General features: G+C 59.1%; 41 protein-coding genes, 5 tRNA genes and 1 riboswitch (1 of these 47 only partly in view). Of the genes, 33 read left to right on the top strand and 13 right to left on the bottom strand.

Annotation, left to right across the window (positions count from 1 at the left end):
* Positions 1-141: 141 nt before the first annotated feature.
* The 16 genes from uvrC to PMI16_RS19945 all read left to right on the top strand — a co-directional run bounded on the left by uvrC (position 142) and on the right by PMI16_RS19945 (position 12,527).
* Positions 142-2,007: an excinuclease ABC subunit UvrC gene (uvrC, locus tag PMI16_RS20020; protein ID WP_007882904.1), complete on the top strand. Its 1,866-nt coding sequence runs from the start codon at positions 142-144 to the stop codon at positions 2,005-2,007.
* Positions 2,008-2,159: 152 nt separating this feature from the next.
* Complete coding sequence (gene pgsA, locus PMI16_RS20015; RefSeq protein WP_007882902.1) at positions 2,160-2,750, top strand: CDP-diacylglycerol--glycerol-3-phosphate 3-phosphatidyltransferase; 591 nt, start codon at positions 2,160-2,162, stop codon at positions 2,748-2,750.
* 41 nt (positions 2,751-2,791) lie between these two features.
* Positions 2,792-2,867 (top strand) — tRNA-Gly (locus tag PMI16_RS20010).
* A 146-nt stretch (positions 2,868-3,013) separates the two neighbouring features.
* Positions 3,014-3,087 (top strand) — tRNA-Cys (locus PMI16_RS20005).
* Between the two features lie 10 nt (positions 3,088-3,097).
* Positions 3,098-3,173 (top strand) — tRNA-Gly (locus PMI16_RS20000).
* 269 nt (positions 3,174-3,442) lie between these two features.
* Positions 3,443-4,393, top strand: coding sequence for a chemotaxis protein (locus PMI16_RS19995; protein WP_007882899.1), 951 nt, complete (start codon positions 3,443-3,445; stop codon positions 4,391-4,393).
* 404 nt (positions 4,394-4,797) lie between these two features.
* Positions 4,798-5,832 carry a nicotinate-nucleotide--dimethylbenzimidazole phosphoribosyltransferase gene (gene cobT / locus PMI16_RS19990; RefSeq protein WP_007882898.1) on the top strand — a complete coding sequence of 345 codons (1,035 nt, stop codon included), beginning with the start codon at positions 4,798-4,800 and terminating at the stop codon, positions 5,830-5,832.
* Position 5,833: 1 nt separating this feature from the next.
* Positions 5,834-6,646 carry an adenosylcobinamide-GDP ribazoletransferase gene (locus PMI16_RS19985; protein ID WP_007882897.1) on the top strand — a complete coding sequence of 271 codons (813 nt, stop codon included), beginning with the start codon at positions 5,834-5,836 and terminating at the stop codon, positions 6,644-6,646.
* Positions 6,647-6,661: 15 nt separating this feature from the next.
* On the top strand, positions 6,662-7,216 hold the full coding sequence (locus tag PMI16_RS19980) for a histidine phosphatase family protein (RefSeq protein ID WP_007882895.1): 555 nt from the start codon (positions 6,662-6,664) through the stop codon (positions 7,214-7,216).
* A 293-nt stretch (positions 7,217-7,509) separates the two neighbouring features.
* Positions 7,510-7,902, top strand: a complete 393-nt coding sequence (locus PMI16_RS19975; protein ID WP_007882890.1) for a response regulator transcription factor — start codon at positions 7,510-7,512, stop codon at positions 7,900-7,902.
* The gene (locus PMI16_RS19970; RefSeq protein WP_007882889.1) at positions 7,899-8,516 is read left to right on the top strand and encodes a chemotaxis protein CheX; all 618 of its coding nucleotides are present in this window, start codon (positions 7,899-7,901) and stop codon (positions 8,514-8,516) included. The genes PMI16_RS19975 and PMI16_RS19970 overlap by 4 nt, the downstream gene beginning before the upstream one ends.
* 11 nt (positions 8,517-8,527) lie before the next feature.
* Entirely contained in the window at positions 8,528-9,484 is a 957-nt protein-coding gene (locus PMI16_RS19965; protein ID WP_007882888.1) for a GGDEF domain-containing protein, read from the top strand.
* Between the two features lie 96 nt (positions 9,485-9,580).
* A complete protein-coding gene (locus PMI16_RS19960; protein WP_237719907.1) occupies positions 9,581-10,108 on the top strand; it encodes a hypothetical protein in 528 nt (175 codons plus the stop codon).
* A gap of 111 nt (positions 10,109-10,219) precedes the next feature.
* A complete protein-coding gene (gene htpX, locus PMI16_RS19955; protein ID WP_007882886.1) occupies positions 10,220-11,104 on the top strand; it encodes a protease HtpX in 885 nt (294 codons plus the stop codon).
* A 96-nt stretch (positions 11,105-11,200) separates the two neighbouring features.
* Positions 11,201-11,359, top strand: a riboswitch (FMN riboswitch).
* An 84-nt stretch (positions 11,360-11,443) separates the two neighbouring features.
* Positions 11,444-11,959, top strand: coding sequence for a 6,7-dimethyl-8-ribityllumazine synthase (locus PMI16_RS19950; protein WP_007882885.1), 516 nt, complete (start codon positions 11,444-11,446; stop codon positions 11,957-11,959).
* Between the two features lie 262 nt (positions 11,960-12,221).
* Positions 12,222-12,527: a hypothetical protein gene (locus PMI16_RS19945; protein ID WP_007882884.1), complete on the top strand. Its 306-nt coding sequence runs from the start codon at positions 12,222-12,224 to the stop codon at positions 12,525-12,527.
* A gap of 151 nt (positions 12,528-12,678) precedes the next feature.
* On the opposite strand, the gene PMI16_RS19940 is transcribed toward PMI16_RS19945, so the two are convergent.
* The gene (locus PMI16_RS19940) at positions 12,679-13,290 is read right to left on the bottom strand and encodes a DUF2242 domain-containing protein (protein ID WP_007882882.1); all 612 of its coding nucleotides are present in this window, start codon (positions 13,288-13,290) and stop codon (positions 12,679-12,681) included.
* 247 nt (positions 13,291-13,537) lie between these two features.
* On the opposite strand from PMI16_RS19940, the gene PMI16_RS19935 reads away from it, so the two are divergent.
* Both PMI16_RS19935 and PMI16_RS19930 read left to right on the top strand, forming a co-directional pair.
* A complete protein-coding gene (locus PMI16_RS19935; protein WP_007882881.1) occupies positions 13,538-14,578 on the top strand; it encodes an NAD(P)H-dependent flavin oxidoreductase in 1,041 nt (346 codons plus the stop codon).
* A 291-nt stretch (positions 14,579-14,869) separates the two neighbouring features.
* Positions 14,870-15,091: a hypothetical protein gene (locus tag PMI16_RS19930; RefSeq protein ID WP_007882879.1), complete on the top strand. Its 222-nt coding sequence runs from the start codon at positions 14,870-14,872 to the stop codon at positions 15,089-15,091.
* A gap of 2 nt (positions 15,092-15,093) precedes the next feature.
* On the opposite strand, the gene PMI16_RS25455 is transcribed toward PMI16_RS19930, so the two are convergent.
* Positions 15,094-15,348 carry a hypothetical protein gene (locus PMI16_RS25455; RefSeq protein WP_007882878.1) on the bottom strand — a complete coding sequence of 85 codons (255 nt, stop codon included), beginning with the start codon at positions 15,346-15,348 and terminating at the stop codon, positions 15,094-15,096.
* Between the two features lie 524 nt (positions 15,349-15,872).
* On the opposite strand from PMI16_RS25455, the gene PMI16_RS19925 reads away from it, so the two are divergent.
* Positions 15,873-16,274, top strand: coding sequence for a response regulator (locus PMI16_RS19925; RefSeq protein ID WP_007882876.1), 402 nt, complete (start codon positions 15,873-15,875; stop codon positions 16,272-16,274).
* A gap of 36 nt (positions 16,275-16,310) precedes the next feature.
* Here the strand turns inward: PMI16_RS19925 and PMI16_RS19920 are convergent, their stop codons facing one another.
* Positions 16,311-16,499, bottom strand: a complete 189-nt coding sequence (locus tag PMI16_RS19920; RefSeq protein ID WP_007882874.1) for a hypothetical protein — start codon at positions 16,497-16,499, stop codon at positions 16,311-16,313.
* 206 nt (positions 16,500-16,705) lie between these two features.
* On the opposite strand from PMI16_RS19920, the gene PMI16_RS26065 reads away from it, so the two are divergent.
* Together PMI16_RS26065 and PMI16_RS19915 are read left to right on the top strand one after the other, a co-directional pair.
* Positions 16,706-17,224, top strand: a complete 519-nt coding sequence (locus PMI16_RS26065; protein WP_157212713.1) for a hypothetical protein — start codon at positions 16,706-16,708, stop codon at positions 17,222-17,224.
* Positions 17,225-17,354: 130 nt separating this feature from the next.
* Complete coding sequence (locus tag PMI16_RS19915; protein ID WP_051994686.1) at positions 17,355-18,668, top strand: NAD(P)/FAD-dependent oxidoreductase; 1,314 nt, start codon at positions 17,355-17,357, stop codon at positions 18,666-18,668.
* Positions 18,669-18,721: 53 nt separating this feature from the next.
* Here the strand turns inward: PMI16_RS19915 and PMI16_RS19910 are convergent, their stop codons facing one another.
* From PMI16_RS19910 to xylF, 7 genes are all read right to left on the bottom strand, one after another.
* Complete coding sequence (locus tag PMI16_RS19910; RefSeq protein WP_007882869.1) at positions 18,722-20,503, bottom strand: IlvD/Edd family dehydratase; 1,782 nt, start codon at positions 20,501-20,503, stop codon at positions 18,722-18,724.
* Positions 20,500-21,399 (bottom strand): SMP-30/gluconolactonase/LRE family protein, encoded by a 900-nt coding sequence (locus tag PMI16_RS19905; protein WP_007882863.1) that lies wholly within the window; start codon positions 21,397-21,399, stop codon positions 20,500-20,502. The genes PMI16_RS19910 and PMI16_RS19905 overlap by 4 nt, the downstream gene beginning before the upstream one ends.
* Positions 21,396-22,163, bottom strand: a complete 768-nt coding sequence (locus tag PMI16_RS19900) for an SDR family NAD(P)-dependent oxidoreductase (protein ID WP_034381349.1) — start codon at positions 22,161-22,163, stop codon at positions 21,396-21,398. The genes PMI16_RS19905 and PMI16_RS19900 overlap by 4 nt, the downstream gene beginning before the upstream one ends.
* Positions 22,164-22,210: 47 nt before the next feature.
* Positions 22,211-23,422, bottom strand: a complete 1,212-nt coding sequence (locus PMI16_RS19895) for a fumarylacetoacetate hydrolase family protein (protein ID WP_034381409.1) — start codon at positions 23,420-23,422, stop codon at positions 22,211-22,213.
* Between the two features lie 60 nt (positions 23,423-23,482).
* Positions 23,483-24,640 (bottom strand): sugar ABC transporter permease, encoded by a 1,158-nt coding sequence (locus PMI16_RS19890; protein WP_007882859.1) that lies wholly within the window; start codon positions 24,638-24,640, stop codon positions 23,483-23,485.
* Positions 24,641-24,665: 25 nt separating this feature from the next.
* Positions 24,666-26,219, bottom strand: a complete 1,554-nt coding sequence (gene xylG, locus PMI16_RS19885) for a D-xylose ABC transporter ATP-binding protein (protein ID WP_007882858.1) — start codon at positions 26,217-26,219, stop codon at positions 24,666-24,668.
* Between the two features lie 126 nt (positions 26,220-26,345).
* Positions 26,346-27,326, bottom strand: a complete 981-nt coding sequence (xylF, locus tag PMI16_RS19880; protein ID WP_443134901.1) for a D-xylose ABC transporter substrate-binding protein — start codon at positions 27,324-27,326, stop codon at positions 26,346-26,348.
* A 546-nt stretch (positions 27,327-27,872) separates the two neighbouring features.
* Between xylF and PMI16_RS19875 the strand changes: the two genes are divergently transcribed.
* From PMI16_RS19875 to PMI16_RS19850, 6 genes are all read left to right on the top strand, one after another.
* Positions 27,873-29,153 (top strand): XylR family transcriptional regulator, encoded by a 1,281-nt coding sequence (locus PMI16_RS19875; protein ID WP_007882856.1) that lies wholly within the window; start codon positions 27,873-27,875, stop codon positions 29,151-29,153.
* Between the two features lie 79 nt (positions 29,154-29,232).
* Entirely contained in the window at positions 29,233-30,297 is a 1,065-nt protein-coding gene (locus PMI16_RS19870; protein ID WP_034381406.1) for an aldose epimerase family protein, read from the top strand.
* Between the two features lie 131 nt (positions 30,298-30,428).
* Positions 30,429-31,688 (top strand): SpoIIE family protein phosphatase, encoded by a 1,260-nt coding sequence (locus tag PMI16_RS19865; protein ID WP_007882849.1) that lies wholly within the window; start codon positions 30,429-30,431, stop codon positions 31,686-31,688.
* A gap of 12 nt (positions 31,689-31,700) precedes the next feature.
* Complete coding sequence (locus PMI16_RS19860; RefSeq protein ID WP_007882847.1) at positions 31,701-32,261, top strand: SiaB family protein kinase; 561 nt, start codon at positions 31,701-31,703, stop codon at positions 32,259-32,261.
* A 65-nt stretch (positions 32,262-32,326) separates the two neighbouring features.
* A complete protein-coding gene (locus PMI16_RS19855) occupies positions 32,327-32,719 on the top strand; it encodes a DUF1987 domain-containing protein (protein ID WP_007882844.1) in 393 nt (130 codons plus the stop codon).
* Positions 32,716-33,426, top strand: coding sequence for a GGDEF domain-containing protein (locus PMI16_RS19850; protein WP_007882842.1), 711 nt, complete (start codon positions 32,716-32,718; stop codon positions 33,424-33,426). Before PMI16_RS19855 ends, PMI16_RS19850 begins: the two co-directional genes overlap by 4 nt.
* 150 nt (positions 33,427-33,576) lie before the next feature.
* On the opposite strand, the gene PMI16_RS19845 is transcribed toward PMI16_RS19850, so the two are convergent.
* Positions 33,577-34,008, bottom strand: coding sequence for a DUF1801 domain-containing protein (locus tag PMI16_RS19845; protein WP_007882841.1), 432 nt, complete (start codon positions 34,006-34,008; stop codon positions 33,577-33,579).
* Positions 34,009-34,262: 254 nt separating this feature from the next.
* Here PMI16_RS19845 and PMI16_RS19840 point away from each other — a divergent pair, with 254 nt between their 5' ends.
* Together PMI16_RS19840 and cnbZ are read left to right on the top strand one after the other, a co-directional pair.
* A complete protein-coding gene (locus PMI16_RS19840; protein WP_034381346.1) occupies positions 34,263-35,183 on the top strand; it encodes a LysR family transcriptional regulator in 921 nt (306 codons plus the stop codon).
* A gap of 83 nt (positions 35,184-35,266) precedes the next feature.
* Positions 35,267-36,043 (top strand): 2-amino-5-chloromuconate deaminase CnbZ, encoded by a 777-nt coding sequence (gene cnbZ, locus PMI16_RS19835; protein ID WP_007882838.1) that lies wholly within the window; start codon positions 35,267-35,269, stop codon positions 36,041-36,043.
* A 187-nt stretch (positions 36,044-36,230) separates the two neighbouring features.
* Here the strand turns inward: cnbZ and PMI16_RS19830 are convergent.
* Positions 36,231-36,323: transfer RNA gene (locus PMI16_RS19830), tRNA-Leu, on the bottom strand.
* Between the two features lie 237 nt (positions 36,324-36,560).
* On the opposite strand from PMI16_RS19830, the gene PMI16_RS19825 reads away from it, so the two are divergent.
* From PMI16_RS19825 to PMI16_RS19810, 4 genes are all read left to right on the top strand, one after another.
* Positions 36,561-37,427: an alpha/beta fold hydrolase gene (locus tag PMI16_RS19825; protein WP_034381344.1), complete on the top strand. Its 867-nt coding sequence runs from the start codon at positions 36,561-36,563 to the stop codon at positions 37,425-37,427.
* Positions 37,428-37,543: 116 nt separating this feature from the next.
* Positions 37,544-37,894 (top strand): RidA family protein, encoded by a 351-nt coding sequence (locus PMI16_RS19820; RefSeq protein ID WP_007882836.1) that lies wholly within the window; start codon positions 37,544-37,546, stop codon positions 37,892-37,894.
* A 15-nt stretch (positions 37,895-37,909) separates the two neighbouring features.
* Entirely contained in the window at positions 37,910-40,168 is a 2,259-nt protein-coding gene (locus PMI16_RS19815; protein ID WP_007882835.1) for a RelA/SpoT family protein, read from the top strand.
* A gap of 103 nt (positions 40,169-40,271) precedes the next feature.
* Positions 40,272-40,348: transfer RNA gene (locus PMI16_RS19810), tRNA-Val, on the top strand.
* A 325-nt stretch (positions 40,349-40,673) separates the two neighbouring features.
* On the opposite strand, the gene PMI16_RS19805 is transcribed toward PMI16_RS19810, so the two are convergent.
* Positions 40,674-40,834: the final stretch of a GntR family transcriptional regulator gene (locus PMI16_RS19805; RefSeq protein WP_007882828.1), read on the bottom strand. It continues 598 nt past the right edge of the window; the window shows 161 of its 759 coding nt (coding positions 599-759); its start codon lies beyond the right edge, outside the window — the gene reads right to left on this strand; it ends in the stop codon at positions 40,674-40,676.

The following is a 40,834-nucleotide window of genomic DNA, read 5'->3' as shown; positions in this document are numbered from 1 at the left end:
GTTACGAATCGGGGTCAAGACGCCCAGTCTTGACCCCGATTCGCGCCTTGCACTTCATCCCAAACAGGGCAAGCTCGCACTCACGCCTATTTATGAAATGAGTTCTAATAGCTGTCCACGAGACGAATTATTCGAGCCAGCATGTCCGACACTTTGCCAACCGATCCTCCCGATGCAAGAGATATCGTCATTGAGACGGTAGCCAAGCTGCCGCATCTGCCGGGCGTATATCGTTATTTCGATGCGGAAGACAATATTCTCTACGTCGGCAAGGCGCGCGACCTGAAGAAACGCGTATCGAGTTATTTCCAGAAGACGCTGACCAGCCCGCGCATCGCCATGATGGTCGAGCGCATCGCGCGACTGGAGACGACCGTCACCCGCAGCGAGGCGGAAGCGCTGCTGCTGGAAAACAATCTGATCAAGACGCTGCGTCCGCGCTTCAACATCCTGTTTCGCGACGACAAGTCCTATCCTTACCTGAAGATCACCGGCCACGCGTTTCCGCGCATGGCCTACTACCGTGGCGCGGTCGACAAGAAGAACCAGTATTTCGGTCCCTTCCCCAATGCCTGGGCGGTCAAGGAGTCGATCCAGATTTTGCAGAAGGTGTTCCTGCTGCGGACCTGTGAAGACACGGTCTACGCCAATCGGACGCGCCCCTGCCTGCTGCACCAGATCCACCGTTGCAGCGGACCGTGCGTGAATCTGGTGACGCAGGAAGACTACGCCCTCGATGTCGAAAACGCCTCCAAATTCTTGCGCGGCCGCCAGAGCGAAGTGCTCGATACGCTTGAAAAGAAAATGCACGCCTACGCCGGCGAACTCAAGTTCGAACAGGCGGCGGCGGTGCGCAACCAGATCACCTCGCTCTCCAGCGTCCTGCATCAGCAGACCATGGAAACCGGCAGCGACGCCGACATCGACATCATCGCCGTGATCGTGCAGGGCGGCCGCGCCTGCGTGAATCTGGCGATGGTGCGCGGCGGCCGCCATTTGGGCGATCGCGCCTATTTCCCGACGCACGTCGACGGCGCCATTCCCGAAGGCGAAGAGTCGCTGGAGGCCGAAGTCATGAAGGCTTTCCTGGCGCAGCATTACATCGACAAATTCATCCCCGGCAATCTGATCGTCAACACCGAATTCGACGACCCGGCGCTGATGCTGGCGCTCATGGAGCAGTGCAGCCACCGCATCACGCTGACCTTGCAGCCACAAGGTCAGCGCCGTCAATGGCTGGAGATGGCGCACAAGGGCGCGGAGATCGCGCTGGCGCGGCTGTTGTCCGAACAAGGCTCGCAACAGGCGCGCACGCGTGCACTGGTCGAAGCGCTGGGCAGCGAAGTCGAGGACATCGACAGCCTGCGCGTGGAATGTTTCGACATCAGCCATACGCAAGGCGAGGCGACGCAGGCATCGTGCGTGGTGTTCCATCATCACGCCATGCAGAACGGCGAATACCGCCGCTACAACATCAACGACATTACGCCGGGCGACGATTACGCCGCAATGCGCCAGGTGCTGATGCGCCGCTATGAAAAAGTCGCCAACGGCGAAGGCACCATGCCCGACATCGTCCTGATCGACGGCGGCAAAGGGCAGGTTGAAATGGCGCGCCAGGTGTTCACCGAACTCGGCCTCGACATCGGCCTGATCGTCGGCGTGGCCAAGGGAGAAGGGCGCAAGGTTGGCCTGGAAACGCTGGTTTTCGTCGACGGTCGAGCGCCGCAGGAGCTGGGCAAGGAATCGGCGGCACTGATGCTGATCGCACAGATTCGCGACGAGGCGCACCGCTTCGCCATCACCGGCATGCGCGCCAAACGCGCCAAGGCAAGACAGACCTCGCGGCTGGAAGAGATCGAGGGCATCGGCGCCAAACGCCGCCAGAAATTACTTGCGCGTTTCGGCGGTTTGCGCGGCGTGGCCGACGCCAGCATCGACGAACTGGCATCGGTGGAAGGCATTTCACACACGCTGGCGGAAGAAATCTATCGTCAACTGCATTGAATTTCTCCCCGGCGCCTGCATGTAGCCGGAGACGGCTCCAAACCTCGTTGGCAGCGCACTGATTTCTCTCGGTAACAGGTTTTAAGAAGCGGCTCTGATACTATCTCGGTAAATTTCACTCAGCGCAGAAGTTCACGATAATAAATAAACGTATGCCATTCAATATTCCCATTTTGCTTACCTGGTTGCGTGTCGCCCTGATTCCACTGGTAGTCGGTGTGTTTTATGTGCCCGAGATCGGACTGTCGCGCTATGAGCAAGGCATTGCGTCGACGATCATCTTCATCGTCGCGGCGGCGACCGACTGGTTCGACGGTTTCCTGGCGCGTCGCTGGGATCAGACCTCGGCGTTCGGTGCTTTCCTCGACCCGGTCGCAGACAAACTGATGGTCACCGGCGCCTTGCTGGTGCTGGTGCATCTGGATCGCGTGCATCCGATTACCGCTTTCATCATCATCGGCCGCGAGATCGCCATTTCGGCGCTGCGCGAATGGATGGCACAGATCGGCGCATCCAAATCGGTGGCCGTCAGCTCGCTCGGAAAAATCAAAACCACGGCGCAGATGATCGCGATTCCGATGCTGCTGTTCTATGGCGATTTGTTCGGCTTCATCGATACGCGCGTGTGGGGGCAATGGCTGTTGCTGATCGCCGCCGTGCTGACGGTGTGGTCGATGCTTTACTACTTGCAGAAGGCCTGGCCGCTCATAAAAAAAGTGCAAGAAAGTAAAAGCGGCGCTTGACTTCCTCTATGGAAGCTCTATAATAGCGTTCTGTTGTTGATGCGGGAGTAGCTCAGTTGGTAGAGCGATACCTTGCCAAGGTATAGGTCGAGAGTTCGAGACTCTTCTCCCGCTCCAGAATTACTAAAGGAAGCGCCAAAACGCTTCCTTTTTTCATTGTGAAGTGCTGCATCAGCCGAAAAAACTTCGAAGAATATCTTCCGGAGCCGGTTGAAAAGACAGTCGCAATGCGCAACGTACAGACAGCAGTATCAGTGTCCCCTGGCGGGGTAGCAAAGTGGTTATGCAGCGGCCTGCAAAGCCGTCTACGCCGGTTCGATCCCGACCCCCGCCTCCAAACGCTCCATGCGGGAGTAGCTCAGTTGGTAGAGCGATACCTTGCCAAGGTATAGGTCGAGAGTTCGAGACTCTTCTCCCGCTCCATATTAAAAAGGAAGCTCAGCAATGAGCTTCCTTTTTTCTTTTCTGCATCCACGATGCGTCCCGATGTATTCTTGACTTTCAATCCTTGCGGGCTCCGTTCGGACTTCGCCTGCTCTATTTGTTTTTTTGCTATGCGGTGAAATATGCGATGCATTTATGTCGTATTTTGTCGGTTCTAATTGTTTTTTATGCAATTACACTCTACATTGGCGTATCAGTCGATGACGACGATTCAGGCACAACAGCGCATGTTAACGGGAGGGGCGACCATGGATGCATTCCAGCAAGAGATCGACGAGAGAACGAATCTTACAAGCTCCAACAAGTTTGAATTGCTGCTGTTTCGTCTCGGGATGGATCCCTATGGCGTGCGGTCCGAATTGTTTGGCATCAATGTTTTCAAAATCCGCGAAATTGTTCCCATGCAGGAAATCACCAAGGCTGCAGGCACGCGCTCTCCGCTGCTGGGCATGGTCAATATTCGCGGCCAGATCATTTCTGTCATTGATTTGCCGGCCGTGGTCGGTTGCGTACCGAAAACGGGTCTGAACATCCTGCTTGTCACCGAGTATGCGCGCAGCACGCAGGCATTTGCGGTCGAGTCTGTCGATGAAATCGTGCGGCTCGAATGGAGTCAGGTGCTGTCGGCGGAATCCAAGGCGGGCGGAAATTTTGTTACCAGCATTGCGCGTCTCGACCATGATGTGAGCAGCAGCAGGCTGGCGCAAGTGCTGGACGTCGAACAGATCCTGCATGAAATCATGCCGACGGAACGCGACATGGAAATGGTCGGCGTGGAGCAGATCATTCTCAAGCCGGGGGCGGTCATCATCGCCGCCGACGATTCGAAGGTCGCGCGCTCGCTGGTCGAGAGCGGCCTCAAAGCCATGGGGCTGCCTTTCCTGATGCACAAGACCGGCAAAGAGGCCTGGGAAAAAATTCTCCAGATCCACAAAGAAACCAAGGCGCAAGGCGTGCCGATCACCGATCGCGTGGCCATGGTGTTGACCGATCTGGAAATGCCCGAGATGGATGGCTTCACGCTGACCAAAAACATCAAGCGCGACGATGGGCTCAAAGCCATTCCTGTCGTGATCCACTCTTCTTTGTCCGGCTCCGCCAATGAAGACCACGTCAAAAATATCGGCGCCGACGGTTATGTCGCCAAATTCGTCATCGAAGACCTGACTACCGCCATCAGCAAGGCATTGGGAAAATAACATCTGTCAGGTCGTCGTCAGACGACATCTCGGCTTAAATCGTAGAATGCCGTCAGTCATCCGCAGGATGCCGACGGCATTTTTGCCATTCGGCATATCCTGACCGCCTCGCTGCGTTGAAATGCGCTGCCGGTCCTGGTTGCAGCCTGCCTTGCAGGCTGGCAACACTACTACATGCCATATCGGCAAGAGCCAGGCATGTCGGTGCGGGGTGTTTCACAATTCTCGTCATATCGTATTCGCCGGCAGCGATATCCATTGAAGGCGCCAGAATGTAAAGAACGTCCAACCAGCGCAGCACATTCGGTCGCAACGCGCGACTATCTCTTATACTGGCGTCCTTTCGTCAATTCTGTTTTCCATTGGTCAGTTTCATTTCACGGCTAACCGCGTGTGATCCAGCTATGCTCATTCCACAATTATCTTCTACCCAGGACGCCGCGCTGTCATCGGCTTTGCAAGGCCTGATCGACAGCAAGACCAAGCCGCAGGGCAGTCTTGGCGTGCTGGAGTTCATTGCGCATCGCATCGGCCTGATCCAGAAGACATCCAGCCCGCGCATTGACCGCGCGGCGATTGTCGTCTTCGCCGCCGATCACGGCATCGTCGCAGAAAACATCTCCGCCTATCCGCAAAGCGTGACCTGGCAAATGGTGGAGAACTTCCTGCAGCAAGGCGCCGCCATCAACGTGTTTGCGCGCCAGAACGACTGTGCCCTGCATATCGTCGACGCCGGCGTGAACCACGAGTTCGGCAAGCGCGCAGAACTGATCGACAGAAAGCTGGGAGCCGGCACACGCAATTTTGCGAAAGAGCCGGCCATGACCGCAGAACAATGCATGCAGGCGATCCGGCATGGCATGGATCTGGTGGCGGCGATGCCGGTCGACGTCATCGGTTTCGGCGAAATGGGCATCGGCAACACCACTGCCGCTGCGGCGCTCATGCACAAGATTACCGGCATTGCCGCCGCCGAATGCGTCGGCGCCGGCACCGGTCTGGCGGCGGATGGCATCCGCCATAAGCAGCAGGTGATCGAACAGGCCGTGGCATATCATGCTGGTGTCGATGCGCCGCTGGATGTGTTGCAGACCTTCGGCGGTTTTGAAATCGCCATGATCGTCGGCGCCATGCTGAAAGCCGCGGAGCAACGCACGGTGCTGCTGATCGACGGATTTATCGTGACCTCGGCCTTGCTGGTGGCGGCGAAACTGCAGCCGGCCATTCTCGACTATTGCGTGTTTTCACATTGCTCGGACGAACACGGGCATCGCCGCATGCTGCAGTATCTGGACGGCCGTCCGCTGATGCAGCTCGATCTGCGGCTGGGCGAGGGGACCGGCAGTGCATTGGCTTTGCCGCTGCTGCATGCCGCGGTGAATTTCCTGGCGCAGATGGCGACGTTCTCGTCCGCGCAGGTCAGTGAAAAAAGCGCCTGACATGTCGGCCGTTCCTCATGCCGGCTCCGGCTTGCGCCATCAATTGCGACTGTTTTTCACGGCTCTGCAGTTTTTCACGCGACTGCCGGCGCCACGCTGGGTGGGATTCGATGCGGCGTGGCTGCAGCATGCAACGCGTTATTTTCCGGCGGTCGGCATTCTGGTCGGGCTGGCATGCGCTGCCGTGTATTGGCTGACGTCGCTGGTGTTGCCGCAAGTCGTCGCGGTGCTGTTGTCGACGGCTGCCGGCATTTATCTGACCGGTGCTTTTCATGAAGACGGTTTTGCCGATGTCTGCGACGGCTTCGGCGGCGGCATGCAAGCGTCGCGCATTCTGGACATCATGCGCGATTCGCGCGTCGGCGCTTATGGCGTGATCGGCGTTGTGATGTTGCTGAGCCTGAAAATCGCCGCGCTTGCCAGTTTGCCGGCGAGGCAGGTGATGCCGGCGCTGCTGCTGGCGCATCCGCTGTCGCGCTGCCTGGCGACGGGCCTGATCTGGCGCATGGCTTACGTGCGTGAAGAAGGCAAGGCCAAGCCGCTGGCGCAGCAGATGAGCACATCCGAATTTGCCGTCGCGGCACTGACGGCGCTTCTGCCGGTCGTGTTGTGTGCGGCGTTGGGATGGCTGGCATGGCAGGCGCTGCTGCCGGCGCTGCTGCTGGGTCTGGCCGCCACGGTTTTTCTTGCCCGCAAATTTCGGCGTCGCATCGGCGGTTACACCGGGGATTGCCTCGGCGCCGTACAACAACTCAGCGAAATCGCGATTTACCTGGGCCTGCTGGCCGCGGTGTCGCCGACATCGTCCATATAAACAGAAAGGTCCACCATGTTGCTGCATTTAATTCGTCATCCTCAGCCTGTTATCGGCAAGGGCCTCTGTTACGGCAGCAGCGATCTTGCCGTGACTGAAGAAGACTGCCGCCAGGTGCTCGAACAGGTCAAGCCGGTGTTGCCGCCGCATGCGCCGTTGTATTCCAGCCCGCTGCAACGTTGCGTGTTTCTTGCCGAGCCGCTGGCGACGGTGCTCAATGCCGGCCCTGTACGTTACGATCCGCGCCTCATGGAGATGCACTTCGGCACCTGGGAGCAGCGTGCGTGGGATGATTTGCCGCGCGCCGAAATCGATCAGTGGGCCGCCGACGTTGTCGGCTACCGTCCCGGCGGCGGCGAGAACGTGCTGCACGTGGCGCAACGCATCGATGCATTTTGCACCGACTTGCTGGCGCGCGGACACGGGCAGGCCATCATCGTCTGCCACGCCGGCACGATCCGCATGTTGCAGGCGCGCGCGTTGAATCTCGCGGTGCCGAAAATGGCCGAGCATGCAGCCGTCAATGCCCATGCAATTGCCTTTGGGGAGGTGCTGACCTTGCAGCTTTGAGGTCAAACGGCGGCGGTGTTGTTCAACCCCCACATCAAAATCGGCATAGTTGTTGAAAAGGAGGCCTGCGCGCTTCCTTTTTTTATTGCTATACAGAGAGGAAAGCGCACACTGGAGCGGTGTGCGGGGCATTTGCATGGAAGCTTCCTCAAGTCATTGTTTTGACGCAAGATTTCCATAAAAAAATGCCGGTTGATTTTGGCTTTTTTTCTGTAACACTAGAAAAATCAAGATGTCTAAAATAGTAAAATATAGAAAAAAAGACAATATTCATACATCAAAAAATTGCATTTATGACAATAAATATCCCCCCCAAAAAAATCCTGATCGTCGACGACAGCAAAGTGTCGCGCATGGTGATCAAGGCGCATATCCTGTCGGCGCATACCGACTGGATTATCCAGGAAGCCGCGAGCGGTAATGAGGCCATCGCCATGGTCGACAACGAGCAACCCGATTACTGCACCATGGACATCAATATGCCCGGCATGCTCGGCACCGATGCAGCCGAAATCATTCTGGCCAGACATCCGGGCGTGCGGGTCGTGATCTTTTCCGCCAACATCCAGGAAGCGGTGCAATCGCGCGCGCAGCAACTGGGTGCTTTATTTGTGGCCAAGCCCGTGACCGACAAATCCATTGCCCAGGCAATCGGCCACTTCACAGGTTTCAAGGGGGCGGCGTGAAGGTACTTTCAGAGATCGAACTGGATGCGCTGACAGAAGTGTTCAACGTCGGGGCGGGACGTGCGGCGTTGAGCCTGAGCGAAATCGTCGGTGAAGAAGTCCTGCTCTCGGTGCCGTCCATCGAAATACTCAAAGCCGCCGAGGTGACGAACCGCGTGTTCACGCTCAAGGACGACAAGTTCGCCACCGTCAGCCAGATGTTCACGGGACCTTTCACCGCCGAAGCGGTGCTCTTGTTCAACGAAGACTATGCGCTGGAGATCGTGCGCGACATGATGGGTTCGCAGATGAGCATCGACGACCTTGCCGAATTCGAGCAGGAAGCCATGTGCGAACTCGGCAACATCATCCTCAATGCCTGTCTGTCGGCCATGGCCGACATGCTCAAGATCAGCCTCAGCAGTTCGCTGCCGACCTACAGCATGTCGTCGCCGGAAGAAATTGCCGCGCGATTGGCCGAACAAGGCCGGGACGACAACTACATCCTGATCTTGCACATCGATCTGGTGCTGGAAAAACACCATACCGAAGGTCACTTGATTTTCCTGCTCAGTTCGACCTCGCTGAGCAAGCTGATTACGCATATTCAGCAGTATCTGAACACTATTCTTTGAACGGTATCTCCATGAGCAGTCCAGTGCCACTCGGTTTTTCGGCAGACGATGTTGTCAACAGCGTGAACCTGGGACTCGTCGTGGTCGATCATGATCTGAACATCCGGTTATGGAATGACTGGATGAGTCGTCACAGCCGCATCGGTCGGGAACAGGCGCTCGCGCAAAACATCATTGCGTTGTTCGGCGAGCAATTGACGCCGGGCTTCCTGCGCGCCCTGAACAACGCCATCGGTTACGGCCTGCCGGCGATCTTGTCGAGCGCCTTCCATCGCTCGCCGTTACCGCTCTTCGTCGAGCAGGACAGGAGCGAGGCGCCGGTGCACATGCATCAATCCATCATCATGACGCCGTTGCGATCCGATGTCGGCTTGCCGACATGCCTGATCCAGATCAGCGACTCCAGCACGTCGGTCAAGCGCGAAAAAATGCTCATGTCGCATTCCGACGCGCTCAAGCGGGAAGCCATCACTGACGGTCTGACCGGAATCTACAATCGTCGCTTCTTCGATGAAAGCTATGCGCTGGCCTTGCGCGACGCCAAACGCAATCGCAGCAGCTTGTCGCTGTTCATGATCGACATCGATTATTTCAAGCAATACAACGACCATTACGGCCATAGCGAAGGCGACAGGACGCTGAAACTGGTCGCCAATATCCTGCGCGCACAAATGCGCCGTCCCAACGACGTCTGTGCGCGTTATGGGGGGGAAGAGTTCATCATGCTGATCCCGGGCTTCACCAAGGCCCAGGCCGAGAAGTTTGCCGAACGTTTGCGCGCCAGTGTCAGCGACCTCGGCATTCCGCATGAGAAGTCTCAGTCCGGTACGCACATGACCATCAGCGTCGGCGTCTGTACCATGACGCCGGATATCGGCAGCGACGGCACGGCGCTGCTCGACAGCGCGGACGATGCGTTGTACCGGGCGAAAAAGCAGGGACGCAATCAGGTCATCAGCGGCGTTTAATGCCCTTTGTCCTTTCTTTGCACGGAACATGAACAATTCCCGGAAAAGCTGAACGGACGCGGCCTGCGCGTTGTCATAAACAAGTTATCAACAGGGTTGACCACATTTTCTGTGAGTAACTTGGGGTGTCGTCAGTCTGTCGATATGGCCGCCTCCGTGCGCCTGCCGATCTTGCGTATAATGCGCTCCTTGATGTTTTTCGCCGTTTTTACCGCCTTGCTCATGCGCCGATTCTGCTTTTTGCTGCTGGCATTCCTGTTTCCCTTGCAATTGTTTGCAGGGACGCTTGAGCCTGTGGCAAAGCATCCGGATGCAACATCGGCGATCGTGTCGGCTGTTGAAGCGCGCTCGCCAGACGATGCGCCAGGATCGGCATGGCAGCCGGCTGACGAGATCGCCGATGCCAACCAGGGCGAGGCGAGCGATCCGGCCGATGCAGCGGGCACCGGCGACCAGCCCGACGCCAAAAAACTGACGGCGCAAGGCGATCTGGAAGACCAGACCTTGCCGGTTCCCTTTGCCACCTTGCCGCTGGACTGGCATCCTTTTCCCCATTTTTATCCCCTCGTGAACGACGGCACTTCTGCGTTCATCGATCTGCAGCGTCCTCCTCCGCTCGCTTGAGTGCGCTGTCGGCCCAGTGCGGCCGACCGGCTCTCTTACGTCCTTAATGTTATCGCCCTGCGGCGGCGGCTTCGCTGCCGCAACTTCTCGTCTTTTTATTTAGGAAGCACCATGAAACGCGTCATTCTTTTTCTCGTCACCAATCTGGCCGTGATGCTGGTCCTGAGCGTGACCGCCAGCATCCTCGGCATCAATCGCTACATGACGGCCAACGGCCTCAACTTCGGCATGTTGCTGATGTTCTGTGCATTGATGGGCTTCGGCGGCTCGTTCATTTCGCTGCTGATGTCCAAGACCATCGCCAAGTGGTCCACCGGCGCGCGCGTCATCGAGCAGCCGCAAAACTCCACCGAAATGTGGCTGGTCGATACCGTCAACCGCCTGGCCACGCGCGCGGGGCTGAGCATGCCGGAAGTCGCGGTCTACGACGGTCCGCCGAACGCCTTCGCCACCGGTGCCAGCAAAAGCAATTCGCTGGTGGCGGTGTCGACCGGCCTGCTGCAAGGCATGACCAGGGAAGAAGTCGAAGCCGTGCTGGCGCACGAAGTCGCACACATCGCCAATGGCGACATGGTCACGCTGACGCTGATTCAGGGCGTGGTGAATACCTTCGTCATGTTCTTTGCGCGCATCGTCGGCTACTTCGTCGATTCGGCGTTGCGCCGCAATAACGAGCAGTCGTCCGGTCCCGGCATCGGCTACATGGTCACGGTGGTGGTGTGCGAAATCGTATTCGGCATCCTTGCCAGCATCATCGTCATGTACTTTTCGCGCCAGCGCGAATACCGTGCGGACGCCGGTGCTGCTTCGCTGATGGGGTCGCCGACGCCGATGATCGGCGCCTTGCGCCGTCTGGGCGGCATGGAGTCCGACGGCTTGCCGCAGAACCTGCAGGCGTCCGGCATTGCCGGCCGCGAGTCGTGGATGGGTTTGTTTTCCAGTCATCCGTCGATCGAGTCGCGCATCGCCTCGTTGCAGAATCGTGCGCGCACCTGATCGGTCTGGAATCGCTGTGTGCCCTGCAGCATTTTTGCAATCGTGATAAATTTCCGTGTGGCGAAAATTTCGAAATAGTTTGAAATTTTCTGTACACGATGTTCTCGGGGCGGGGTGGAAATCCCCACCGGCGGTAATGTTGCGATGTTTCTGCGACGAGCCCGCGAGCGCTTGGCGGACGCCAGTCCGTCAAGGTCAGCAGACCTGGTGAGATCCCGGGGCCGACGGTCATAGTCCGGATGAAAGAGAACGGAAACTTGCTGCGCGCATGCACGTTTGCATGCGCCTGCTCGTTCCCATGCGCCCTGTTTTTAGTCACCAAACAGGAGTCCTGAACAAATGCAACACGCAGCAAACCATACCCATACCGCTCCCGCCAAAAATCGCATCGCCTTTATCCAGGCGTGCTGGCACAAGGAAATCGTCGATCAATGCCGTCTCTCGTTCACGGCTGAAATCGCCAGGCTCGGTTTCCCGGAATCAAGCATCGATTTCTTCGAGGTCCCCGGCGCGTTTGAAATCCCCCTGCACGCCAAGCTGTTGGCCAAGACCGGCAAGTACGCCGGCATTGTAGCTTCCGGCCTGGTGGTTGACGGCGGCATTTACCGTCACGATTTCGTCGCCACGGCAGTGATCAACTCCCTGATGAGCGTACAGCTGGAAACCGAAGTGCCGGTGTTCTCCGCCGTGCTGACGCCGCATCATTTCCATTCGCATGGCGAGCATCAGCAATTCTTCCACGAGCATTTCGTGGTCAAGGGCCGGGAAGCCGCGCGCGCCTGCGCCGACACCGTCGGCAAGATCGCGCGTCTTGAGGCTGGGCAGAGCGTCGCGCCGGTGCTGAACGCGGCCTGATTTTTTTGAATGGCCGGGCGACCGGCAAATCGACAGAGGCGGGCATTGCAGAAGCAGTGTCCGTTTTTTTACGCCTGTACTTTAAGGGGACAAGGGGAAATGTGAAGCCCGGTCAGGAATTTGTAGCATCTTGTTACAAGGCTTACCGGGTACTGACTGGTTATCGGGCTCGAATTGGATTTAAATGGTGTTAACAGTTTAACGAGCGCATTAGCGTCGTTAGTTAGCAATATGCATCTTCAGGTGCACCCAAGGAGCCATCGTGAAAAAATCCCTTCTTTCCGTGACAGTCGTATCGGTTGGCGTTCTCGCCGCAAGTCTGTTTGCGGCTCCGGCGATGGCCGCGCATGTCGGCGTCGGCATCAATATCGGCGTGCCGATGTATGCGGCGCCACCACCACCGGTCTATTATGCGCCAGCTCCGGTCTATTATGCGCCGCCGCCTCCGGTTTATGTCGCCCCTGCACCAATCTATGTTGAACCGGGCGGTTACTACTATCGCGGTTATGGCCGTGGTTATTATCGCCATGGCTACCGTCATCATGGCTATTACGATCGCCGTTGGTAGTCCGATACGCCGAGTTACCCACACTTACCCACAAAAACTGTGGGTAAGTGTGTGAGCAAGTCGTGAGGAAGTTGCCAAGTGATTGATTCGATGGAACTTAGTTGTTTCGCCTCAAAATCAGGCAGCAGGCGACAACATCATCAAGGGAGTCCTATTTGGACTCCTTTTTTTCTGGTTGCGCAACCGGGCCATCCAATTCGACCTTGCTGGCCTTGACTGCATCCTCTTCTCCCGGCGTCAGGTAACGCTCCACTGCGCCGAAGAAGCGGTCGTAGAAATGGCCGGAGCGGATGGTCTCGCTGGCCACGCGCACCAGCGAATCGTCACTGGAGCCGAACGGCATCGACACCGAACCCAACACGCCGACGCCAAGGCTGGCGGAATTGTTGGTCTTCTTCAGCGCATAGCGATCCTGGGTCGCGCTCACAAACAAAGAGGCATTGTGATCGGCCTTGCCGTTGGCGGCACAGACGATGTGGAAAGCGATTTCCACATGCTGATCGGCTTCCGGTTGGAAGCTCTTGGTGCCGTCAACGATATTGGCCTGCGCTTTGCTGATGATGTAACCCTGGCCCAGCAAGGCGCGGCGCGCGGCTTCGCAGACGGCGTTGTCGCTGGCGCCGAAGCTGCGGGAATAGGTATCGGTTTCGCTGAAGTCTTCCTGATGATAGAACGACGGTTTCGACGTCGAGCAGCCAGCCAGGCCGGCGACACCGGCGATCAGCAAGGCGGAAACGGATAACGAAGGAAGCAAGCGGCGCATGCCTGGAATCTCCTGATGTGAGTCGATACTGCAATTGTAAATTATCGGCAAGGTCACAAGTCGAAGCAGAACGTAAGGATCCGTAACAAGCAAGGTCGTGGCAACATCATTTCGGACTCCCCGATATACTTATCGCTTGGATAGTTTTGTTGCACGAGATGGCTTGAAAATTTTCGTTCAGCGCAAGAAAGCGCGTCGAAACGTTTGTCGTCATCTGTTCGACGTATCACGATAGACCGGAGAAAACATGGAATCGTTGCAGCAGCTGCTCGGCATAGATTTGCCAATCATCCAGGCGCCAATGGCTGGCGTACAGGGCCATGCACTGGTCACCGCCGTATCCAATGCCGGCGGACTGGGTTCCCTGCCGTGCGCCATGCTCACTTCCGACGCCTTGCGCAAGGAACTGACGCAAATCCGGGCAGGCACCGACAAACCTTACAACGTCAATTTCTTTGCCCACATCCCGCCCGAACCCGATGCGGCGCGCGAGGCCGCCTGGCGCGCTGCGCTGGCGCCGTATTACCGGGAATTCGGCATCGATGCCGACGCCATCCCGACCGGCCCCGGCCGCGCGCCGTTCACGGAAGAAGCCGCCGAATTGCTGAGTGAATTCAAGCCGGCCGTGGTCAGTTTCCATTTCGGCTTGCCCAGCGCCGCATTGCTGGCGCGCGTACGCAGCTGGGGCGCCAAAGTCCTGTCCTCGGCAACCACCGTGGCGGAAGCACGCTGGCTCGAAGAGCAGGGCGTCGACGCCATCATCGCGCAAGGTCTGGAAGCGGGAGGACATCGCGGTTTTTTCCTGTCGCATGACATTTCCACGCAGCTCGGCACCTTCGCCTTGCTGCCGCAAATCGTGCGTGCAGTAAACGTCCCCGTGATCGCCACCGGCGGCATCGTCGACGCCAAAGGCGTGGCCGCTGCAAAACTGCTGGGCGCGGCGGGCGTGCAGATCGGCACGGCCTATATGCTCACGCCCGAAGCAAGCACCAGCGCGATTCATCGCGCCATATTGAAGAGCGATGCCGTGGAACATACGGCGCTGACCAATCTGTTTACCGGCGGCCCCGCGCGTGGCGTGGTCAACCGCCTCATGCGCGAGCTGGGCGCGTTAAGCGCCGCTGCGCCGGCCTTTCCGCTGGCGACTTCCGCTATCTCACCGTTGCGCAGCAAGGCGGAGAGCCAGGGCAGCGGGGATTTCTCGCCATTATGGTCGGGCCAGAATGCGCGTGGCTGCAAAGAGATTCCAGCCGCCGAACTGACGCATGAACTGGCTACGGGCTGGTAATGGGATGAACTTGACGGTCTCTGCTTGACGGCGTCAGGCCAGGAGATACATTGACGTAGATCAGGTGCATGTAAAAAATTCTATTTAATATTCAAAATTATTCATTTCAGTTAACAAATAAGGTGTAAGGTTTATTGCGCAGTAACAATATACTGTACTGAATGCGAGTCACGAGCTTGAAAGAATTGATGCATAGTATGATCCCGGGGCTTCATGTTATATTTCCGCATGGAAATTTCATGAAACTTGGGCGGCAGTCAGATTCGACCAACCGACAAGCTAAAGATAGCGATGGATAAAACGAAGAAAGCGGAACTGGAGCGGATCCGCAGGGAGTTGATCAACGCGCATAATCGTGCAGCCTGGCACATGGCGGCGACGATCATCAAGGCGTCGCTGGTGAAGGGAGGGATGGATGAACCTCCTACGGCACGTGAATTGGCCGATCTGAACGCCACGATCACCAATTTGCGCAGCGTTGCTGAAGACGCTATTGAGCTGTTGAAGAAGTAGTTCTACTTCAGCCCTTGTCCTGAGAACATCAGTACTTTGTCGCCGGCGTATTGCACGCTGACGGAGCTGTCTTTGTCACGCCATGTACAACTCGACATGCCCAGTGCTCCAGAACAATCAGTGGGTTTACCCAACAATTTTTCCACGTCTTCCTTGTGCATTCCTGCAGATAATTTCGAATAGTTTTCTTGAGTAATCTTGGTGCATGCCGCTAGCAGCAAACAAAAAGACAGCAAGACGGAAAATCGCAACGACATGTGAAACTCCTGAAGTGAGAAGGGCGTAGGTGCCAACGAAAACTTTAGAAGAGTGCTGGTCTTTCCGGTTCCTCGCTAAAAAACGATTCTTGAGCGGCCATATGCATGCGTTCCCAGGCCGCCGCCTTGATCAATGGACGTTTCTCCGATCACAGTGGCGCGAGCGTGTCATCGACCGGTGACTCGTTCTCTACCCGGTGCGCAGCATAGGCATGAAGTTTGCCCGAGTTTAGGAAGGCAAAGGTGCTTGATTCAGCTATTTCGTGTTTTTATACGAAAAAATACTTTAATGATTTCGCTATACAGATCAGGAACGCCTCGTTGATTGGCAATGTCTTTAGATAGTGGGGCCAATATTCGTTATTTTTCTGATGATTATTAGTCTTTTTTATTAAAAACAATATTTATATTGTTGGTTTGCGGCAAAATATTGAAATAATTCGAAGCGCCTTAAAATGCGAAAAAAATAGAAAAATTTAGATAATTTCTCTCACTCTTAACACTGCAAGACACAAATTATTCAAATGAAAGATGATCAATATTTTCTGGTAGTGGATGACTTCTCCACCATGAGGCGCATCGTTACCGGTTTGCTCAAGGAGCTTGAATTCACCAAAATGGCCGAAGCCGAAGACGGGTCTGCCGCAATGAAGATTCTGGAAGCCGGCGCCGCATCGATCACGTTTGTTCTGACGGACTGGAACATGCCGGTGATGGACGGCCTTGCTCTTCTCAAGAAGATTCGCGCAACACCGTCGCTGGCGCATTTGCCTGTGCTGATGATCACTGCGGAAGCGAAGAAAGAGAATATCGTGGAAGCGGCGCAAGCCGGCGCGGACGGCTATATCGTCAAGCCGTTCAACGCAGCAACGCTGAAAGAAAAGATCGAGAAGATTCTGGCGCGGCGTGCAAGCATGGCGAGCTGATCGTCATGCCGGCGCACTTGCAGCGAAGTGCGCTTTTCAGCCGGGAATCGAGAAGTAGGCGCGGATGTCGCCAGGCGTCCATGATTTGACAACAAGGCCCTCCAGCAGCACACGGTATTCGCTGTACTGCACCCCATCCGTAGCCGCTACCGTACGGCTCTGAAGCACATACTCAACATTGTTGATGATGGTCGGTAGTTCAACGCAATCGTGACCGTCGGACATTCTGTAACTCTCCCTTGAATAGCAAAATCCTAGCACGAAGCGAAGATCGGGCGTGGCGTCACTTGTGCAAAACGGATGAAATATTTTCGTTTCATTGCCGTTCCATCAAGAAATTCGACAACAAATGTGCGCTTTTGCAATTGCATCTACACATTTCATTGTCATTGAGATCATCCCTTGCATGACGGCTCCGTTCATCTTCATTCATGATCATGCCGACCCGGCGTGAAAAGAAGAAGTGCAAAATTTTCATCTGTGCGAACCTTCCTTTTTGCTCGCGACCGGCACGCTCTTGTCGTTTCTTCGACGTTCCTTTCTTTGCAAAACTTTTCAGCGTTTTACGCCGCGCTGACGAACTTCTCCCGTGCATCTTTTTATACTTGCTCCCATACACGGATCATCGCGTCTGCCGATGCGATGACGCCGTGTCGATCAAACGCGAGGCGAGGCATGATGACTTTCGATTGGCTCTTGCATGTGCTGGCCGTGTTGGTGGCGGGACTGTTGGCCGCAGTCCTGTGGATCGTGGCAAATCAGGATTTCAGCAGATAACGCCGGTCGAAGCCAACGTCCGGCGCAACGCATCATTTTTGGGGGAGGGGGCAGTCATGAAGCGTTTCCAGAAAATCGCATTAACAGTCGTCGCTGGCGTCAGCCTGTTTTTTGTCATGGCAACGTTGTTGCTGATCGCGGTAACGCAACCGATTTATCCTTTCACCACATAAGGCGGCAATCCCGCTCGCTCACAGATATCACAGATATGCCAGGCAGGGATTCGGCCTGCCGGCAGGTATCGCGGTAAGATATATTCCTGCGCTCGACACTTCGGGCAATTCAGGATACCGATCAAATTTCATGTCCCTCATTCCGTCATCATCTCCGCCCCATAACCCATCCTCCCGATCTTCAGCGTCACGCCATGTCGTCATTATCGGTGCCGGCGCCATCGGTGCAATGAGCGCACTGCATGCGCTCGACCAGGGTTTGCAGGTCACCATCGTCGATCCAGGCACGCCCGGAGGCGAGCATGCCTCAAGCTACGGCAACGCCGGATGGCTGTCGTCGCATTCCATCCTGCCGCCGTCCGAACCGGGCGTCTGGAAGAAGGTGCCGGGTTTTCTGGCCGATCCTTTGGGACCCTTGTCGATTCGCTGGCGCTATCTGCCGCGCACCTTGCCTTGGCTGCTGCGCTATCTGATCGCCGGTTCGACGGAGGCGCGCATCACCGAGACCGCCAAAGCCTTGCGAACCTTGCTCGCCGGTGCGGCTCCCTTGCATCAGCAAATTGCCGGGAAGGCCGGCGTCGGGCAACTGATCGAGCTCGGCGGCCTGCTGCACGTCTATCGTTCGCGGCAGCATTTCGAGAACGACGCCAGAGGCTGGCGCATCCGGCGCGCGTTCGGCATTTCGTGGGAAGAGCTGGAAGTGGAGGAGTTACGCCGACGCGAGCCCGACCTCGATCCCGGCTACGGATTCGGCGTCTATATCGGTGAAGCGGGCCACTGCCGCAATCCCGGCGCGTATATCGCCGCGCTGATCCGGCACGCTTGCGATCGCGGTGCACGCCTGCAAGCGGTCACGGCGACCGGATTCCGCTTCACCGGCGATCGCCTGAGCGCGGTCTGCACGGAAGAGGGCGACATCGTGTGCGACGCCGCCGTCATCGCCGCCGGCGCACAATCGAAAATGCTGGCGGCGCAAGCCGGCGACAAGGTGCCGCTGGAAACCGAACGCGGTTATCACGCCATGGTGGAAAACCCGGAAGGGCATCCGCGTACGCCGATGATGATCATGGACCGCAAGGTCATCGCCACGCAGACCGAGCTGGGTTTGCGCGTGGCCGGCCAGGTCGAGATCGCCTCCTTCGAGGCCGAACCCGACTGGCGTCGCGCCGAGATCATGCGCGACCTCGCGCTGCAGCTGTTCCCCGCGTTGCCGCGCGATCTGCCGGCCAGCCGCGTGCGCTACTGGCTGGGACGGCGGCCCAGCATGCCCGACGGCCTGCCGTGCATCGGGCCGTCGACGCGCAGCACGGATGTGATCCATGCCTTTGGTCACGGACATATCGGACTAGGCACCTCGGCGAGAACCGGGCGTCTGGTCGCTCAACTGTTGACTGGCCAGACTGCGGAAATCGATCTGGCGCCGTTCAGCGCGCAGCGATTTTAGATTGACGCCGGCCCGGCCCCGGAGACGTTCATCCGGGCGCCGGCGGCAGCCGTTTAGTGGTTATGGCGCGGCAAGACCTTCGCCACGCCCTGGTACTTGACCGCCAGTTCCATGCAGGCGCCGGTTTCCAGCTGGCCGACGGTGCTGCGATAAATCTCCTGCCACGGCGTCTGGCTGGGCGGCACGGCAGGGATGCCTTCGGCCTTGCGCCTGGCCAGTTCCTCGTCGCTGATGAGCATGTCGCAACGCCCTGTGTTGAGATCGATGCGGATGGTGTCGCCGGTATGCAGATAAGCCAGGCCGCCGCCGACGGCGCTTTCCGGCGATGCATTGAGGATGGACGGACTGTCCGAGGTGCCGGACTGGCGACCGTCGCCCAGCGTCGGCAGCGTGGTGATGCCGCGGCGCAGCAGCGCGTCGGGCGGTTGCATGTTGACCACTTCGGCCGATCCAGGCCAGCCGACCGGACCTGCGCCGCGAATCACCAGGATGGTGTTTTCATCGATACCCAGCGCCGGGTCGTTGATGCGCGCATGGTAATCGTCGGAACCGTCGAACACCGCCGCCTTGCATTCGAAGATGCCTTCGCTGCCGGGAGTATTGAGATAGCGCTCGCGGAAGGTGTCCGAGATGACGCTGGTCTTCATGATGGCGAAGTCGAACAGATTGCCCTTCAACACCAGGAAGCCGGCGCGTTCGCGCAGCGGCGCGTCGAAGCGGAACACCACTTCACGGTCATGGCTCTCGCGGCCTTCCAGGTTTTGCACCATGCTCTTGCCGGTCGCGGTGAGCCGATCGGAGCGCAGTTTTCCTGCCTGTTGCAGTTCCCACATGATGGCCGGCACGCCGCCGGCGCGGTGGAAGCGTTCGCCCAGATATTTTCCGGCCGGCTGCATGTTGAGCAGCAGCGGCACGTCGTAGCCGTACTGCATCCAGTCGTCGGAATTCAGCTCCACGCCGGCATGGCGCGCCATCGCCATGATGTGCGGCTGGGCGTTGGTCGAACCGCCGATGGCGGCATTCACGACGATGGCGTCAAGGAAGGCTTCACGCGTGAGAATCACCGACGGTCGCAGGTCTTCATGCGCCATGCCGACGATGCGACGACCGGTTTCGTAAGCCATCTGGCCGCGTTCGCGATACGGCGCCGGAATGGCGGAGCAACCGGTCAGCGACATGCCGAGCGCTTCGGCCATGGCGTTCATGGTGGAAGCCGTACCCATGGTGTTGCAGTGGCCGGAAGAGGGGGCCGACGCCGCCGCGATTTCCAGGAATTTTTCATTGTCGATAATGCCCGCCGACAATTGACGGCGGCCCTTCCAGATCGCCGCGCCGGAGCCCACCAGTTCACCGTCCATCCAGCCGTCGAGCATCGGTCCGCCCGACAGCACGATGGCGGGGATGTCCACCGTGGACGCCGCCATGATCTGCGCCGGCGTGGTCTTGTCGCAGCCCGTGGTCAGGACCACCGCATCGATCGGATAGCCGTGCAGGATTTCCACCAGCCCGAGATAAGACAGATTGCGGTCGATCGCCGCGGTCGGACGGCGGCAGTTTTCAAAGATCGGATGCAGCGGAAATTCCATCGGAATGCCGCCTGCATCGCGGATGCCGTCGCGCACGCGGCGCGCCAGTTCGAGGTGGATGCGGTTGCACGGGCTGATGTCGCTGCCGCTCTGCGCGATACCGATGATCGGCCGGCCGGAACGCAATTCCTCGGCCGTGATGCCGTAGTTCATGAAGCGCTCCAGATACAGCGCGGTCATGTCGATATGGTCGGGATTGTCGAACCAGTCCTGCGAGCGGAACCGGCGTGGTGTCTGTTGATTCTTCACTTCTCTACCTCTGTTGTTGACTGCTTCGTGATCAGCTGATGTTGAGCCAGGCCCGGCGTGCCGGCGACGAAAGAAAACAATCCGCCCGCAAGCGGTTGCTGTCGGCGTTCGTCGGGCGACAAACCTTTCCATGCCGTGGTGACATGGACGGTGCGCAAGTCCTGCCCGCCGAACGCTAGTTTAGTCACATTCGCGCAAGGCAGTTGGACGGCCTCCATGAGTATCCCCGCAGGCGAGAACCGTTCGATGCGCCAACCGCCGAACAAGGCGATCCAGACATAACCCTCCGCATCGACCGCCATGCCGTCGGGATAGCCGCTTCCTTCGATTTTTGCAAACACGCGTTTGCGCGACAGCGTTCCGGCATCGTCGAGATCGAAGGCGTAAATCGTCCGCGCCAGCGTGTCGGTGTGATACAGCGTGCGTCCGTCGGGACTGACGGCGGGACCGTTGGTGATGACGTAGTCGCGGTCTTGCGGCGACAGGCCGCGAGGTGATTCCCAGCGATACAGCGCACCGCTCGGCTGTTCTTCGGCGTTGTCCATCGAGCCGAACCAGAGTCGCCCGCGGCCATCGACGAAACCGTCGTTGAGACGGTTGCCGGGCAGATCGGTCTCAACCGCCTGGATCAGCGAAAAGCTGCCGGCGGCCGGGCTGAAGCGATACAGGCCGCCTTGCAGTCCGCAGACAAAATCGCCATCGTCACAGGGCACGATGAAGCCCGGCGCGCGTGGCGCCGCCCAGCTTTGGCGCCGGCTGCCATCCGCAGCGCAGCGGTGTATCGCGCCGCCCTTGATGTCGACGAAATAGAGCATTTCCTCGCGCGCGTGCCAGACCGGTCCTTCGCCCAGTTCGGCGCCGACCAGCCATACACAGACGGGCGCGGTGGCAATCATGCACCGTACCAGCCGGCGTCGACGAAATAGTCGCGGCCGGAACATCTGGCTGCGCTGTCGGACGCCAGGAACAGCGCCAGCGCGGCGACGTCGTGCGGCTCCACGCGCTCGTACAGGCATTGCGCCGCGAGGATCTTGGCCTCTTCTTCCGGGCTGTGCCACAGGCGCATCTGGCGCGGCGTGCGCACCGCGCCGGGGATGATGCAGTTGACCCGGATGCCGTGCGGGCCGAGGTCGCGCGCCAGACCGCGCGTGAGGCCTTCGATCGCCGCCTTGGCGGTCATGTACAGCGTCAGGCTGGGCAGCGCGAGATGCCAGGAAATCGAACCGAAATTAAGGATCACGCCGCGGCCTTGTTCTCGCATGCCCGGCGTCACCGCTTGCGCACAAAAGAACTGATGGCGCAGGTTGACCGCCATGCGCTCGTCCCAATACGCCGGGCTGACGTCGGCGATCTTGTGGCGATCGTCGTTGGCGGCGTTGTTGATCAGGATGTCGACGGCGCCGGCCATTTTTTCGATGCTGATGAAGCTTGCCGCCAGCGCATCCAGATCGAGCAGATTGCAGTGCAGGAAGGTTGGCGGCAGCGGCGCATGTTTCAGCGATGCTTCCAGCGCGCGCGATTCTTCCACGGCGATGTCGAGGAAGAAGACCTGCGCGCCTTGTCCGGCGAAGGCTTCCACCAGCGCGGCGCCGATGCCGGTGCCGCCGCCGGTGATGACGACGCGCTTGCCGGCCAGGCTGCGATAAACGGCGTGCTCCATCGTGGTGGATGAGACCGATGAGGTCGGCGCGGTGTGAACTGATGCGGTCATGCTGATGCACTCCAGGAAGATGGCGAAGTTCCCGCCAGGCCACGCCCGGCAAGATGTTGATAAAGGGCGCGGATGCCGAAGGTCCACGGCGCGATGGCGTCGCAGCGCTGCACGCGGTTGACCAGCGCGCCCAACGCCGGGCTGGCGATGGTGACGCGGTCGCCCAGATGATGGGTAAAGCCGGAACCGGCGGCGTCGCGGTCCTTGATCGGCGAGAACATGGTGCCCAAAAACAGCAGGAAACCGTCCGGATACTGATGATGCGCGCCGCAGGTTTGCGCCACCAGGTCGAGTGGGTCGCGGCTGATCTCGCGCATGAAGCTGGCGCCGTTCAGACGGAATCCGTCATCCTCGCCTTCGATCAGCAAAGTCACTTCCGCCTGCCGTACGGTATCGATGGTGAAGCGCTCGTCAAACAAGCGAATGAACGGGCCGATGGCGCACGAACCATTGTTGTCCTTGGCCTTGCCCAGCAGCAGGGCGCTGCGGCCTTCGATATCGCGCAGATTGACGTCGTTGCCCAGCGTGGCGCCGACGGCCTGGCCGCGGCTGTTGACTGCCAGTACGATCTCCGGCTCGGGATTGTTCCATTGCGATTCGGGATGCAGGCCGACATCGGCGCCCAGTCCGACCGCCGACATGGCCTGTGATTTGGAGAACACTTCGGCATCGGCGCCGATGCCGACTTCCATGTATTGCGACCAGGCATCGCGCTTGAGCAACTCCTGTTTCAGCTTCATCGCCGCTTCCGATCCCGGCCGGATCGCCGACAGGTCGGAGCCGATGATCGCCTGCAATTCCTTGCGTAGCGACTCCGCGCGGCTGGCGTCGCCGGCAGCCTTTTCTTCGATCACGCGCTCCAGCATGCTGACCGCAAAGGTCACGCCGCAGGCCTTGATCGGTTGAATGTCGCAAGGCGCCAGCAGTTGTGGGAACCGCTTGTCCGACAAGGGATCAAGCGCATCGCGGACCAGATCCGCCACGTTGCCCAACGACTCGCCCGGCGCGTGGCGCGCCAGCGCCAACAGGTCTTCAGCGTCCAGCAAATCCGCCGAGGTCGGTGCGGTGGCGGTGATGTCGAACACCTCGCCACGGCGAACCACGACGACGCAGGGACCATTGATTTTGCTGTTTCGCCAGACGCGTCCGACCAGCAAGGCATCGGACAGATCTGCGGGTAAAACCGCTTGTGCGTGAATTGATTGCATCCTGGATTGCATGGCACTTTCCTGTGTGAACAGTCGTATTGATCTCAGCGTATTCAGCGCTCAGCGTCCGGAACGGGTGCTTACGTCCACCCACACCGCCAGCATCAGAATGCTGCCCTTGACGATCATCTGCCAATAGGTGCCGACATCGAGCATCGACATGCCGTTGTCCAGACTCGCCATCACCAGTGCGCCGATCAGCGCGCCGTAGATGGTTCCCGAGCCGCCGCGCATGGAGGTGCCGCCGATGAAGCAGGCCGCGATGGCGTCCAGTTCGCCCATGCTGCCCGACGATGGCGAACCCGCCGCCAGGCGCGCGGTATTGACCAGGCCGGCAAGCGCGCACATCACGCCCATGATGCCGAACACCCACAGCTTGACCGACTGCACGTTGACGCCCGACAGGCGCGTCGCTTCCATGTTGCTGCCGACCGAATAGATGCGGCGGCCGAATACCGTCTGCGTCGTGATGTAGCTGAACAGGCCGAGCAGGGCCAGTAACAGCAAGACCGGCACCGGGATGCCGTCATAGCTGTTGAGCGTGCGCACGAAGGCCAGCAGCACGGCGCCGATGACCAGCACCTTCGCCGCGTCGCGCCACAGCGCATGCACCGGCAGCGCATGGCGTACGCGGTTGGCGCGCTGACGCCAGGTCAGTGCCAGGGCGAGGACGAACAGCACGATCACCAGCGCCACGCCCAGTTGTTGCGGCAGATAGCCTTGCCCCAGATAGACCATGTCGCTGGACACCGGCGCGATCGTCAGACCGCCGGTCACGCCCAGCAGCACGCCGCGAAACGCCAGCATGCCGCCGAGGCCGACGATGAAGGAGGGGATGCGCATGTAAGCGGTCAGGTAGCCGTTGAACAATCCCAGTGCGAGACCGCACAGCAAGACCAGCGCCAGGTTGAGCGGCAGCGGCAAGTGGTGGGTGACGTCCATGATCGCGGCGACGCCGCCCAGCAGGCCGAGCAGGGAGCCGACCGACAGGTCGATCTCGCCGGCGATGATCACCAGCACCATGCCGCAGGCGAGGATGCCGGTCACGGACATCTGGCGCAGCAGATTGGAGAGATTGCGCGGCGTCACGAATCCGCCTTCGGTCTTCCAGCTGAAGAAGGCCCAGATGATGGCGATGGCGATGAGCAGCGCCATGATTTTGTAGCGGCTGAAAAGCTGCTTGATGTTGGTCGAACTGATTGAGTTGAGCGAATTCATGCGGATTGATTCCAGGTTGTTTTACTTATGCCGTGGCTTGCAAGGTGCGGTGCTGCGGCGACTGGTTGATGGCGGCAGCCAGCACCATCTCCTGCGTCAGGTTCCGGTTGATGAAGTCGCCGCGCAGCTTGCCTTCGCCGATGACCAGCACGCGATCGGACACGCCCAGCACTTCGGCCAGTTCGGACGACACCATGATCACGGCCACGCCTTGCCTGGCCAGTTCCGAGATGAGCCGGTAGATCTCCGCCTTGGCGCCGACGTCGACACCGCGCGTCGGTTCGTCGAGGATCAGCACCCTGGGTCGCGCCAGCAGCATCTTGGCCAGCACCGCCTTTTGCTGATTGCCGCCCGACAGGCCGGTGATCGGCAGGAAGGGGCTGGCGGTCTTGAGCTGCATGCGCACGATCTCGTCCTGCACGGTCTTCAGTTCCGATTCCGCATCGATGCGCGTACGGCGCGAAAAATCCTTGAGCACCGTCAGCGTGATGTTTTGGCCGACGCTGAGGTCGGGTACGATGCCGTGCTGCTTGCGGTCTTCCGGGACCATGCACAGGCCGAGGCGTATCGATTTGAGCGGCGTGCCGGTGTCGACCCTGGCGCCGTTCATGAGCACCTTGCCTTCATGGCGGCCCGGATACGCGCCGAACACCGCCGAGACCAGCTCGGTGCGTCCGGCGCCGACCAGCCCGGCGATGCCGAGGATTTCACCGCGGCGCACCGAGAACGAGACGTCGTCGACGCGCTTGCGCCTGGGATTGTCGACGTCGAAGCAGGTGACATGGCGTGCCTCGAAAATCACTTCGCCGATCTCGTGGTCGCGCGTCGGATACATGGTCGTGATTTCGCGGCCGACCATTTGCGTGATGATCTGGTCCACGTCGAGCGCCTGCATCGGCGTGGTAGCGATGTGCTTGCCATCGCGGATCACCGAAATGGTGTCGCACACTTCCGCCACTTCATCGAGCTTGTGCGAGATGTAGACGCAGGCCACGCCTTTGGCCTTGAGGTCTTTGATGATCTTGAGCAGGACCGCGATTTCCGACGAGGTCAGCGACGAAGAGGGTTCGTCGAGGATCAGCAGGCGCGCCTTCTTGTTGAGCGCCTTGGCGATTTCCACCAGTTGCTGATGGCCGCCGCCGTATTGCATGACCGGCAGGGCGACGTTGATGTCGGGCATGTTCAGCTCGCGCATGAGCTCTTCGGCGCGGCGGTACATGGCCGGGTAATTCATGCGGCCGCCGGCCAGCGTCAGCTCGTGGCCCATGAAAATGTTTTCCGCCACCGACAGCTCGGGCACCAGCATCAGCTCCTGATGGATGATGACGATGCCGGCGGCTTCGGTGTCGCGCACGGATTGCGCCGTCAGCGGCTTGCCGTCCCACAGGATTTCGCCGTCCCATGTGCCGTGCGGATAGACGCCGGACAGGATTTTCATCAGCGTAGATTTGCCGGCGCCGTTCTCGCCGCACAGGCCGACGCATTCGCCGGCCTTGATCTTGATGTCGATGCCATCCAGGGCGCGGACGCCGCCAAACTTCTTGACGATGCCCTTCATTTCTAACAAATACTCAGACATGCATGCTCTCGTGGAGTAAAAACTGCGGACCGGTCACGCTGCCACGCGTAACCGTCAACCGCAATCGGACAAGACGACGCGACAAGGCCGGACAGGCGCATGGCCCGTCCGGATGATTTCTTGTTGTTATTTGCCGCCGATTTGCGCTTGCGTGTAGAAACCGTCGTCCACCAGCACGTTGACGTTGGCCTTGGTCAGCGGAATCGGCTTGAGCAGCACGGTGTCGACCTTCTTGAAACCGTTGTCGTATTGCGAGTTGTAAGCCGGCTTCTCGTTGCGGGCCAAATGCACCGACAGGCTGGCCGCTTCCGTGGCGATCAGCTTGAGCGGTTTGTACACGGTCATGGTCTGGGTGCCGGCGACCACGCGCTTGACGGCGGCCAGGTCGGCGTCCTGTCCTGAGACCGGGACTTTACCGGCCAGCTTTTGCGCAGCCAGCGCCTGGATGGCGCCGCCGGCGGTGCCGTCGTTGGAGGCGACGATGGCGTCGATCTTGTTGTTGTTGGCGGTCAGCGCGTTTTCAACGATGGACAAGGCTTCCGTCGGATTCCAGTCCTTCACCCATTGCTGGCCGACGATCTTGATGTCGCCCTTGTCGATGTAGGGCTTGAGCACTTTCATCTGGCCTTCGCGCAACATCTTGGCGTTGTTGTCGGTGGGCGAGCCGCCCAGCAGGTAGAAGTTGCCCTTCGATTGCGCCTTGACCACGCCTTCGGCCTGCATTTCGCCGACCTTTTCATTGTCGAAGGAAATATAGGCGTCGACGTCCGCATTGAGGATCAGGCGGTCATACGACAGTACCTTGATGCCGGCCTTCTTGGCTTCCTTGATGGTGTTGGTCAGCACGGTCGCGTTGAACGGCACGATCACGATCACGTCGACGCCGCGCGAGATCAGGTTTTCGATCTGGGAAATCTGGCGTGCTTCGCTGGCGTCGGCCGACTGGACGAATACTTTGGCGCCCAGTTTTTCTGCCGCTGCGGTAAAGAAGTCGCGATCGCGCGCCCAGCGTTCGACGCGCAGGTCGTCAATCGAAAAGCCGATTTTCGGATTCTTGGCGTCCGCCATGGCGCTCGTGCTGACCAGCGAAATCGTGGTCACCGCCATCAATGCCAATACACTTTTTTTCAGGATTGCGTTCATTGCCAGGTCTCCAGTTTCATTATGATTTTTAAGGGGGGATGCTCCCGCGCATGGTCGGCATCGGTCTTTTCTTTCCGGCGACTTTTCGTGGTTTGATTTGTGGTTCGCCGCCATGCCGGGAGGATGAAGCGGTTCGCTGTCCGGCCCCGCAAACTCAGGGTGGAAGGCGCTCAGCTCATCCGCTGCTCATCCGCTGTTCATCTGCTATTACGCCATCATTCCCGGACGAAAGATCACCACCGGTTTTGATGTGGAGCCATACTAGCAATCAGCGACAGGCGTCTACAATTACGAAATTCACCAACCGGGATAGCGATTCTTTCTATTGCAGTCGCACAAAGCCGTATTTGGCCTGACGCGGCGCTGACGCCTCGGTACAATCGGCAGGCTGGAATAACAAGACCGACACAGAGCGCAAATCGGAAGACCGGAAAAAGAATAGATGGCAATCTGCCAATTAAAAATTCCGACGGTCGCAGGCCCGGCAGCGAGACATCAGGAGACAGCGGAGTGACAAGAGTACCGACCGTGCATCGCATTGCGCTGCTGTTCAACGGCAACAAGATATTCGATCGCGACATCATTGCCGGCATCGGTGAATACCTCACCAGCACGCGCGCCTCATGGGACTTGTACCTGGAGGAGGATTTTCGCTGCCGCCTGCAGGGCATCGAGCGCTGGCAGGGGCACGGCATCATCGCCGACTTCGACGATCCGGCCACGTGCGAAGCCCTGGCGGGAGTGCATCTGCCGGTGGTAGCCGTCGGCGGATCCTATGCCGATGCTGCCGACTATCCGCGAGACGTTCCCTACGTCGCGACCGACAATTTCAAACTGGTGAAGCTGGCCTATGACCATCTGATCGAAGCCGGACTGCAAAATTTTGCCTGCTTCAGCCTGCCCAAGGCGGACGTCAACCGCTGGGCGCAGGAGCGTGAAAAAGCTTTCGAAGCGCTGATGCAGCGCGACGGCATTCAGGGACATATCTATCGCGGCGTCGGCACCAGCGCGCAGTCCTGGGATACCGCCGTCGAGCAGCAGATCGCCTGGGTGCGCAGCTTGCCCAAGCCGATCGGCATCATTGCCGTGACCGATGCGCGTGCCCGTCAGTTGTTGCAGGCGTGTTTGTGCGCAGGCATTGCGGTGCCCGAGCAAGTTGCGTTGATCGGTATCGACAATGATCCGCTGGCGCGCATCCTGACGCGGGTGCCATTGAGTTCGGTGATTCAGGGAACGGTCGAGATGGGACGCACGGCAGCGCACTTGCTGCACCAGATGCTGCACGGCGCGCGTTTTGCCGACACGCGGATCCTGGTGCCGCCGGCCGGCATCAACGTGCTGGCGTCGAGCCGCCACGAGGCGCGCAATCATCCGCACGTGATGCAGGCCATGCATTTCATCCGCCAATACGCCTGCCAGGGCATCAAGACCGAACAGGTGGCCGACTATGTCGGCATCTCGCGCTCTTCGCTGGAGTGGTATTTCCGTCGCGAGCTGGGGCGCAGCGTGCACGACGAGATCCTGCGTTTCAAACTCGACGCCGCCAAGCGCCTGCTGCAACAGGCCGACAGCAACGTCGCCGACATTGCCGTCACTTGCGGATTTACGTCGGTGCAATACATGCACGCCGTCTTCAAGCGCGAACTCGGTTGCACGCCGAGGGAATATCAGGAGCAGATGGCCGGCGACGATGCGTCCCGGAAATCCGTCTACCTGTCGAAGAAAAAATCTCCTGTTGCGGCACCGCCGATGATCGCACCGGCCGTGAGAGAACACGCCAACGGCAACTGACATGCACGCGAACGAACAGGCACGCGAACAAATCAACGAATGGATTGACCGCGTCAATCCATCGCCAATTTTCCAGACGATGACACATTTCACCATCACCAGCGCCCCCGCCGAACACGGCGTCACCCTCTACACCTTGCGCAATGCACACGACATGCGCGTGGTCATCAGCGACCGCGGCGCCACGCTGATTTCGTGGTGGGCGCCGGATCGCTACGGCCGCGAAGCCGACGTCCTGCTCGGTTACGCCGGCAGCGAAGGCTACCTCGCCAACCCCGCCTACTTCGGCGGCGTGATCGGCCGCTGGGGCAATCGCATCGCCAACGGCAGCTTCACGCTGGACGGCGTCGACTACCAGATCGACCGCAATGAAGGCGACAACCATCTGCACGGCGGCGAGGGCGGGTTTCACCTGATGCCGTGGCAGGTGCAGACCGATCCCGAAGGCCTGAGGATGACGCTGGCGTCGCCGCACGGCGCGGCAGGTTTTCCCGGCAATGTGCTGGTCTCGGTGCTGTATCGCCTGGACGACGACGGCCGCTTGTGCATCGACTACACCGCCACGACGGATGCGCCCACGCCGCTCAACCTGACCTCGCACGGCTACTTCAACCTTAACGGCGGCGCCGGCGACATCTGCGACCATATTCTGTCCATCGACGCCGACGCCTATCTGCAGGTCGACCGCCGGCTGATTCCCGAGAAGCTCGCCAAGGTCGCCGGCAGCGCTTTCGACTTCCGCCAGCCGGCGCCGATCGGTCCCCGGCTGGCCTGGCCCGACGAGCAGCTGAAAGTGGCCGGTGGCTTCGACCACTGCTATTGCCTGCGCCGGGAAAACGGCGACATCGCCGATCCGGGACGCCGCTTCCAGCCCTTGCGCGACGTGGCGACGGTCTACGATCCGGGCTCCGGTCGCGAGCTGACCGTCTCGACCACCGAGAACGGCCTGCAGTTCTACAGCGGCAATTTCCTGCAAGGCGTGCAGGGACGCGCGCCGCAACCCTATGCCATGCATGACGGCTTTTGCCTGGAAGCACAGGCTTATCCGGATCAGGTCAACACCCCGGAGCGGGAAGCCGTCATCCTGCGGCCGGGCCAAGTCTACCGCCAGACCACGGCATATCGGCTGAGCGTCAGGCAATAGCCCTTTGGGGCGGCGCCGAAGCCGGCACAGCCCGCCTGGCCTGGGCGCGGAGAGCGTCATATCGCTGTCACACTAGTTAACTAAAATTGCTGGTTAAACAACAATTTGCCGTTAACCGGGATTGGGACCACGTGGACACCGATTTTAGTCTTGCGCCGGCTGTGGGGCGTCATTTGCAACAACCGACAGCCAGTGCGCTGGCGGTGAGCGTACCCGCAGTGACCTTCGAAGAGAACAACGCCAAGGTCCTGGAGGTATTCGGGCGGCATCGCGAGCTGATCAGCTTGCCGGTGCTGGAGGACGGTCATCCGATCGGGCTCATCAGCCGCAATATCTTCATGTCGCAGATGTCCAAGCCTTACCACCGCGAGCTCTACGAAAAGAAGAGCTGCATCGCGTTCATGGACAAGGACCCGCTCATTGTCGAGGTCGACACCTCCATCGAGACGCTCGGCGCCCTGGCAGTGGAATCCGGCGACAAGACGCTGGCGGACGGCTTCATGATCGTCGACCAGGGCAAATTTACCGGCCTCGGCTCCGGCCTCGATCTGATGCGCATGATGGTGGCGTTGCAGGCGGAAAAAAACCGCCAGGTCATGCAGAGCATCGACTACGCCAGCGTGATCCAGCGCGCCATGCTGAGCGCTTCACGCACGGCGATGTCGCAGGCGCTTGCCGATGCCTGCCTGGTCTGGGAGCCGCGCGACGTGGTGGGCGGCGACTTCTATCATTTCGAACGCTATGCCGACGGCTGGTTTGCCGCGGTGGCCGATTGCACGGGGCACGGCGTGCCGGGCGCGTTCCTCACCCTGATCGCGTCGTCCTCGCTCAAGCAGGCGCTGGAGCAACACGGCCCGCACGATCCGGCGCGCGTCATGGGCGAGGTCAACCGCGGCATGAAGCGCGTACTCGGACAGCACGCCACGGCCGAGCAGCACTCGGAGTCCGACGACGGCATGGATGCCTGCTTCTTCTGGTTCGAAGCGGCCACCGACAGCCTCACCTACGCCAGCGCCAAGATGCCTTTGCTGGTGCTCTTGCCTGGCGCAGAAGAAGTACAGACCCTGGATGGTTCGCGCACCGGTCTCGGCTACATCGATACCCCCGACGACATGAAGTGGAGCAACCGCAGCGTGCAACTGACCGAAGGCGCCGTCGTCATGACGGCCACCGACGGCATCATCGACCAGATCGGCGGCCCGAAGAACATCGCCTTCGGCAAGCAGCGCCTGCGCAACGCCATGCTCGCCAATCGCGATCTGTCCATGTCGGCGTTCGGCAAGAAAATCATGGAAGAACAAAAGAACTACCAGGGCCATCAGCGTCGCCGCGATGACCTGACCTTTTTCAGTTTCCGCCTGCGCGGATCGATTAACAGCAAGCAGATTTGAGTGCAGATAGCCATGAACGCGATTCAGCAGCAGTGGGATGATTTCAACCGGTGCGTCGAGCGGCGCGACGTGATTTTTTACTATGTCGGTTATTTTTCGCAAACGATCATCGCCGCGATGGCCGATGCCGTCAAGCTGCGCGCCGAGCACACCGGCGCGGTCGCGGTGACGCGCCGCAAGCTGTTTTCTTCGTTCATTGAAATGACGCAAAACATCGTGCATTACTCGGCCGACTCGTATGAGAAGGCAGGCATCTCCGAGGCATCGATGCGTCATGGCGCGGTGTTCATTTCGCTGACCGACGAGCGCTACTACCTGCATTGTTCCAATCCGGTCAATGCCGTCGTCGCCGAAAAGCTGCGCGAAAAGCTCGAACATCTGCGCTCGCTCACCATCGACGAAATCAAATCGGAGTATAAGGAAATGCTGCGCTCCGAGACGCCGCCGGACAGCAAAGGCGCTGGTCTCGGTTTCCTGACGATGGCGCGCGACGCCAGCGCACCGCTGGAGTTCGAATTCTCGCCGCCGGCCGCTGACGGCACGTCAATGTTTTATTTAAGGGCAACGATCTGATCCGTCATGCGTGGCGATGACGGGAGAGGTGTTGTTCGCGGTTTATCTGAATGAAGAATGCAAATATGGATAACTTATTTATAGCGGCCAGTCCGAGTTCCCCCGAAGTGGATTTCCGTTTCGACGAGCGCAAGCTCTCGCTGAAAGGGGAATCCTATCCGGAAAACGCTGCGCAGTTCTGGGGCGACATCATCGCCGTGCTGCGCCAGTTCCTGGAGCAGGACGCGGAGGGAACGACCATCGCGGTCAACGTGGCGCTGGCCTACTTCAACAGCTCCAGCACCAAGATGCTGTTCTCGCTGTTCGGCACGCTCAACGAGAAAGCCAAGTCCGGCACCGAAGTCGTCCTCAACTGGTATCACGACGAAGAAGACGATACCATCTTCGAATTCGGGCAGGAACTGAGCGAAGACTTCCCTAATCTCGTCTTCCACGATCACGCAGTAAAAAGCCTATGACGGACGTCGACCTTTTTGAAGCGGAGACGGCGGTTCTTGCCCGCGCCACCCGGGTAGTGGCGGACGGCGCCGAAGATCCGGACCAATATCGGCAGGCCTTGGAAGAGCTGGTCAAAAGTTACGGCAGGCTCATGCGCGAAAGCCGTCGCCTGATCGCGCGCAGCGACCGCACCGAACGCGAGCTCAATCAGGTCAACTCCAGGCTGAAACAACTGAGCGACGAGCTGGATTACAAGGCCAGGCACGACAACCTCACCGGTGCGTTGAACCGCGGCGCCATCTTCGAGCGCGCGCATCATTTCCTCAAGAGCACTTCGCTGTCCCTCGTCGTTCTCGACATCGATTTCTTCAAGCGCATCAACGACGAATTCGGTCACCCCACCGGCGACGCCGTCATCCGCGAACTGGTAAATCGCCTGCGCAGAACCCTCAGCGGCGAAGGCGACATCGGCCGCGTCGGCGGCGAAGAATTCACCATACTGCTGCCCGGCGTGTCGCTCGACGCAGCGGTGGTGATCGCGGAAGAAATCAGGCTGGCGATCGTGCAAGAGGTCTTCCCCTGCCTGCCGTCACGCCCGGTGACAGCCAGCTTCGGCATCTCCTGGAGCGAGGTCGGCGCCGATTTTGAAGATGCTTATGCACGTGCCGATGCGGCGCTGTACAAGGCTAAACACGGCGGCAGGAATCGCGTGGAGCGGGACGCTTGAGTGGCGTTGTAAGTCTTGCGTGTAAGTGCTGAATGCTGAGGGCGGGGAGGGAAGTTGTTCCGGAGCGAAAGCGGTTTTGGATGCGCGCCTCTCAAAGACCGCCTCTGATCAAAGTTGGCAGCGTCGACCGCTGCCATGTCCGCAGTAAGTCTAATCCTTAGCCTTCTTCACAGACTTCGGTTTTGCAGCCGACTTGCCGGCACTATTGAAGGCTATCGCCTCACGAATCAAGGCCTTGAACGCCGCCGCATCAATCTCTTCCCCTTCATAAATATCGATCGCGCGACGCGCATTGCCATCGAGACTCGCGTTGAACAGCGACGCAGGATCCTGCAGCGACGCGCCCTTGGCAAAGGTCAGCTTGACCACCTTCTTGTAGGACTCGCCGGTGCAGAGGATGCCGTCGTGTGACCAGACGGGGACGTCGCCCCATTTCATTTCTTCGATGACTTCCGGATCTTCTTGCCGGATCAGCTCACGCATTTTGGTGAGGGTTGCGCTGCGCCAGTCTGCGAGGGTGGCGATTTTTTGGGAGATCAGGTCAGATGCGGATTGACCTTCGCTTGCGCCCGGTTTTTTCATGGTTTCGTCCTGGAGTTTTCAGATGGTCAGATTTGCACAGACTGTATTCCTCGATGATTGTCACGCGTTGGAGAGGTATGGTAACGCCAAGATGAACGGCTTGGGGACGATCGTCGCGCAATAATTCCCAATGTTTTTTTCTCTAATGAAGAAGGACATAAAATGGAGCGCTCATATCGGGCCAGCGTTAAGCTCAACTTTAAACCAACCAGCCGCCCCTAAACCCGGGGCGGTTCAGTCTTGACAAGAGGACCATGATGCTTTCGATTTCGATGCTCTACTTTCGCGAAGTGGCGCGTGCGGGCTCACTGCGTCGGGCTGCCGAAGGCCTGGGCATTGCGCCCAGTGCCGTCAGCCGGCAGATCGCCAATCTTGAAACTGAACTAAAGGTTCTGCTGCTCGACCGTCGAAGTAATCGCACGACCTTGACGCCTGCCGGCGAACTCGTGTTCGCACATGCGGAAGCGGTGCTTGAGGAGAGCGAAACGCTCCGCACGGCATTGCAGGAATTGATGGGGACGCCTTCCGGCGTGGTGCGCATCGGTAGCATCGAAGGCATGGTCGAGCACTTCCTCGCCAGCAATCTGGCACGCTATCAGGAGCGTTATCCGCAGGTAAAAGTGCAGGTCCTGGTGCTTGGATCGCGCGCTGTGGTTGAGGCCCAGCAGGCCGGTCGCATCGATATGGCACTGGCCTTCAACCTTCCGGAACAACATGTATTGCGTGAACATGCGCGACTTGAACAACCATTGTGCGCGCTGGTTTCACCCACGCATCCATTTGCGAAAAAACGTTCGGTCTCGTTTCATGAATTATCCGGTGAGCGCCTGGCACTGCCCGACCGGTCATTTCAAATCCGACACTTGGTGGACCGCATAGCGTCCAGGCTCCAGGTGCATCTTGAACTTGCAATCGAGACCAATACGCTCGAGATGGCGCGCGGTGTGGTGCGCAACAGCAATTTGGTCACACTAATGCCACGTTATGCAGCACTGCATGAGGTCTCGAATGGCAATTTGCGTGCCGTGCCGCTGAAGGAGCGCGACTTCGCCCAAACGGCGACAAGCCTCGTAACCTTTCCGACGCAGAGACTGTCATTGGCCGCGCGGGCGCTTCTGGAACTGCTGGTTTCCGCCATGGGCCGTTACGGCGGAAAGTCTTCCGAGGTGTTCTGATTTCGGCAACAGGCGCGTGCCTGAATGCGTCTTGTCTCGACCATGGTGGCCTCCTATACTGGGCGCAAACTTGGAGGGATCGAATGGCGAATGGAACTGAATTGATAAATTTCCCCGAAGGAGGCTATCGCTATCTGAAGGGAGTGTTCCAGTATTCAGGCGGAGTGGCGGCACAACCGGGACATCTGATAGAGCGCGTGCTGTTCAAACGGCCAATGCCGCTGACAGAGGGCTTCGAGGCGATCGCAGCGCATTTGGTTTCGATGGGGCGGCCGCTCACGGCACTGTGCGCTTGCGAGCTGCGATCGCCGGCTCCGTTCTCAGAGGCCGGCTTTGAGATATTCAATCGCCGATACGCAAGAACGCTTGAGTCCTGGGGACTCGTGCGCGGGGATCGTAATCCGGTGGCGCGTACCAATGTCTGCCCGCTGGTCAACATCCCTGCCGAGCCGGTCTTCCACGCCTTCTGTTACACCTTCCAGACTACCGAAACATCAAGCTCCGGAGACTTCGTGGTATCCGGTGGTGGAGAAGCACGCGACGGCCAGGCAAGCTATCGCGAAAGCATGGTACGGCTTGGCGACATTAGCCTCGCGGGCCTGCGTGAGAAGCTTCACTACGTGATGACCGAGATGGAACGACGAACCACCGGACTCGGCTTTGACTGGGACGATGCGGCCGTGGTGCAGGTCTACACCGTACACGACATCGGCAGCTTGGTTGAGGACGAAATCATCCGTCGCGGTAACTTATCCGGCGGATTGACCTGGCATCTGACGCGTCCGCCAATTGTCGACATGGAAGTCGAAATGGACTTGCGCCGCGTACGGTCCGAGATATTGTGGTCGCCACGACCTTGATCCATTATTTTTGTTCTGAGCAGGCGTTCTCAGGAGTTCCTTGTGAAGCGTGTAAAGATCCCTGATATGCAGCAAAAACGACCGGATGCAATAAGTCTCGTTGGACGTCAAAAAACAAAAAGCCGCTGAAACGTGGCGTTCTAGCGGCTTTGCCGGACTTCTTTGTACGACTTTGAAAACTGCTTCTTGGTGCCTGAGACCGGAATCGAACCGGTACGCCCCTTTCCAGGTAAGCGGCGGATTTTAAGTCCGCTGTGTCTACCAATTTCACCACTCAGGCAGATGGTTTTCGCGGCGCGGGAGCGCCGAAAAGGATCGCATTATAGCAGCGACTCCGGCCGAAATCAGCCTATTGTGATTGCGACTTCCCGTTTCCTTCCGTTTTTTCCTCTGCGCTCCCGGTGAGCGGGCGCCGGGCCGGCCTATGGTCGGCTCTTGCTTGCCGTTTCTCTTTCCGGTCTACAACAAGCATGTCAGGGAGTAAAATATCGAATATTCCAACCACCTGGCCGAGACCATGACACAAGCTGTATTGAAGACAGTTCAATGTATTTCGCCTGCCGGTTTGCATTCGATGGCGTACAAGGAGTGGGGCGATCCGCGTAATCCGAATGTGCTGGTGTGCGTGCACGGCGTGACGCGCGTGAGCGACGATTTCGACGTGATGGCGCGCGAGTTGTCCGAGACGTATCGGGTGGTGTGTCCGGATGTGGTCGGGCGCGGCCGTTCGGGGCGCTTGCAGGCGCCGCAGTATTATGTGATTCCGCAATATGTGAGCGACATGGTGACCTTGCTGGCGCGTCTGGATGCGGAGTCGGTGGACTGGTTCGGCACCTCGATGGGCGGGCTGATTGGCATGGGTCTTGCATCGATGCCGGAGAATCCGGTGCGCCGCCTGGTGCTCAACGATATCGGCCCTTCCATCAACGCGTCGGCGCTGGCGCGCATCGGCGAATACATCGGGCAGGACATCCGCTTCACGACCTTTGACGAAGCTGCGCAGTATATCCGCGCCATCTCGGCGACCTTCGGGCCGCATACCGATGAAGAGTGGCACAAGCTGGCGGCGGATGTCTTGCGCCAGGACAAGGACGGCAAGTGGACGCGGCATTATGATCTGCAACTGTCGGCGCCGTTCAAGGCCATGACGCCGGAAGCGGCGAGCGCGGGCGAGGCCATGTTGTGGGCTGCGTACGATGCGATCCGCTGCCCGACGCTGCTGGTGCGCGGCAAGCAATCCGACCTGCTGCTGCCGGAGGTGGCCGAAGAAATGACGCGGCGCGGCCCCAAGGCCGCGCTGGTGGAATTCGAAGGCGTCGGCCATGCGCCGACGTTCATGCATGCCGGGCAGATCCAGGTCGCGAAAGATTTTTTGTTGGGCTGAATCGGCTGAGTCGTGTGAATCATTACCCGGTTGATTCGTCCAACCATAAACAATAAAAAGGCTGCAAACAGCCGGCAACACCGGACATCAACCCTTACCTTCATAGAGGAAACATCATGACAGTACAACGTCTCCACGTCGGCAAGCGTCTCTCCGAAGCCGCGATCCATAACGGTACCGTCTATCTGGCCGGCCAGATCGCCGAAGACACCACCCAGAACATCGAAGGCCAGACACGCGAAGTCCTGGGCCACATCGACCGTCTGCTGGCCGAAGCCGGCAGCAGCAAGGAAAACATCCTGTCGTGCCAGATCTACATCGCCGACGTCAAGGACTTCGAAGGCATGAACGCCGTGTGGGACGCCTGGGTGCCTGCCGGCAACACGCCGCCGCGCGCCACCGTCGAAGCCAAGCTGGCTCGTCCCGAATTGCTGGTCGAGATCATCATCGTCGCTGCCCAAAAATAAACAAAGCAAGGTTTCATGGTTTCAGTCGTCGCAGTTTCGCAAGAGGGCTCCGCCCCCATCGTCGCCGGTTTGAGTCCGGAAGACAGCGCGCGCGTATTGAGCGCGCTGGCCTTCGTCGAGCCGCTGTATGCCGGCAAGCCGATTCCGTCGGGGCAGGATGCCTTGCAGTTCGTGCAGGGCGTGGTCAGCGTGCTGACCGCGCTCAACGTCGACGCCGAAACGCGCATCGCCGGTCTGCTGTTCGAGTTGCATGTGCTCGATCTCGATGCCGCCGCGACGATCGAAGAACGCTTCGGCAAGGACATCGCCGATCTGGTCGCCGGCGTGCGCCAGCTGATGCGTTTCCACGGCTTGACCTTCCAGCATCCGCAGGAAGTCTTGCGCGGCAAGAACGCCGCGCAACAGGCCGCGGCGCAGGTCGAAACCTTGCGCAAGATGCTGCTGGCGATGGCGACCGACATGCGCGTGGTGCTGGTGCGCCTGGCCTCGCGCGTGACGACCTTGCGCTATTTCGCCGAAAACAAGCTGGAAAACGAGACCACCGCGCAATATGCGCGCGAGACCTTCGATCTTTACGCTCCGCTGGCCAATCGCCTCGGCATCTGGCAACTCAAGTGGGAGCTGGAGGATTTGTCCTTCCGCTTCATCGAGCCGGTCACTTACAAGCGCATCGCCAAGATGCTGGAAGAAAAGCGCATCGAGCGCGCGGAATTCGTCGCCTCCGCCATCGACCGCTTGCGCACCGAGCTGACCGCCGCCGACATCAAGGCGGAAGTCTCCGGCCGTCCCAAACACATCTACAGCATCTGGAACAAGATGCGCGGCAAGTCCATCGACTTCTCCGAGCTGTACGACGTACGCGCCTTCCGCGTCATCGTGGACGACATCAAGACTTGCTACACGGTGCTCGGCATCATCCACAACATCTGGGTGCCGATTCCCAAGGAGTTCGACGATTACATTTCGCGACCCAAGCAGAACGGCTACCAGTCGCTGCACACGGTCGTGATCGCCGAAGACGGCCGCCCGCTGGAAGTGCAGATCCGCACGCACGAGATGCATCACTTCGCCGAATACGGCGTGGCGGCGCACTGGCGCTACAAGGAAAGCGGCGGCTCCAATTTCTCAGCGCAAAAGTACGACGAAAAGATTGCCTGGCTGCGCCAGCTGCTGGCGTGGAAGAGCGAAGTCTCCGACGCCGTGGTCGAGCAGGAAGACGTACGTCGCGACTGGGTCGAGAAACTCAAGTCCACCACGCTCGACGAGCGCATCTACGTCCTGACGCCGCAAGCGCGCGTGATCGAACTGCCCAACGGCGCCACGCCGATCGACTTCGCGTATCACCTGCACAGCGACGTCGGCCATCGCTGCCGCGGCGCGCGCGTCGACGGCGTCATGGTGCCGCTGAACACGCCGCTGAAAAACGGCCAGACCGTCGACATCATCACCGTCAAGAGCGGCCCCGGCGTCGGTCCGTCGCGCGATTGGCTGAGTCCCGGTTACGCCGTCAGTTCGCGCACGCGTTCCAAGGTGCGCGCCTGGTTCAACGCCATCGAACAGGAAGAGACGCTGGCCCATGGCCGCGCCGTGCTGGAAAAAACGCTGCAGCGCGAAGGCAAGACCGCCGTCAACCTGGAAGAACTCGCGCACAAGCTCGGCTTCGCCAAGGTCGACGACCTGTGCCTGTCGCTGGGCAAGGATGAATTCAGCCCGCGCCAGATCGAGCAGGTGCTGCATGAGGGCGAGGAAGGCAAGGAAAGCAAGCACGCCGAACCCGACGAAGCCTCTATCACCCGCAAGAGCCGCGCATCGAGCGTGGTGCAGGGCGCCAAGTCCGGCGTGCTGGTGGTCGGCACCGAAGGTCTGATGACGCAACTGGCGCGCTGCTGCAAACCGGCGCCGCCGGATAGCATCGTTGGCTTCGTCACGCGCGGCAAGGGCGTGTCCATCCACCGGCTGACCTGCAAGAACTTTGCCGAGATGAGCAGCAAGGCGCCGGAGCGCGTCATCCAGACCGAATGGGGCACTTCGGGCAAGGACACCGTTTATCCGGTCGACATCTTCGTGCTGGCCGGCGACCGCCAGGGCTTGCTGCGCGATATTTCGGAAATTTTCCTGCGCGAAAAAATCAATGTCATCGGCGTCAGCACGCAAAGCGTGAAGGGGCAGGCGCGCATGGGATTCACCGCCGAGATCGGTTCGACCGCGCAACTGATCAAGGCGCTGGCCGTGATCCGCGAAGTGAAGGGCGTGCTGGAAGCCCGGCGGCAGTAGGCTTTGCGGCTGGTCGGCGAGGTGATAGGCAAGATTTTTTAAAAAACTTTTCGCCAAGACTAGCCAAAAATAAAAAATGCCCCTATAATCTCGCTTCTTCACTAGGCGCGTAGCTCAGCTGGTTAGAGCACTACCTTGACATGGTAGGGGTCGTTGGTTCGAGTCCAATCGTGCCTACCAATATTCTTGATGTTGTTGAATATTGGTATCGAAGCAGGCAGTTACTGTCACTCAGTGCTTCGTAAAAAACAGCATCAAAAGCAAATGAAATAATGGAAGCGCAGTCCCGGCTTCCATTTTTGCTTTTTGTCTTCCGGATATTGTTTCTCTTCTTTTCTCTCCCGGTTCTCCTTTCTGGTTTTTGCTGTTCTGATGGCGCCTGTTCCATGGTTTTATGTCGTGCGCTTGTTGCACGCGAGAGGCGCCGGCGAGGATATGCCTTTACCGCAGCCATAAAAAAAGCCATCGCAAGCGATGGCTTCCAGGGACAACTTCACTACCGTTTTTATTGATTATTCGTTTTCCCTGCGGGAGTTCCTCCGGCAGTCGCCGCCACTGGCGCAACGGGAACATTGAGCACCGCATCGCGCTTGTCCAGCAAATGCTGGCGCAAAACCGCCGCCAGGCGTTTGCCGTCGCGTGCTTCCAGCGCCTTGACCATCTCGT

Origin of the sequence: Herbaspirillum sp. CF444 (assembly GCF_000282135.1) — a bacterium.
Taxonomy (GTDB): domain Bacteria; phylum Pseudomonadota; class Gammaproteobacteria; order Burkholderiales; family Burkholderiaceae_D; genus Herbaspirillum.
The sequence above is the reverse complement of the archived record's forward strand: the minus strand, read 5'-3'. Positions and strand labels throughout refer to the sequence as shown.

Bases quoted from the DNA above. Each gene is read 5' to 3' on its own strand.
- uvrC (WP_007882904.1), top strand. From the start codon at position 142: ATGTCCGACACTTTGCCAACCGATCCTCCCGATGCAAGAGATATCGTC.
- pgsA (WP_007882902.1), top strand. From the start codon at position 2,160: ATGCCATTCAATATTCCCATTTTGCTTACCTGGTTGCGTGTCGCCCTG.
- PMI16_RS19995 (WP_007882899.1), top strand. From the start codon at position 3,443: ATGGATGCATTCCAGCAAGAGATCGACGAGAGAACGAATCTTACAAGC.
- cobT (WP_007882898.1), top strand. From the start codon at position 4,798: ATGCTCATTCCACAATTATCTTCTACCCAGGACGCCGCGCTGTCATCG.
- PMI16_RS19985 (WP_007882897.1), top strand. From the start codon at position 5,834: ATGTCGGCCGTTCCTCATGCCGGCTCCGGCTTGCGCCATCAATTGCGA.
- PMI16_RS19980 (WP_007882895.1), top strand. From the start codon at position 6,662: ATGTTGCTGCATTTAATTCGTCATCCTCAGCCTGTTATCGGCAAGGGC.
- PMI16_RS19975 (WP_007882890.1), top strand. From the start codon at position 7,510: ATGACAATAAATATCCCCCCCAAAAAAATCCTGATCGTCGACGACAGC.
- PMI16_RS19965 (WP_007882888.1), top strand. From the start codon at position 8,528: ATGAGCAGTCCAGTGCCACTCGGTTTTTCGGCAGACGATGTTGTCAAC.
- htpX (WP_007882886.1), top strand. From the start codon at position 10,220: ATGAAACGCGTCATTCTTTTTCTCGTCACCAATCTGGCCGTGATGCTG.
- PMI16_RS19950 (WP_007882885.1), top strand. From the start codon at position 11,444: ATGCAACACGCAGCAAACCATACCCATACCGCTCCCGCCAAAAATCGC.
- PMI16_RS19940 (WP_007882882.1), bottom strand. From the start codon at position 13,290: ATGCGCCGCTTGCTTCCTTCGTTATCCGTTTCCGCCTTGCTGATCGCC.
- PMI16_RS19935 (WP_007882881.1), top strand. From the start codon at position 13,538: ATGGAATCGTTGCAGCAGCTGCTCGGCATAGATTTGCCAATCATCCAG.
- PMI16_RS19930 (WP_007882879.1), top strand. From the start codon at position 14,870: ATGGATAAAACGAAGAAAGCGGAACTGGAGCGGATCCGCAGGGAGTTG.
- PMI16_RS25455 (WP_007882878.1), bottom strand. From the start codon at position 15,348: ATGTCGTTGCGATTTTCCGTCTTGCTGTCTTTTTGTTTGCTGCTAGCG.
- PMI16_RS19925 (WP_007882876.1), top strand. From the start codon at position 15,873: ATGAAAGATGATCAATATTTTCTGGTAGTGGATGACTTCTCCACCATG.
- PMI16_RS19920 (WP_007882874.1), bottom strand. From the start codon at position 16,499: ATGTCCGACGGTCACGATTGCGTTGAACTACCGACCATCATCAACAAT.
- PMI16_RS26065 (WP_157212713.1), top strand. From the start codon at position 16,706: ATGATCATGCCGACCCGGCGTGAAAAGAAGAAGTGCAAAATTTTCATC.
- PMI16_RS19915 (WP_051994686.1), top strand. From the start codon at position 17,355: ATGTCCCTCATTCCGTCATCATCTCCGCCCCATAACCCATCCTCCCGA.
- PMI16_RS19905 (WP_007882863.1), bottom strand. From the start codon at position 21,399: ATGATTGCCACCGCGCCCGTCTGTGTATGGCTGGTCGGCGCCGAACTG.
- PMI16_RS19900 (WP_034381349.1), bottom strand. From the start codon at position 22,163: ATGGAGCACGCCGTTTATCGCAGCCTGGCCGGCAAGCGCGTCGTCATC.
- PMI16_RS19895 (WP_034381409.1), bottom strand. From the start codon at position 23,422: ATGCAATCAATTCACGCACAAGCGGTTTTACCCGCAGATCTGTCCGAT.
- PMI16_RS19890 (WP_007882859.1), bottom strand. From the start codon at position 24,640: ATGAATTCGCTCAACTCAATCAGTTCGACCAACATCAAGCAGCTTTTC.
- xylG (WP_007882858.1), bottom strand. From the start codon at position 26,219: ATGTCTGAGTATTTGTTAGAAATGAAGGGCATCGTCAAGAAGTTTGGC.
- xylF (WP_443134901.1), bottom strand. From the start codon at position 27,326: ATGGCGGTGACCACGATTTCGCTGGTCAGCACGAGCGCCATGGCGGAC.
- PMI16_RS19870 (WP_034381406.1), top strand. From the start codon at position 29,233: ATGACACATTTCACCATCACCAGCGCCCCCGCCGAACACGGCGTCACC.
- PMI16_RS19860 (WP_007882847.1), top strand. From the start codon at position 31,701: ATGAACGCGATTCAGCAGCAGTGGGATGATTTCAACCGGTGCGTCGAG.
- PMI16_RS19855 (WP_007882844.1), top strand. From the start codon at position 32,327: ATGGATAACTTATTTATAGCGGCCAGTCCGAGTTCCCCCGAAGTGGAT.
- PMI16_RS19850 (WP_007882842.1), top strand. From the start codon at position 32,716: ATGACGGACGTCGACCTTTTTGAAGCGGAGACGGCGGTTCTTGCCCGC.
- PMI16_RS19845 (WP_007882841.1), bottom strand. From the start codon at position 34,008: ATGAAAAAACCGGGCGCAAGCGAAGGTCAATCCGCATCTGACCTGATC.
- PMI16_RS19840 (WP_034381346.1), top strand. From the start codon at position 34,263: ATGATGCTTTCGATTTCGATGCTCTACTTTCGCGAAGTGGCGCGTGCG.
- cnbZ (WP_007882838.1), top strand. From the start codon at position 35,267: ATGGCGAATGGAACTGAATTGATAAATTTCCCCGAAGGAGGCTATCGC.
- PMI16_RS19825 (WP_034381344.1), top strand. From the start codon at position 36,561: ATGACACAAGCTGTATTGAAGACAGTTCAATGTATTTCGCCTGCCGGT.
- PMI16_RS19820 (WP_007882836.1), top strand. From the start codon at position 37,544: ATGACAGTACAACGTCTCCACGTCGGCAAGCGTCTCTCCGAAGCCGCG.
- PMI16_RS19815 (WP_007882835.1), top strand. From the start codon at position 37,910: ATGGTTTCAGTCGTCGCAGTTTCGCAAGAGGGCTCCGCCCCCATCGTC.